Annotated in this window: 35 protein-coding genes, 1 tRNA gene and 1 pseudogene; 11 read left to right on the top strand and 26 right to left on the bottom strand. The window is 67.6% G+C overall.

Translation table 11 applies throughout. The features are described from left to right. Positions 1-30: 30 nt before the first annotated feature. Genes A5663_RS07465 through A5663_RS07455 form a run of 3 tightly spaced genes read right to left on the bottom strand, consistent with a single transcriptional unit; the run spans position 31 to position 1,440 of the window. Positions 31-498 carry a DUF5130 domain-containing protein gene (locus tag A5663_RS07465; RefSeq protein WP_068146096.1) on the bottom strand — a complete coding sequence of 156 codons (468 nt, stop codon included), beginning with the start codon at positions 496-498 and terminating at the stop codon, positions 31-33. Beyond that, a complete protein-coding gene (locus A5663_RS07460) occupies positions 485-745 on the bottom strand; it encodes a hypothetical protein (protein ID WP_068146092.1) in 261 nt (86 codons plus the stop codon). The genes A5663_RS07465 and A5663_RS07460 overlap by 14 nt, the downstream gene beginning before the upstream one ends. A 26-nt stretch (positions 746-771) precedes the next feature. Then, positions 772-1,440: an HNH endonuclease gene (locus tag A5663_RS07455; RefSeq protein WP_068146089.1), complete on the bottom strand. Its 669-nt coding sequence runs from the start codon at positions 1,438-1,440 to the stop codon at positions 772-774. A 140-nt stretch (positions 1,441-1,580) separates the two neighbouring features. Here A5663_RS07455 and A5663_RS07450 point away from each other — a divergent pair, with 140 nt between their 5' ends. Then, positions 1,581-1,976 carry a globin gene (locus A5663_RS07450; RefSeq protein ID WP_068146086.1) on the top strand — a complete coding sequence of 132 codons (396 nt, stop codon included), beginning with the start codon at positions 1,581-1,583 and terminating at the stop codon, positions 1,974-1,976. Next, on the top strand, positions 1,976-3,535 hold the full coding sequence (locus tag A5663_RS07445) for a glycoside hydrolase family 13 protein (RefSeq protein ID WP_068146082.1): 1,560 nt from the start codon (positions 1,976-1,978) through the stop codon (positions 3,533-3,535). The genes A5663_RS07450 and A5663_RS07445 overlap by 1 nt, the downstream gene beginning before the upstream one ends. Positions 3,536-3,688: 153 nt before the next feature. Here A5663_RS07445 and A5663_RS07440 read toward each other — a convergent pair whose 3' ends face one another. The 10 genes from A5663_RS07440 to A5663_RS07395 form a co-directional block, all read right to left on the bottom strand. Continuing rightward, positions 3,689-4,348 (bottom strand): hypothetical protein, encoded by a 660-nt coding sequence (locus A5663_RS07440; RefSeq protein ID WP_068146079.1) that lies wholly within the window; start codon positions 4,346-4,348, stop codon positions 3,689-3,691. After that, positions 4,345-4,758: a thioesterase family protein gene (locus A5663_RS07435; RefSeq protein WP_068146076.1), complete on the bottom strand. Its 414-nt coding sequence runs from the start codon at positions 4,756-4,758 to the stop codon at positions 4,345-4,347. Before A5663_RS07435 ends, A5663_RS07440 begins: the two co-directional genes overlap by 4 nt. Beyond that, positions 4,755-9,644: an NAD-glutamate dehydrogenase gene (locus A5663_RS07430; RefSeq protein ID WP_068146073.1), complete on the bottom strand. Its 4,890-nt coding sequence runs from the start codon at positions 9,642-9,644 to the stop codon at positions 4,755-4,757. Before A5663_RS07430 ends, A5663_RS07435 begins: the two co-directional genes overlap by 4 nt. A 68-nt stretch (positions 9,645-9,712) precedes the next feature. Continuing rightward, positions 9,713-11,386 carry an energy-dependent translational throttle protein EttA gene (gene ettA / locus A5663_RS07425; protein WP_068146070.1) on the bottom strand — a complete coding sequence of 558 codons (1,674 nt, stop codon included), beginning with the start codon at positions 11,384-11,386 and terminating at the stop codon, positions 9,713-9,715. A gap of 123 nt (positions 11,387-11,509) precedes the next feature. Beyond that, the gene (gene ssb / locus A5663_RS07420) at positions 11,510-11,962 is read right to left on the bottom strand and encodes a single-stranded DNA-binding protein (RefSeq protein WP_068146103.1); all 453 of its coding nucleotides are present in this window, start codon (positions 11,960-11,962) and stop codon (positions 11,510-11,512) included. A 235-nt stretch (positions 11,963-12,197) separates the two neighbouring features. Continuing rightward, the gene (locus A5663_RS07415) at positions 12,198-13,040 is read right to left on the bottom strand and encodes a hypothetical protein (protein WP_068146067.1); all 843 of its coding nucleotides are present in this window, start codon (positions 13,038-13,040) and stop codon (positions 12,198-12,200) included. A gap of 154 nt (positions 13,041-13,194) precedes the next feature. Continuing rightward, complete coding sequence (locus tag A5663_RS07410) at positions 13,195-15,189, bottom strand: cytochrome c oxidase assembly protein (protein ID WP_068146065.1); 1,995 nt, start codon at positions 15,187-15,189, stop codon at positions 13,195-13,197. Between the two features lie 15 nt (positions 15,190-15,204). Continuing rightward, on the bottom strand, positions 15,205-17,544 hold the full coding sequence (locus A5663_RS07405; protein ID WP_068146062.1) for a glycerol-3-phosphate 1-O-acyltransferase: 2,340 nt from the start codon (positions 17,542-17,544) through the stop codon (positions 15,205-15,207). Then, the gene (locus tag A5663_RS07400) at positions 17,541-19,172 is read right to left on the bottom strand and encodes an HAD-IB family hydrolase/lysophospholipid acyltransferase family protein (protein WP_068146058.1); all 1,632 of its coding nucleotides are present in this window, start codon (positions 19,170-19,172) and stop codon (positions 17,541-17,543) included. The genes A5663_RS07405 and A5663_RS07400 overlap by 4 nt, the downstream gene beginning before the upstream one ends. Then, positions 19,169-20,653: a wax ester/triacylglycerol synthase family O-acyltransferase gene (locus A5663_RS07395; protein ID WP_068146055.1), complete on the bottom strand. Its 1,485-nt coding sequence runs from the start codon at positions 20,651-20,653 to the stop codon at positions 19,169-19,171. Before A5663_RS07395 ends, A5663_RS07400 begins: the two co-directional genes overlap by 4 nt. A gap of 121 nt (positions 20,654-20,774) precedes the next feature. Here A5663_RS07395 and A5663_RS07390 point away from each other — a divergent pair. The 5 genes from A5663_RS07390 to A5663_RS07370 all read left to right on the top strand — a co-directional run bounded on the left by A5663_RS07390 (position 20,775) and on the right by A5663_RS07370 (position 24,366). Next, positions 20,775-20,848 (top strand) — tRNA-Arg (locus A5663_RS07390). A 37-nt stretch (positions 20,849-20,885) separates the two neighbouring features. Beyond that, on the top strand, positions 20,886-21,638 hold the full coding sequence (locus A5663_RS07385) for an acyl-[acyl-carrier-protein] thioesterase (protein WP_068146052.1): 753 nt from the start codon (positions 20,886-20,888) through the stop codon (positions 21,636-21,638). Positions 21,639-21,717: 79 nt separating this feature from the next. Continuing rightward, positions 21,718-23,148, top strand: coding sequence for a PE-PPE domain-containing protein (locus A5663_RS07380; protein ID WP_068146048.1), 1,431 nt, complete (start codon positions 21,718-21,720; stop codon positions 23,146-23,148). A gap of 60 nt (positions 23,149-23,208) precedes the next feature. Further along, positions 23,209-23,586, top strand: coding sequence for a hypothetical protein (locus A5663_RS07375; protein ID WP_082973983.1), 378 nt, complete (start codon positions 23,209-23,211; stop codon positions 23,584-23,586). A 27-nt stretch (positions 23,587-23,613) separates the two neighbouring features. Beyond that, a complete protein-coding gene (locus A5663_RS07370) occupies positions 23,614-24,366 on the top strand; it encodes an enoyl-CoA hydratase (protein WP_068146046.1) in 753 nt (250 codons plus the stop codon). Between the two features lie 56 nt (positions 24,367-24,422). On the opposite strand, the gene A5663_RS07365 is transcribed toward A5663_RS07370, so the two are convergent. The 8 genes from A5663_RS07365 to A5663_RS07330 form a co-directional block, all read right to left on the bottom strand. Further along, a complete protein-coding gene (locus A5663_RS07365; RefSeq protein WP_068146042.1) occupies positions 24,423-25,598 on the bottom strand; it encodes a dihydrolipoamide acetyltransferase family protein in 1,176 nt (391 codons plus the stop codon). After that, entirely contained in the window at positions 25,595-26,593 is a 999-nt protein-coding gene (locus tag A5663_RS07360) for an alpha-ketoacid dehydrogenase subunit beta (RefSeq protein ID WP_369816597.1), read from the bottom strand. Before A5663_RS07360 ends, A5663_RS07365 begins: the two co-directional genes overlap by 4 nt. Before the next feature lie 64 nt (positions 26,594-26,657). Further along, a complete protein-coding gene (gene pdhA, locus A5663_RS07355; protein WP_068146036.1) occupies positions 26,658-27,749 on the bottom strand; it encodes a pyruvate dehydrogenase (acetyl-transferring) E1 component subunit alpha in 1,092 nt (363 codons plus the stop codon). Positions 27,750-27,848: 99 nt separating this feature from the next. Next, entirely contained in the window at positions 27,849-28,667 is an 819-nt protein-coding gene (locus A5663_RS07350; RefSeq protein WP_068146032.1) for a CoA ester lyase, read from the bottom strand. Beyond that, positions 28,667-29,155 carry a MaoC family dehydratase gene (locus A5663_RS07345; protein ID WP_068146028.1) on the bottom strand — a complete coding sequence of 163 codons (489 nt, stop codon included), beginning with the start codon at positions 29,153-29,155 and terminating at the stop codon, positions 28,667-28,669. The genes A5663_RS07350 and A5663_RS07345 overlap by 1 nt, the downstream gene beginning before the upstream one ends. Beyond that, on the bottom strand, positions 29,152-30,312 hold the full coding sequence (locus tag A5663_RS07340) for an acyl-CoA dehydrogenase family protein (RefSeq protein ID WP_068146025.1): 1,161 nt from the start codon (positions 30,310-30,312) through the stop codon (positions 29,152-29,154). Before A5663_RS07340 ends, A5663_RS07345 begins: the two co-directional genes overlap by 4 nt. Further along, positions 30,309-32,291, bottom strand: a complete 1,983-nt coding sequence (locus A5663_RS07335) for an acetyl/propionyl/methylcrotonyl-CoA carboxylase subunit alpha (protein ID WP_082973984.1) — start codon at positions 32,289-32,291, stop codon at positions 30,309-30,311. Before A5663_RS07335 ends, A5663_RS07340 begins: the two co-directional genes overlap by 4 nt. Positions 32,292-32,299: 8 nt before the next feature. Next, positions 32,300-33,850 carry a carboxyl transferase domain-containing protein gene (locus A5663_RS07330; protein ID WP_068146017.1) on the bottom strand — a complete coding sequence of 517 codons (1,551 nt, stop codon included), beginning with the start codon at positions 33,848-33,850 and terminating at the stop codon, positions 32,300-32,302. Positions 33,851-33,938: 88 nt separating this feature from the next. Between A5663_RS07330 and A5663_RS07325 the strand changes: the two genes are divergently transcribed. Further along, a complete protein-coding gene (locus tag A5663_RS07325) occupies positions 33,939-34,562 on the top strand; it encodes a TetR/AcrR family transcriptional regulator (RefSeq protein WP_068146015.1) in 624 nt (207 codons plus the stop codon). A 4-nt stretch (positions 34,563-34,566) separates the two neighbouring features. Here A5663_RS07325 and A5663_RS23305 read toward each other — a convergent pair whose 3' ends face one another. From A5663_RS23305 to A5663_RS07315, 3 genes are all read right to left on the bottom strand, one after another. Beyond that, positions 34,567-34,722: a hypothetical protein gene (locus A5663_RS23305; protein ID WP_165827651.1), complete on the bottom strand. Its 156-nt coding sequence runs from the start codon at positions 34,720-34,722 to the stop codon at positions 34,567-34,569. 38 nt (positions 34,723-34,760) lie between these two features. Continuing rightward, positions 34,761-34,970, bottom strand: coding sequence for a hypothetical protein (locus tag A5663_RS07320; RefSeq protein WP_068146013.1), 210 nt, complete (start codon positions 34,968-34,970; stop codon positions 34,761-34,763). A 90-nt stretch (positions 34,971-35,060) separates the two neighbouring features. After that, positions 35,061-36,902 (bottom strand): S9 family peptidase, encoded by a 1,842-nt coding sequence (locus A5663_RS07315; RefSeq protein ID WP_068146100.1) that lies wholly within the window; start codon positions 36,900-36,902, stop codon positions 35,061-35,063. A 125-nt stretch (positions 36,903-37,027) separates the two neighbouring features. Between A5663_RS07315 and A5663_RS07310 the strand changes: the two genes are divergently transcribed. Next, positions 37,028-37,819, top strand: a complete 792-nt coding sequence (locus A5663_RS07310) for an MmpS family transport accessory protein (protein ID WP_068146010.1) — start codon at positions 37,028-37,030, stop codon at positions 37,817-37,819. Here the strand turns inward: A5663_RS07310 and A5663_RS07305 are convergent. Continuing rightward, positions 37,816-39,129 (bottom strand): MFS transporter, encoded by a 1,314-nt coding sequence (locus tag A5663_RS07305; protein WP_068146007.1) that lies wholly within the window; start codon positions 39,127-39,129, stop codon positions 37,816-37,818. The two genes, A5663_RS07310 and A5663_RS07305, sit on opposite strands and share 4 nt — an antisense overlap. 26 nt (positions 39,130-39,155) lie before the next feature. Between A5663_RS07305 and cmrA the strand changes: the two genes are divergently transcribed. Beyond that, a complete protein-coding gene (gene cmrA / locus A5663_RS07300; protein ID WP_068146004.1) occupies positions 39,156-39,962 on the top strand; it encodes a mycolate reductase in 807 nt (268 codons plus the stop codon). Positions 39,963-40,048: 86 nt separating this feature from the next. Here cmrA and A5663_RS22940 read toward each other — a convergent pair whose 3' ends face one another. Further along, complete coding sequence (locus A5663_RS22940; protein WP_156744380.1) at positions 40,049-40,204, bottom strand: hypothetical protein; 156 nt, start codon at positions 40,202-40,204, stop codon at positions 40,049-40,051. Between the two features lie 29 nt (positions 40,205-40,233). Here A5663_RS22940 and A5663_RS07295 point away from each other — a divergent pair. Further along, positions 40,234-40,507: pseudogene (locus tag A5663_RS07295) on the top strand (helicase HerA-like domain-containing protein); the annotation flags it as partial.

Below are 40,507 nucleotides of genomic sequence, written 5' to 3'. Positions count from 1 at the left end.
CCGACACGCACGCTCGCGGCAACCCAGAAGCTAGGGAGCTGAGACACCCGCGCTCATCACCCGCACGGCGCTGATCAGACCGTCTATCAGGTTGCCGTCTTTGAACGACGCGGCGGCGGCCGAGACGCCCAGCGGCGCGGACTCCTCGATGCCTCGGCCCTTCACGTCGTTGCCGTAGACCACCTCGATGGCGCGCTGATTGGGCGACACCGCCAACAGCACGGCATTGTTCGGCGTCGGCACGCTGCCCAGGATCTCGCGCGCGCTCGCCGCGGTGTCTGCGCCGAGGTCGCCGAGATACACGGCGAAACGGGCCTGGGCCGCGCGCGAGCCGTACTTCAGCGCGTCGTCGAGGACGACGAGGTCCTTGGTCGGGAACGGATAGTGCACCGAGAGCTCGCCGGGCTGCGTGACGCCCGAAATCCGCCCGCTGGAGGTGACCACCCAGCCCACGGGCAGATCGGCCGGGTCGACCGTTGCGATCTCACCACTTGCCACTTGCGCCGCCTCCAATCGTCGCCGGGTGAGCACCGTGACCCGCCGAGTGGCCAGCCGAGTGACCATGGTCGGCAGGCTCGTCGGACGCCCACAGGATCGGCGGATGCGTCCACTGCTCGGATAGTTTGTACGTCGCCGGATGCGGGCCCTTGCGCTTCTTGCCGACACCCCAGATCAGTACGGCAAGCACGGCCGTCAACCCGAGCGGCACCAGAATCAAGAGCGCATGTGTCAGTGCGGTGCTCACGAAAGCAAACGGTATACCAGCCGCGATTACGCCGCGCCTTCGCCTAGGTATCGCACCCATACCGGATCGAGTTCCTTCAGGCTCGACAGCAACCGCCAGTGCTGTCCCTTCGGCGGAACCGGAACCGTGCGCAGGGCCCAGCCGAGCTCCGCGAGCAGCCGATCGGCTTTGCGGTGGTTGCACGTCGAGCAGGCCGCCACGCAGTTCTCCCACGAGTGGGCTCCGCCGCGGCTACGCGGCACCACGTGGTCGACGGTGTCGGCCTTGGCGCCGCAGTAGGCGCACCGGAACCGGTCACGGTGCATCAGGGCCGCACGCGTCATCGGGATGCGCGCGCGGTACGGCACCCGGACGTAGGACCGCAACCGGATCACCGACGGCACCACGATGGAGCGGGTGGCGGAGTGGATCACCGGCCCGCTCGGGTCGTCGTGCACCACGTCGGCCTTGCCGCACATCAGCATGATGACCGCCCGGCGCATCGGCAGAGCGGTCAACGGTTCGTAGGTGGAGTTCAGCAGGAGGACACGGCGGCGGCCCCAGATCGAGGCCTCGGTGGTACTCGGCGGATGGATGTCGACGCTGCGCAGCACGCGAGCCTGCGCGCCTGGTACCACCGACCCGGCCAGGGCCGTCGCGGCACCGGGGCTCCGCTGACCGGTCCTTCTGGACGGGCCTTTCCTGCGATGCGCCATACGTCCTCCGAGGAGACAGTTCACCACGGATTCCTGACAATCGCACGACAATTCTTGGCGTGTTCGCAGGTCAGTCCCGTGAACATCGGGTGACTCGACCGGCTGACCTGGCCAATGAAGCAACAAGGAACAATGGTGGCGTGACCCAGCCACAGGTGTCGTTCTACGACGAAGTCGGTGGCCACGAGACGTTCCGCGCGATCGTGGCGCGGTTCTACGAGTTGGTCCGCGAGGACGAGATTCTTCGACCGCTCTACCCCGAGGAGGATCTCGGACCCGCCGAGGTCCGCCTGCGGATGTTTCTGGAGCAGTACTGGGGCGGCCCGCGCACCTATTCCGACCAGCGCGGGCACCCGCGGCTGCGGATGCGTCACGTCCCGTTCAGGATCGGGTACCTCGAGCGCGACGCGTGGCTGCGCTGCATGCACTCCGCGATCGCTGAGATCGATTCCCAGACTCTGGACGACGAACACCGCAGAGAACTGTTGGCCTACCTCGAGATGGCCGCCGACTCGATGGTGAACTCGCCGTTCTGATGCCGCCGTGGTGGTCGCGCGCGCTGTTCTACCAGGTCTATCCGCGCTCGTTTCAAGACAGCGACGGTGACGGTGTCGGGGACCTCGACGGCGTGACCGCGCGGTTGGACTACCTCAAGGCGCTCGGGGTTGACGCGATCTGGCTCAACCCGGTGATGGTCTCGCCGATGGCCGACAACGGCTACGACGTCGCCGATCCGCGCGACGTCGACCCGCTGTTCGGCGGCATGGCCGCACTGGACCGCCTGATCGCCGCCGCGCATCGCGCGGGCCTGAGGGTGACGATGGACCTGGTGCCCAACCACACCAGTTCGGCGCATCCGTGGTTCCAGGCCGCCCTCGCCGCGAGCCCCGGCAGTCTCGAGCGGGAGCGATACATCTTCCGCGACGGCACCGGGCCCGGCGGTGGTGGGCCGCCGAACAACTGGCACTCGATCTTCGGCGGTCCGGCGTGGACACGGGTGACCGAAGCCGACGGCAGTCCCGGCCAGTGGTACCTGCATCTGTTCGACGCAGAGCAGCCCGACCTGAACTGGGACAACCCCGAGGTGTTCGACGACCTCGAGAAGACTTTGCGGTTCTGGCTCGACCGCGGCGTCGACGGGTTCCGCATCGACGTCGCACACGGCATGGCCAAGCCGCCCGACCTGCCCGACATGCCGGCGCCCAAGCCCGAGATGTTGCTCGCTGAGATGGACGAGGACCCCCGGTTCAACAACGACGGCGTGCACGAGATCCACCGCAGCATCCGCCGGGTGTTCGACGACTACCCCGAAGCCGTTGCGGTCGGCGAGATCTGGGTTTACGACAACGAACAATTCGCCCGCTACGTGCGCCCCGACGAACTGCATCTGGGCTTCAACTTCCGACTGCTGCGCGCGACGTTCGACGCGGCCGACATCCGCGATGCTACCGAAAATTCCCTCGCGGCAGCTGAATTGGTCGACGCCGCGCCGACCTGGACCCTGGCCAACCACGACGTCGACCGCGAGCCGACGCGGTTCGGCGGCGGCAGCGTCGGTTTGGCCCGCGCGCGGGCAATGGCGTTGGTCATGCTCGCGCTGCCGGGAGCGGTATTCGTCTACAACGGTGAAGAACTCGGCCTGCCGAATGTCGACCTGCCCGACGAGGCGCTGCGGGATCCGGTCTGGGAGCGGTCCGGGCATACCCGGCGTGGGCGCGACGGCAGCCGAGTTCCGATGCCGTGGCACGGCAACACTCCCCCGTTCGGGTTCTCCGACAATCCCGACACCTGGTTGCCGATGCCGCCGCAGTGGGCGGAGCTGACGGTGGCCAAGCAGCTCGACGATCCGACGTCGACGCTGACGCTGTTCCGGCGTGCCTTCGAACTGCGCTCTGGCCGTCCCGAATTCGACGGGTCGATCGAGTGGGTATCCTCCCCGGCGGACACACTGATGTTCCGCCGCGGCAGCGGGTTGCTGTGTGCGCTCAACGCCGGCCCCCGAACGGTCGCCCTGCCCGACGGCGAGATCCTGCTCACCAGCGGGCCGTTGGCCGACGGTGCGTTGCCGCCGAACACCGCCGCCTGGCTGGTGTAACCCCCTGCCCGCGCGAGCGTGCGTGTTTGCGCACGACACGCCGGGATCGTCAGCGGTTCGCGCACACTCGCGTCATGACGAGCGTGCTCAAAGTGCTGTTCGGGCGCGGCGTGTCGTGTGCAAACACGCACGCTCGCGCCCTCGAGAAGTTAGTTAGCGCAATACCACTGCGGGATCGCCGCGGCGGCGATACACCGAACCGAACCGAGCGTCGATGCGCAGCCACGTCGGAGAAACACGCACCCGCACCATCTCATCCCCTGCGAGCTCGGCACCGGACTGCGGCAGGAAACCCATTGCCGTCAAGGCGAATACACAGCGCATCGGAACACCCACGCGCTCAGGACCGGAACTGACCGCGACGACCTCCTGGTCGAGCAGCGACACCGGTGGCCCCTGACTGCTGGAGTGTTCCTTGGCCAGGTCGCTCCCACGCTGCGCCAGGTCGAGCACGACGCGGGCGGGCACGTCGTCGAGATGCGCGAATCCGGTGTCGGGAGGCAGAGCCCCGCGCCAGGCGGAGTCCATCGCGAAGCCCGGGTCGACGCGGCCGTCGTCCGCCATCGAACGCAGACCCGCGACCAGCGCGTCAGCACCCGTCGACATGTCGGGCGGGCTCACCCTGCCCCTGGCCACCCGGCTGGCCAGCACATCGAGACCCGTTGCGACCCAGGCCGTCACGAAGCCGTCCGACCGCTGGCGCAGCCTGATCACCGCCGCGTCGTCGAGGTGCATCGCTCGCTCGGCGAAGGTCTCCAAGTCTGCGCGGTCCGTCGGATCGGCCAGCCAGAGGCCTCGCTCCGCTCCGGTCATCGCGTCCAGCTCTGCAGGTAGTCTCGCTGCTGCTCTGAAAGCCGTTGTAACCGCCGCTCTTTGATGTGCACCGCGGCCAACTGCGTCTCGGCGATCACCGCTGGCTTCGTGTCGGGCGACGCGCCCACCGACCGCACCTCGTACCCGATCGTGAAGTCGACGGCGCGCACCCGCTTGGACCACATCGTCACCTGCAGCGGTGAATCGAGCAGTCGCAGCTGCGCCTTGTAGGAGATGCTGACGTCGGCGATGAGCAGCCCAATCGTCTCGATCTCGGGGCCGAACGGTTCACGCAGGAAAGGAATTCGGGCTTCTTCGAGGATCGTCACCATGGTGGCGTGGTTGATGTGCTGATACATGTCGATGTCCGACCACCGCACATGCACCGGCGCGACAAAACCTCTGCTCACCGTGACGTCCCCGTTCCGCTCGTGCGCGTCATACTGCGGATCTGGCGGGCCGCCACCGACAGCGTCGCCAGGTCGTGCTCGCCGCTTTCATAGATCTCCTTGAGCGTGCGGCGCGCGCGGCCGACCCGCGAGCCGTTCGTCGTCTCCCACTCCTCGATCTTCTCCTCACCGGTCTCCTCCGGCTCGCCGACCGCGAGCACGTCAAGGCACAGCGCGCGCAGCGAGCCGTAGATGTCGTCGCGAATGGCCAACCGCGCCAACGAATGCCAACGGTCGTCGCGCTCCAGCCGCGACACCGCGGTGAGCAGCATGTCGGTGTTGAGGTAGTCCATCAACGCGAAATAGGTGTCGGCCACCTCGGCCGGCTCCCGGTCGACGATGTCGGCGATGTCGATCACGTCGAGCAGGCTGAACTGGTAGAGCCCCGTCGCGACCATGTACGCCAGGTCTTCGGGCACGCCCTCCGACACGAGGTCACCGGCGTCCTTGGCGACGATCGTCTTGTCGTCGCCGCGCAGCCATTCCGACATGCGCGGCGTCAGTGCGCCCACCTTGGCGGCGAACCGGTTGGTTTCTGCCCCGACCGCCAGCGGCTGCGGACGGTAGTTGAGCAGCCAGCGCCCGGCCCGGTCGACCAGCCGCCGCAGATCCAGCGTCATGCGGTCCGTCACCGCCACCGAGACCCCTTTGCCGCCGGCGGCGCGGATCTCTCGCCAGACATCGCCGATGCGGAAGATCGCGTTGGCGGCCGCATAGCTGCGGACCGCGTCCACGGGCCCCACTCCGACGTCCTCGGTGATGCGGTAGGCGTAGGTGATTCCGCTGGTGTCGACCAGATCGTTGACGAGCATCGTGGTGACGATCTCCCGGCGCAGTTGATGACCGCGGATCTCCCTGCTGAACTGCTCACGCAACTTGACCGGGAAGTACCCGGGCAGCCGCGCGGCGAATACTTCCTGGTCGGGAATCTCGCTGCTCAGCACATCGGCTTTGAGCGCCAGTTTGACATGCGCCATCAGCGTCGCGAGTTCCGGTGAGGTGAGCCCGATCCCGATCTCGCTGCGCCGTCGGATCTCTTTCTCCGACGGCAGCGCCTCCAGCTCGCGGTTCAGCCCGCGCTCGGCGACGAAGTCCTTGATCATCCGGGCGTGCACCGGCAGCAGGCTCGCCGCGTTGGCGCGGCTCGTGCCCATCAAGTCGTTCTGATCCTCGTTGTCCTCGAGCACCAACCGCCCGACCTCGTCGGTCATGGACAACAACAGGTCGGTGCGGTCCTCCGGACTGACCTTGCCCGCGGTGACCACCGAGTCGATGAGGATTTTGATGTTCACTTCGTGGTCGGAACAGTCCACGCCAGCTGAGTTGTCCAGCGCGTCGGTGTTGATGCGGCCGCCGGCGAGATCGAACTCGATTCGGCCCCGCGACGTGACCCCGAGGTTGCCGCCTTCCCCGATCACCTTGGCGCGCACCTGATTTCCGTTCACCCGCACAGGATCGTTGGCGCGGTCACCCACATCGGCGTCGGCCTCGGTCTCGGCCTTGATGTAGGTGCCGATGCCGCCGTTGAACAGCAGATCGGCGGGCGCCTTGAGGATCGCCTTGATCAGGTTCGGTGGGGTCAGTTCTTCGACATCGTCGTCGATCCCGAGCGCGGCACGCGCCTGCGGGCTGATCCGAATCGACTTGTGCTCCCTGCTGAATACGCCACCGCCCTCGCTGATCAGCGACGAGTCGTAGTCCTCCCAACTGGACCGCGGCAGGTCGAACAGACGCTTACGTTCCTCCCACGACCGCGCGGCGTCGGGATCGGGGTCGATGAAGATGTGCCGGTGGTCGAAGGCGGCCAGCAGCCGGATGTGCTTGGACAACAACATCCCGTTGCCGAACACGTCACCGCTCATGTCGCCGACGCCGACGACGGTGAAGTCCTCGGACTGAGTGTCCACCCCCATCTCGCGGAAGTGACGCTTGACCGACTCCCACGCACCCTTGGCGGTGATGCCCATCGCCTTGTGGTCGTATCCGACCGAACCGCCGGAGGCGAACGCGTCGCCGAGCCAGAAGCCGTACGACTTCGCCACCTCGTTGGCGATGTCGGAGAACGTCGCGGTGCCTTTGTCGGCAGCGACGACGAGGTAGGCGTCGTCGCCGTCGCGGCGGACCACGTCGGGCGGCGGCACCACATCGCCGGTGGCCTTGTGCACGTTGTCGGTCACGTCGAGCACTCCGGAGATGAACAGCTTGTAGCAGGCGACCCCTTCGGTGCGCTGGGCGTCGCGGTCGGCGCCGGCGTCTCCGGTCGGTGCCGGCGGCTGCTTGACGACGAATCCGCCCTTGGCGCCGACGGGAACGATCACCGCGTTCTTGACGGCCTGCGCCTTGACCAGTCCGAGGATCTCGGTGCGGAAGTCCTCCCGCCGGTCCGACCAGCGCAGGCCACCGCGCGCGACGTACCCGAACCGCAGATGCACCCCCTCCACCCGGGGCGAGTAGACGAAGATCTCGAACTTCGGTCGGGGCAGCGGCAATTCGTCGATGAGGGCGGGGTCGAGTTTGAACGACAGCACATCCTGGCGCCGGGCCGACTTCGGGTTGGTGACGAAGTAGTTGGTGCGCAGCGTGGCCTGGATCATCGAGGCGAACGCCCGCAGCACGCGGTCGGTGTCCAGGCTGACGAGCGCGTCGATGTCGGACGAAACCGCCGCCGCGGCGGCCTGCGCGTCGCGACGCTTCGGCGCACCCTGCTCGGATTCCTCGGCCGGGAAGAACAGCGCCTCGAACAACTCCACCAGTGACCGCGCCGTCTTGGCGTTGTCGTTGACGACCGACTCGATGTGCGACTGACTGTAGGGAAAACCGGCCTGCCGCAGATACTTTGCGTAGCTGCGCAGCACGCTCACCTGCTGCCAGGTCAGCCCCGCGCGCAGCACCAGCTCGTTGAACCGGTCGATCTCCATGCGGCACTGCCAGATCGCGGTCAGCGCATCGGCGAACCGCGCCGCGGTCGCGTCGCGCTCGGCGCCCGGCGCCACATGGGGGATGGACTTGTGCGGTGAGATCTTGAACTGGTAGATCCACACCGGAAGCTCGTCGGGCCGCACCACGGTGAAGGGCCGCTCTTCGAGCACCACGACGCCCATCGACTGCAGCATCGGCAGTAGGTCGCTCAGCGATGCGCTGTGACCGCCGAGATACAGCGTCAGCTGAGCGACGCCCTCGTCGGTGTCGGCCAGCACCGGTTTGAACGAACCGTCCTGCAGCTCTTCGATGACCGCGATGTCGTCGATCGCAGCGGTCGGTGACACGGCCTGCTTGTAGGTCGCGGCGAACGCCGTCGCGTAGTGCTCCGCTTCACGCTGGCCGATGGAGCCGGTCTTGACCGCGCCGATCAGCCGATCACCCCATGTCCGGGCCGCTTCGGTGAGCAGATCCTGGATCCGGGTCTGGTTGCCGGCGGACGTGTCGATGTCGCGCGCTCTGGTGGAATCGGGCATGCGAACCGAGAAATGCACCACCGCCCAGGGTGATTCGCTGACCCGCGCGGTGTAGTCGATGCTCACCCCGCCCAGTTCGCGGACCAGGATGTCCTGCATCTCGAGCCGGACCGCGGTGGTGTAGCGGTCGCGCGGCAGATACACCAGACAGGACACGAAGTGCGCGAGCGAGTCGGCGCGCAGGAACAACAGTGTGCGTCGGCGCGATCCCAGGTCGACGACGGCCTTCACCATGTCCAGCAGCTTGCGGGCGGGCAGTGCGAACAGCTCGGACCGCGGGATGGTCTGCATGATGTCGAGCAGCAGCTGCGCGGGATGGCTCGGGTCACGCCGGGCCAGCGACAGCGCTTCGTTCACCCGCCGGGAAATCAGCGGTATCTCAAGAACATTGGCGTTCATCGCCGCAACCGTGAACAACCCGACGAACCGGTGTTCGATCGCCGCGTCGCCGTGGTTCTCGCGGACCACAACGATGTAGGGGTAGGCGCCGTAACGCAGATAGCTCGGGATCGTCGCCTGCGCCAGCACGAGTAACTCGTTGCTGTCGGTCAGCTGCGGCAGCACGTCGTGGCGCAGCCTCAGTACCCCCAACCGGCTGCCCGGGTCCACCGACGACCGCCCGTCGCGCACCGGGCAACGCTGGTAGCCGAGTACCACGAAATGTCCGTCGGCCAGCCAACGCAGCAGCGCGGCGACGTCACCGCGATCCGTGCCGGCGAACCGTCCGCCGGAATCGGCCTCGAGTTCGCGAGCCAGCCAGTGCAACGTCGACGTCAGGGCATCCGAGTCTCGCGCGACCTGGCGAGCGTCCGCCAGGACACTCGGAAGCAGCTGTGCCACCTCGGCGACTGCTTTCATGTCGACTGTCGGCGCGAGCTGCACGTGAATCCACACCTCGTCGATCCACGCGTCGTGGCGGCGCTGACCGAGCGGCGCGACCTCGAGCAGTTCACCGTCTGGCCCGCGGCGAACCCGGAAGAGCGGGTTCATGATCGCGGTGTACGCGACACCGAATCGGTGCAGCAGCACCGTCACCGAATCCATCACCATCGCGGTGTATTCGGTGACGATCTGCAGCGCCGGCCCGAACCCGGCCGGATCGCCGGCGGCGTAGACCGCGACGCGGGTGTCATCGGGCCGCCTGCTGCCGGCCAGCCGGTGATGCGCCGGCACCAGTCCGGACGGCAGCATCTCACGCACCGACATGGTCACCGGGATCGTCACGTCGGCATCCGCGGAGGGCGCGTCGGCGTGGGGACCGCGGTAGGTGTCGAGATAGGCCCGCGACAGCTCCGCCCTGGTCTGCTCGTCCAACGCCGGCGAACGGTGCGTCCCGGTCACGCCCGCTCCCGCGCCGGCTGGTCTTCGGTCGGCTCCCGGGGTCACCGACATGACCTTAGTAGTCCCCGGTCGTCCCCTTGGCCGTTTGGGCCGGGCGGCGTGCCGGGCTACCGCTGCGATCAGTCGCGCGTGAGCTTGCGATGCGTCACCCGGTGCGGGCGCGCGGCTTCGATACCGAGCCGTTCGACCTTGTTCTCCTCGTAGGCACCGAAGTTGCCCTCGAACCAGAACCACTTGGCCTCGCTGTCCTCGTCGCCCTCCCACGCCAGGATGTGCGTGCACGTGCGGTCGAGGAACCACCGGTCGTGGGAGATCACGACGGCGCAACCGGGAAAGCTCTCCAGCGCGTTCTCCAACGACGACAGCGTTTCCACGTCGAGGTCGTTGGTCGGCTCGTCGAGCAGGATCAGGTTGCCGCCCTCCTTGAGCGTCAGCGCCAGGTTGAGCCGGTTGCGTTCGCCGCCGGACAGCACACCCGCGGGCTTCTGCTGATCGGGGCCCTTGAAGCCGAACGCCGAGACGTAAGCGCGCGACGGGATCTCGTTCTGGCCGACCTCGATGTAGTCCAGCCCGTCGGAGACGACCTCCCACACGTTCTTCTTCGGGTCGATGCCCGCGCGGGTCTGGTCGACGTAGCTGAGCTTGACCGTCTCACCGACCTTCACGGTGCCGCTGTCGGGCTGTTCGAGGCCGACGATCGTCTTGAACAACGTGGTCTTGCCGACGCCGTTGGGACCGATGACGCCGACGATGCCGTTGCGCGGCAGCGTGAACGACAGGTCCTTGATGAGCGTGCGCCCGCCGAAACCCTTGTCGAGGTGCTCTACCTCGACAACGACGCTGCCCAGCCGCGGCGGCGTCGGAATCTGGATCTCCTCGAAGTCGAGCTTGCGGGTCTTCTCCGCCTCTGCGGCCATCTCCTCGTAGCGTTGCAGTCGGGCCTTGCTCTTCGCCTGACGCGCTTTGGCACCCGAGCGCACCCACGCCAGTTCGTCCTGGAGTCGCTTCTGCAGTTTCGCGTCCTTGCGGCCCTGCACGGCGACGCGTTCTGCTTTCTTCTCCAGGTACGTCGAGTAGTTGCCTTCATACGGATAGGCGCGTCCGCGATCGAGCTCGAGAATCCATTCGGCGACGTTGTCCAGGAAGTACCGGTCGTGGGTGACCGCGAGGATCGCTCCCTTGTACTCCGCGAGGTGCTGCTCGAGCCACTGCACGCTCTCGGCGTCGAGGTGGTTGGTCGGCTCGTCGAGCAGCAGCAGGTCGGGCTTGGACAGCAGCAGCTTGCACAACGCCACCCGCCGGCGCTCGCCGCCGGACAGGTGGGTGACCGGTTCGTCGGGCGGCGGGCAGCGTAAGGCATCCATCGCCTGCTCGAGCTGCGAGTCGATGTCCCACGCGTCGGCGGCGTCGAGCTCCTCCTGCAGCCGCCCCATCTCCTCCATCAACTCGTCGGAGTAGTCGGTGGCCATCAGCTCGGCGACCTCGTTGTAGCGATTGAGCTTCGCTTTGATCGCGACGCCCTCTTCGACGTTCTCGCGAACGGTCTTCTCCTCGTTGAGCGGAGGCTCCTGCTGCAGGATGCCCACGGTCGCGCCGGGCTGCAGGAACGCGTCGCCGTTGTTGGGCTGGTCGAGCCCGGCCATGATCCGCAAGACGCTCGACTTGCCCGCCCCGTTGGGGCCGACGACGCCGATCTTCGCTCCTGGAAGGAAGTTCAGGCTGACGTCGTCGAGGATGACTTTGTCGCCGTGCGCCTTGCGGACCTTGCGCATCGAGTAGATGAATTCGGCCATGCCGTTGCTGTGCCTTTCGCTGATCGCGAGGATTGCCGTGTTGCTCGCGGACCATCGTAGGCGGGGCCACCTCGGCGCAGCCGAGTGAGCTACTCGAGTGCCTGCGCCGAGGGCGTGGCTCCGCTACGCCGTCAAGGGCAGCGACTCATCGGGCTGCTCCTCGTCGTCCTCGCCGGTGTCCTCGCACTGGACGTCTGATTCGGTGGACCGCTCGATCTGCTGCCTGACCCGGTCGATGCGCGCTCTGCACCGAGCGAGATCAGGGCCGACCGAGGTGGCGCGCACTTCGACCGACGACCGCCGGTTCCCCTCACGGTCGTCGTACTCGCTGGTGTAGACGTGCCCGACGACGATGACGGGATCGCCCTTGACCAAAGCGGCGCTGGCCCCGGCCACGGCTCGACCCCAGCAGCTCACCGTGACGAACAACGAGTTCCCCGGCTCCCATGTTCCCTCGGCGGTGCGCCGGCGCGAGTTGCTCGCAACGCGGAATCGGACCATCTCCTGGTCTCCGACCCGCCGGTGGATCGGGTCGGTCACGATGTTGCCGACGATGGTGAACGGTGTCTCGAACATGACGATCTCCTTCAACTTGTTTCTCGACGGCCCGACGGCGCGCCGATGACACCGTCATTGAGCGCCACGGCGCCGACACCGGGCGTTCAAACCGCCGGGGCGCCGCGCCGCGCTGTGGATGAATCGGGCGTTGGGGACAGACGCCCGTACCGCCGATCGTTACCGCCGAGACCGACGCTTTGGTCGGTCAACAGGCCCGCGATCGACCAATACGTCGGTTTCGAGCGAAAGTCAGTCACGGGCGCCAGCCCCGCGACAGCAGAGCCGTGCGCGCCTGCTCGACGATGTCGGGCCCGCGGTCCTTTTTGATGACGTGGATGACGTGCCAGCCGAGCCGCTGCAGCACGCGGTTCACCTGAACGTCCAGGACATACTGTCGCCGGCTGGTGAGGTGTTGTTCGCCGTCGTACTCGGCGCCGACTTTGAAATTCTCCCAACACATGTCGATGCGCCGGACGTAGTTGCCCCACTCGTCGGATACGACGAACTGCGTGGTGGGTCGGGGCAGTCCGGCATCGATGAAGAGCAGTCGCAGCCAGGTTTCCTTCGGCGACTCGGCACCGCCGTCGACAAGCGGCAACGCTGTCCGTAGCAGCCGCAGACCACGCGCGCCGCGATGACGTTTCGCCAGTAGCGCGACATCCTCGAGAGCGAACGGGCGGGCTCTCATCAACGCGTCCATACGGGCGACAGACTGGTCTCGCGGCTGATGGCGGCCGAGGTCGAACGCGGTGCGGGCCGGGCTAGTCACCCCGATGCCCGCGACCGTGCACACCTCGTCCTCGTCCAGGGTCTCGTCGCGGACGATCAGCCCGCGTTGCTGTCGCACTGCCGACACGAGTTCGATGGGAACGTCGTCGCTAATCCATTTCGCTCCGTGCATCGCGGAGGCGGCGACCCCGGCGATCACCGCCTTCGGTGAGGCGAGCGACGCGCCGATGATCCTCTCGCGCAGCGACACTTCGTAATTCCGCGGGACGTAGATGCCGCGGTACAGCGGGCGATACTGGCTGCGCAGGTGGGCTCTCGTGAGGTGGCCGGCGGCTACGGCATCACTGCCGATGAACGGAATCTCCACACTGGTTGGACGCAGGCGGCCGCTCGTATCGCTCCCTGCGGTCCTCGAAACCGACGCAATGGTCGATTCGGCGGCCGGATACCAACCAAATCGTCGGTCTCGGCACTCTGAGAGCTCGGCACTCTGAGATCTCGGCGACCCGAGGACAGCGCTGCTATCGGGCGTCGCGGCGGGCGAGTTCGGCCAGCATCGCGTTGTACGCGACCAGGTCGGCGTCGTCGTCTCGGTCCGCGGCGCGGTCCAGTCGCTTCGCAGTGCGCTCGTCGCTGCGTGACCACTGGATCAGCAGCGCGAACATCACCAGCACGAGCGGAACCTCGCCCGCCGCCCACGCGATGCCACCGCCGGTGTGCTGGTCGGAGAGCAGATCGGTGTGCCAGGGCAGCTGAAGCGACCGGTAGAACGGCTCGCCGAGCACCGTCTTCATGCCCATCATCACGACGCCGAAGAACGCGTGCAGCGGTAGGGACGCGAACACCATCGCCACCTTGCCCAGCTGGGGGATCTGCCGTGGCGCCGGATCGATCCCGATCACCACCCAGTAGAAGAGGTAGCCGCTGAGCAGGAAGTGCAGGTTCATCAACACGTGGGCGCCGTGATTGTCGACCGCCGCGTCGAACAGGCCGCCGAAGTACAGCCCGTAGAAACCGGCGACGAAGACCACCGTCGCTATGACGGGGTTCGTCAGAAACCGCGCGAACCGTGAATGCAGCCCGGCCAGCAGCCACTCCCGCATACCCGGCGGCTCTCCGCGGCCGGCTGCCGGCAGGGCCCGCAACGCCAGCGTCATCGGCGCGCCGAGCACCAGCAGGACAGGCACCAACATCGACAGCACCATGTGCGCCATCATGTGCATCGAGAACATCGCCGGCATGTACCTGCCCAGCCCCGACGACGTCGCGAACAGCAACGCCGCGCAGCCGCACAGCCAGCCGATCGTCCGGCCCACCGGCCAGCTGTCGCCGCGTCGACGCAGCCGGCGCACCCCCAGCAGGTACACCGCCGCGAACACGATCGCGGCGGTGCCGAAGATCAGATCGAAGCGCCAGTCGAGCAGTATCCGCTCGAAGGTAGGCGGCCCGGCCAAGTCGTATCCGATCGCGACCTCGACCGCGCTGGGCTGTTCGGTGAGCGGCGGCGGCGGCGTGCGCCCCAAGCCGACCGCGATGCCGAACGTCGCGCCGAACAGCACCGCCTCGAGCAGCGCCAGCCGGATGAACGCGCTCCGCGATTCGGGGTCGGCCTGCAGCGCGGCCACCCCGCTGCGACGCTGCCGCCAGCCGAGCACTCCGAGCAGGACCAGCGCGACGGCTTTGGCGATGACCAGCCGGCCGTACTCGGCGCCCAGCAGGTCGGCCGGCTTGATGCGGACGAGTGCGTTCACCACGCCGCTGACGGCCATCACCACGAAGCACCAGAACGCGAGCGCCGAGAATCTGCGCGCAGCCAGGTCCGCGTGCTGACCGCCGCGCATGGCGTGCGCCAGCAAGGCCAGCAGGCCGCCGGCCCACAACGCCCCCGCAACGAGGTGGAACAGCAGGCTGTTGGTGGCCAGGTCGTGGGCGCCGCCGGTCGATGAGTGCCCGGTCAGGCCGAGCGGGATGAGCGTCATCAGGGCGCCCGCCAACAGAACCGGCGTCCACGACCAGCGCAGCACCGCAAGGCTGGCGAGGGTGACGGCCGCCGCGAGGAACACGGTCCAGCGCCATGCGCCTGCCGTCTCGACGAGGCTCGCCGCCGACCACAGTCCCAGCGGATCGAGCGTGTGACGCAGCGGTTGGCCGGACACGTCGGACACGGTCAACGGCACCATCAGTGCCGCGCACACCGTCCACGCCGCCGCAGCGCGGGTGCCCAGGCGCAGCGCGCGGTAACCGCCCACATCCAGCACGCCGTTGGGTTGGGGGGGTGTGAGGAACGCGGCGAACAGGAACGATCCGACGGCGATCACCGCTGCGATCTCGCCTGCGGCCCGCACGAACGGCAGCCCGTAGGTGGTGACCGGTCCGGGATCCGGCAGCCCGGTCGCGGTCAGCGCGTCAGCCAGCGACAGCGCACCGATGCCCGCCGCGACCGCGCCGGCCAGCACGGCGACGCCGACGAGCACCGGCCACGCCGCGCTGCGCGTGCGCAGTGCTGCCGTGGTCATCCCACCAGCGTATGGCTAACGGCGCGCCGCCCGCCGCTCGACCTCGCGCGTGTAGAACTGCTCACGCGCGATCCGTTCGACCTTGTCCATATCGCGCAGGATCGCGCGCAGCTCGTCGCGAAACGCAGTGCGCCGCTGGACGAGATCGGCCGCCGGGGCGAGCAGATGCTGATCGGCCACCACTTGCCGGGCGGTCGCGAACAGCAGGGCCGACACCGACTCGTTGCTGGCCACGCGGTTCTGCGCCACGTACTGGTTGCCCAGCCCGAGCGCCTTCTTGGTCAGGTCCTTCTCCGAGATCTCCGCGGGTGCATCGCGGAGCACGTCGGCGACGATCTCGTAGGCCTCGAAGAACGGCCGCAGCATCGCGCCGGCAAGCAGTGGCTGCTTGGCCCGCAGCAGCGCGTCGACCTGCTCCTCACCCGCCGAAACCTGCTCCTCCCAACCGCTCTGCCATGACATCTCCTCGGCGACGTGCTCGCGGAACGCCGCGGAGTCGGCGAAGTAGAAGTCGAACTTCAGCAGGTCGCGCAGCCGCATGACTTGAGACCAGAAGGCTTCCAGCCGGTCGGATTCCGCGCGTCCCGCGTGCGCCAGCGCCAGCTCGACGATCGAGGCTTCCAGGAACGCGTCGATGAGCGTGTTGCGGTAGAACGCCGCTTCGTGTTCGTCTTCGGGCGCGATCCGCCAGACCTGCTCGCGGCCCCCTTCGACGCACGTCACCGGATGCCGGTTGGACAGCGCCTCGAGCGCCGCGCAGACGCCGTCGGCGGTGCGTAACCGCAACGCGCTGTTGGTCATCGGGGCCTGCTTGCGCTCGAGGTAGTCCAGCGACGGTTGCAGGGTGTGATGGATCTGGTCGAGTGTCAGCGCGACGCCGCGGGTGGTGAGCAGCAGCGCCGAGATCAGTGCCGTGGCGTTGACCGGTGTGGCGCGCAGAATCCGCCAGGACACTTCGAACGCCATCTTCTGCAGCGCAAGGCGTTTGGCGTCGACGTCGGTCGTCATCGGGCCGTGCGGTACGCCGAGGTATTCGCGCATCGACACCGCTTCGGGGAAGCGGACGTAGATCTTGCCGTAGTTGCGTTCGCCTTGGGCCTTGATGAAGTTGTACATCCACGACAGGCTTTCGGGCGTCTTCTCGCCCCCGCGCGCGTAGGCGGCGTACTCGGCCGTCTCGTGGAGCTGGTCGAAACTGATCGACACCGGCTGCAGCAGGATGTCCTCGCTGCGGCCGTCCAGGTACGCGTCGGCCACGTACGCGAGCAGCCCGAGCTTGGGCGGCAACATCTTTCCGGTGCGCGAGCGAGTGCCCTCGATCGACCAGCTCAGGTTGAACCGCTTCTCCACGATGTAGCCGACGAATTGGCGCAGCACGTATTTGTAGAGCGGGTCATCGAGCTTGCGGCGCAGGAAGATCACACCCGAATGCCGCATCAACGGCCCCATGAAGCCGAACGAGAGGTTGATGCCGGCGAACGTGTGCACCGGCGGTAACCGGTTCTCCTGCATGGCGACCGGCACGATCACGCCGTCGAGGTAGGACCGGTGCGAGAAGAGCAGCACCGCGGGATGGTTCTCGAGGTTGCGGCGCATCGACTCGACCTCGTCGCGGTCGTAGTCGATGTTGGGGTCGAAACCGCGGCTGAAGATCGCCCGGCCGAGGGACGGGATCAGATCGACCGAGAACCGGCTCCATCCGGTGGACAGCTCGTCGAGCATCTTGCCCGCGGTCTCCAGGTCCGCGTCCGGGATCTTCGCCAGCCCGTCGCGAAAACGCGACGACGCCAACAACTCCGGCTTGATCAGCCGGGGCGACTTGTACTCCGGTCCGAGCAGTCGCAGCTCAACCCGTTCGATCGCCAGGATCGCGCGGCGGATCACGAAACGTGCGAATTCACGCGGGTTTTCGGCGACGGTGGTATCGGCCCACTGCTGTCGCAGTTCGGAGACCTTCGCCGGTTCGCCGGCGACGACGCGGGCGCGCGACTTGTCGCGGCGCAGGATGCGGCGCTGCAGGATCTCCGGCGGTCGGTACGTGTCCCGACCGGAGATCAGGGCCACCACCTTCGAGCGGGTGGGCAGACCGCCGGGCACCCAGAACACGCGCACCGGCACGACCGAACGGTCTTCGCCCGCTTCGAGTTCCGCGACGAGCTGGGCGAGGACCCCGGGTGGCGGGTTGTCGTTGTTCGGCAGCAGCAGCACGTCGATGTTGGAGCCCGGGTTGTTGCGCCGCTGCCGCTCGAGCCAGTCGTTGAGCAGATCCCGTTCTGCCGGTGAGGTAGCCGAGGCGAGCACCAACGCATCGCCGGTGGGTGTGAAAGGCGCGTACTCGTCGACGGAGTGCTTCACGGACGGCCCTTCCCCACCGACTTCTGTGCCGACTTCTGGGCCGGCTGGGACGCCGGCTTCGGTGCCGACTTCTTGAGGGCTTTCGTTGCTGTCTGCTTCTTCGCGGGCGCCTTCTTCTTCGCAGGCGCCGCGCGGGTGTAGAGCTCAGGAACCGGCAGCTTGTCCTGCGGCCAGTCCTTGAGGGTGTCGAGATAGAGCTGGCGCACTTCGGCGATGCGGTCCTCGAGATTGTCATGTGTCCAGTCGTCGACGGAGATCGGCGGGTACACCACCACGTCGACCGTCCCGGGATTGAAGGTGCTCGAATCGCGCGCGGCGATCACCTCGGCGTTGCGAATCACCATCGGCACGATCGGAATTCCGGCCGACATCGCGATCCGGAACGGGCCCTTCTTGAACCGTCCCACCTCGGTGGTGTCGAGCCGCGTCCCCTCCGGCGCGATCAGAATCGACAATCCCTTGCGGGCCAGGTCCTCGACTTTCTTCAGTCCCTCGACCGCCTTCTGCGGGTCGTCGCGGTCGATGAACGCGGCGTCCATGATCCTGCCGAGGGTGCCGACGATCGGGTCCTTCTCCAGTTCCTTCTTCCCGACCGAGGTGAAATCGGTGTCGACGAGGTGCCCGGCGATCAGCGGATCGGCCTGGTTGCGGTGGTTGAAGATGAACACCGCCGGGCGTTGCTTGGTCAGGTTCTCCTTGCCGAGCACGTTGATGTTGATGCCGATGGTGGTCATCAGAGTTCGGCCGAACGCCGAGGTGAAGAAGTTGACCCCGGTGCGCTTGTTGCGCGTCAGCAGACCCAGGCCGAGCGCGCCGGCCGCGATCGGGCCCATGGACGCGATCCCCGCGGCGGTGCGCAGCTGCGAAACCGGGCTGGCCCCACTGCGACTGGTGAAGCGCAGCACCGGCCAGCCGCGCTTCGCGGCGACCGCGGCGAGCTTGCCACCGGGGTTCGTCGGCCGGGGGTTGCCGACCAGGTACATGAGCGCGACGTCCTCGTCACCGTCGGCGTAGAAGTAGCTCTTGGACAGGTCGACACCGCGCTCAGCGGCGAATTTCTGTACCGCCCTGGCCTTTCCGGGCCCCCAGATGATCGGTCGTTGGACCTCGCCGGTGAGCAACCCGTGCTCGTCGAGCTCGAACTTGTTGCTCAGCACGTTCTCGATGCCGAGGAACTTCGCGACGGGGTCGACCTGCACCGTCAGCGCCGAGGAACTGAGTACGACGGTGTGGCCGCGGGCCATGTGCGCGCGCACCAACTCCCGCATCTCGGGATAGATGCGGCCGACGATCTTCTGGATGAACAGCCGCTCGGCGAGTTCGTCGATGTCGTCGAGCGAGTTGCCGCGCAGCATTCGCGCGCCCTTGCCGATCAGGTCCTCGAACTCCGAGCGACCCAACTGGTGGTTGAGTCCGGCCTGGACCATGCCGATGAACTCGCCCATCGACATCTGACGGCGCCGGAACCGGTCCTGTGTCATCACGACGCCGGTGAAACCGGCGACGAGCGTGCCGTCGAGGTCGAAGAACGCTCCCACCTCGGGCCCCTGGGGGCTGGCCTGGATCTCGGCGACCGATCCGGGCAGTCGCATGGTGCGCCGTGAGGACTGACCGTTCTCCGAACTCATTGTGCTGCACTCCCATTGGACGACGATGGACTGGGCGTGGCGGTGTCGACGGTGAACGAAGCCGGTTCGGCCCGGCCGTCGCCACCGAGCGCGAGCACCTCGTCGAATCCCGAGAGCAGGCAACGCGCCCACAAGTCGTGATCGGTGATCGCCGCGCGATCGTAGCGGCTGGTGATCGTGCAGTACCCCGAACGCGAGATCAGTACCACCATCATCGCCACGCCGGGCAGCGGCCCGAGCCCGTACTGCCGAAGGACTTTCGCGCCGCCGATGAATGTTTCTCCGGCATACACGGGGACATTGCTGGCCTGGACGTCGGAGTTGACGATGGAGCCGGCCATCGACTCCAGCACAGAGTCCGGCAGCAGGCCCACCAGCGGAGCGATGGCGGTGACCATGTCGATGGCACGTTCCTCCCGCTTCGTCGTCATCTGCGAGCGGATGTGCCGGATACGGACTTCGGGGTCGCTGATCCCCACCGGCGCAGCCAGATTGACGCCGGCGAACCGGTTTCCACCGGCCGGATCGGCATCGGAGCGAAGGTTGACCGGCACCGCCATCGGCAGTGTCTCGATCGGAATGCCCTTGGCTTCGTGGTACAGCCGCAGCGCACCGCACACACCGGCCAGGTAAGCGTCGTTGATGGAGCCGCCGGCCGCCTTGGCGGCCCGGTGCAATGTGCCGAACTCGATGTCGATCGCCTCGCTGCGCGATGACAAGCTGCGGCGCCGCAGTACCGGCGACGGTTCCGCGACGGGGCCGACCACGCGGGCACCCGACATCGCGTACTCGACGACGCTGCCGAGCCGCGAGATCGGGTCGCGGATCACCTCCCCCGCCACATGCGCGGCGCCGAACAGCGCCCCGCGCACGCGGCCGGCGATGGTGCCGGGCAGCCGGTTGATCCCTTGGCGCATCAGGTCGTTGGGCGAGAGGTCCTGCGGGATGGGTAGCGGCGGCGCCGGCTGCGGAGGCGGATCGCGTTCGAGGTCATAGAGATTGGCGAACATCTCGACGCCCCCGACGCCGTCGGTGACCGCATGGCTGAGGTGAACGACGAGCGCGGCGCGGTCATCGGAAAGTCCTTCGACGAGCGTGGCGGTCCACAGCGGCCGGGAGATGTCCAGCGGTGACTGCGCGGCGACCTCCGCGAGGTCGAGCACCTGGCGGAAGGTTCCGGGTTGCGGGGCGCGCACTCGGCGGAGGTGGAAGTCGAGATTGAAGTCCGGGTCGACGACCCATCGCGGCGCGACGGTCGGCAGCGTCGGCATCACGACCTTCTGCCGCAACCGCAACACCTTGCGGGACGCGTTCTCGAACTTGGCGCGGAAGGTGTCCCAGTCCGGAGCGCAGTCCAGGATCTCGATGGTCATGATCCCCGAACGGGTGCGGGGATTGGCCTCACCGCGGTGCAGGATCTGGTCGAGCGGGCTGAGTTCCTCGGGGAGTCCCGCCTCATCGAGTTCCGGCACGTCGCTCATGGGCCGTCGCGTCCTCCTGGTCGTGAAGTCGTGTGCTCACCACGCTAGTCCGCTGCCAGCGGGCGCGAGACGCCTTTAGTAGCTGAGCACGCGCGCCCAGGCGATAGACTCTCGTGACGTTGCCTCCGTAGCTCAGTTGGATAGAGCAAGAGCCTTCTAATCTCTAGGTCGCAGGTTCGATTCCTGCCGGGGGCGCTCTGCGAAAACGGCCCGGCCTGCTACACATGACGCGATGCCCACCAACGACGTCGATCACCGGCTCAGCCCGCAACCCGAGACGGGGTACGTCTACCGCACGGCGTGGCGGGCCGCGACCGGTGACATCGACGGCGACCTGCATCTGCGCCTCGACAGCGTGGCCCGCTACATCCAGGAGGTCGGAGCCGAGAACCTCGTCGACGCCGGCGAAGCCGAGGACCATCCGCACTGGCTGGTGCAACGCACCGTGATCGACGTCATCGAGCCGATCGGGTTTCCCAACGAGATCTCGTTCAGCCGGTGGTGCTCGGCCCTGTCGACCCGGTGGTGCACGATGCGCGTCGACCTCGTCGGCAGCGACGGTGGCCGCATCGAGACCGAGGGTTTCTGGATCGCCATCAACAGCAAGACGCTGACGCCGCAGCGTGCCTCCGACAGCCTGATCGCGCGGTTCGCGACGACCACCGACGAACTGCGCCTCAAGTGGCGGCCGTGGCTGACGAACCTCGAGGAGGCCGACGAGATTGCGTCATTTCCGTTGCGCCGCACCGATATCGACATCTTCGAGCACGTCACCAACACCGCCTACTGGCATGCCGTGCACGAGGTGATGGCCCACGTTCCCGACGTCTGCCGCGCCCCCTACCGGACGGTCGTCGAATACCGCAGGCCGATCCGCTACGGCGAGGACGTCGAGATCCGGTGGGCCCGGCGCGGCGAGGCGGTGCACATCGCACTGAGCGTCGGCGACGACGTCCGCGCCGCTGCGCTGATCGCCAGGTTGTAGCGGCCGCGCCTGGCGTACCATTTGCGCCAGACGCGCGTTTGCTGCGCGGGGGGTTAGAAGGATTCAGAAGGACGCAGACATGGCCAAATCCAGGGGGAACCGGGCGACCAAGTTCGCGATGACCGTCGCCGCCGCCGGCGTCGCAACCAGCGTCGTCGGCCTCGCCGTCACCCAGCCGGCCTCGATCTCGAGCGCTCTCATCGACTTGTCCGCCCTGATCGTCGTCGGCAGCTCCACGAATCCGACCGGTGCGGGGGTTGCGGACTTCTTCGGCGGGAAGTTCAACGACCCGATCTACACGAACTACCACGGGGGCGATGACATCGTCTACGTCGACTTCCGGACCGGCCCGGCCGGCATCCAGCAGGCCTTGGACGCCCACGCGGGCGAGCGTAACGCGGTCCTCGCCTCCGGCTGGGGCGCAGCGAACGCCAGTTTGCTGCTCCTGAAGAACCGGTCCGATTTCGACAACACCGTCTTCATCCTCGACAACGACGTTGCGCGTCCGGACGGCGGTTTCGGCACGAGGTACCCGTGGTTCGCGCTGATCGGCGTCAACCCGATCCCCACCCCCAGCGACGTGCCCGCCCAGGCGGCAGTGAACATCGGCTACGAGTACGACTACAACTCCAACGCCCCCGCCGACGTGCTCAACCCGGTTGCGGCGCTCAACTCCCTGGTGGCCTACCTCTATACGCGCCTCAACCAGTCCGAGCGCGACCTGCCGGTCGACGCCGAGGGCAAGCCGACGGTCTCCTGCAACGCGAACACCTGCGCGATCACCGTCAGCGGAGCCGTCCTCGACTGCCCGGACGCGCGGTGCAGCTCTCCTGGCGACAGGATCACGACCTACGTGACCACCAGGAACAACACCACCTACGTCACCTACACCACCGAAGAACTGCCGCTGACCCGACTGATCCGTGACGTCCTCGGTGACCAGGTCGCCGATTTCGCCGGACCGATGCTGAAGGTGATCGTCGACTCGGCCTACTACGGTGGCAACCCGATCCCATCCGACCCCAGCGCCTACCGTCCGGCACGGCTGTTGCCCTCGCCCGGCGAACTGCTGTCCAGCGCCGCGAAGGTTCCGGGCGCGATCCAGCAGGGAATCTCGACGCTGTCCTCGTCGGAACAGCCGAAGAAAACAGAGAAGCAGCAAGAGCCCACCGAGTCCGACAACCCGCCACTGACCCAGACGGTGAAGTCGGGCAAGACCGACACCGGCGAAGCAGACCTGCGCAAGGCACCGCAGCTTCGGCTCAACGTGGTCCGGGACAGCGAGAAGGCGGAGCCGGGCAAGGTGGGTGACTTCGGTGCCGTCCGCAACGGCAAGCCGGGTGAGACCGAGGACGTGAACAGCACTAAAACTCCTGAGAGACAAGCTAATCCGACGTCGACAGTACCGACTCCGCAGACACAGCCGCAGACGCAGGCCCAGGACAGCACCACACGCACGCAGACCGGTGAAACCGGTGGCACCGCCGCCGCACCTGACGCAGCCGCGTGACGTGAACGACTACCGCCGTTATCTCCTTCGCCGGGCCGACCGGTCGTTAGACTCATCGACGTGAACTCGAGGCGCGCATGCGTGGCCGCGGCGGCGGGAGTGGCGCTGTCGGCCGCTCTGGCGGTGCCTGCACACGCCGGACCGCCGAGCTACGGCAGCAACGGCGTCTTCAACGTCAGCACCAACCCGCGTCCGGGATGGACGACGGCCGTGATCGAGCCGGGCCGGTACCGGGTTGACCAGGCGCCGAGCATGTTCCCCTACCAGAGCGCGCAGGGCTTCTGGTACCGCTGTAGCAACTTCCCGTGCAGCCCCAGCTACCCCGGCAATGTCATCGGCTCGGCACCCGCCAATCGCGCAGCGCCGACATTCGTCGACATCCTGCCGACCGACGTCGCGGTGGCACTGCACAACGTCACGCTCACCGTCGCCAACTGACAGTTGCTCGGTCACTAGGCTGGGCGCGTGTCTGATCCGGTACTGGTCCACCTCGAGGACCGCATCGCCGTCCTCACCGTCAACGATCCCGAACGCCGCAATGCGGTCACCTTCGAGATGTCGGCGGCTCTTCGCGACGCCGTCGACGCCGCCGAAGCGAACCCCGACGTGCATGCGGTCGTCGTGACCGGCGCGGGCAAGGCGTTCTGCGCGGGCGCGGATCTCAGCGCGCTGGGATCGGCGACCGAAGACGGGCTGCTGAAGATCTACGACGGCTTTCTCGCCGTGGCCAACTGCGCGCTGCCGACGATCGCGGCGGTCAACGGTGCTGCCGTCGGCGCGGGCCTCAACCTGGCGTTGGCGGCCGATGTGCGCATCGCCGGGCCGGCCGCTCTGTTCGATCCGCGCTTCCAGAAACTGGGCATCCATCCCGGCGGCGGGGCGACCTGGATGCTGCAGCGGGCCGTCGGAACCCAGGCCGCGCGCGCCGCACTGTTGTTCGGGATGCGGTTCGACGCCGAGTCCGCGGTGCGCCACGGATTGGCGCTCGAGATCGCCGACGATCCGGTCAGCGCCGCGCGGGAATTGGCCAAGGGGCCGGCGGCTGCGCCGCGCGAGGTGGTGCTCGCGACCAAGGCGTCGATGCGGGCGACCGCCAACCCCGGTGTCGTCGATGTCGATCAGCACCGCATCGCGGTCGACACCGAACTCGGGCCGCAGGCCACCTCGATTCGCTCCCCCGAATTCGCCGAGCGCCTCGCCGCGGCCCGGCGCAAATAAGCGATTTGTGGAGCCGTGGCGGCGGTGAGCGCCGGTAGGACTCCACAAACCGCCGGCTAGAGATCCAGCAGCGCCAGTTCCGGTGACTCGATCAGGTCACGGAGCTCGCCCAGGAACGACGCCACCTGCGCACCGTCGGCGATTCGGTGGTCGAACGCGCATGTGATGGTCATCGTCGGCCGCGCGACGACTTCACCGTCGACGACGACCGCGCGCGCCTTCAGCGAGCCGATGCCGAGAATCGCGGCCTCCGGGAAGTTGATCACGGGCACTCCGTCGTCGAGCCCCAACGCACCGAAGTTCGACACGGTGAATGTCGAGCCCTGCAGCTCGGTCGGGCGCAGCGTGCCGGCCCGCGCGTCGGCGATCAGCCGGGCCACGTCCGCCGCCAGCTCTCGGGTCGTCTTGCGGTGGGCATCGTCGACGACCGGCACTAGCAGGCCGCGAGGCGTGGCCACCCCGAAGCCCAGATGCACCGCCGAATGCAGGTGGATCTGGGCGCCGTCGGTGGTCTCGACCCACGTGGCGTTCAGGTGACGATGATGCCGCAGGGCGATCGTCAGCAGCCGCAGCGTCAACACGAACGGCGTGATCGGCGCATCTTCGCCGGCATGCTCTCGTAGCCGGTCGCGCAGCCGCAGCAGATTCGACCCGTCCACCGCAACGATCGCGTGGGCATCGGGAATCTCCCTGCGTGACAGAGTCATTCGACGCGCCATCTCGGCCTGCACGCCGCGGACGGCCAACATGTCAGGACTCGGTGCGGATCGACCGGCGGCGGCGAGCACGTCGTCGCGGGTGACCACACGATCGGCTCCGGAGCCGGTCAGCGCGCTAAGGTCCACGTTCAGTTCGGCGGCCAGTTTGCGCACCGGCGGCTTCGCGCGAGCTCGGTGCGGCGACGGCGCGGTCGCGCGTCTGCTGTTGTCCATCGCGTCGTCGGCGCCGTAGCCGACCAGCACCGGTTTGCGCTTCTGCGCCGCGGGCGCGGCCTCGGTCGCAATCCGCACCAGCGTGGCGCCGACGGGCAAGGTATCGCCTTCGCGGCCGCCGAGTTCGACCACCCGGCCCGCGTACGGACTGGGGATCTCGACCTCGGCCTTGTTGGTTTCGACCGTGCACAGCGTCTGGTTGAGCTCCACCTCATCATCGACCTTCACGCTCCACGCTGTGATCGTCGCGTCTTCGAGGCCTTCTCCGAGATCCGGCACCAGGAAATCCATCACGTTCACGGCTGCTCCAGCGTTCGTTCGACACAGTCGAGCAGCCGGTCCACCCCGGGCAGCCACAGCTTTTCCAGCCGGGCGGGCGGATATGGCGTGTCGAAACCCGTGGCCCGCAGCACCGGAGCCTCCAGGTCGTAGAACAGCTCCTCCTGGATACGCGCGGCGAGTTCGGCACCGAAGCCCAGTGTGCGCGGCCCCTCGTGCATCACCACCGCCCGCCCGGTGCGTCGCACCGATTCGGTGATCGCGTCGAAGTCCAGCGGGTTCAGGGTGCGCAGGTCGAGTACCTCGATGCTCCAATCGTGTTGCTCGGCAGCCAGTTCAGCTGCGCTCAGCGCCGTGGCGACCAGCGGTCCGTATGTCAGCACGGTGACGTCCGCGCCCGTACGGCGAACCGCGGCGCGGCCGAACGGCAGCACCGGTGCAGTGGTGTCGACCGGTTCACGCGCCCAGTACCGGCGTTTGGGCTCCAGATACAGCACGGGGTCGCGGCTGGAGATGGACTGCCGCAGCAGCCAATACGCGTCCGACGCCGTCGACGGAACGACTACCTTCAAGCCTGCGGTGTGCAACCAGTGGGTCTCGGTCGACTCCGAATGGTGTTCGACCGCGCCGATTCCGCCGAAGGACGGGATGCGAATTGTGACCGGCATGTCGATGTCACCGCGGGTGCGCATCCGGTACTTGGCCAGATGGCTGACGATCTGATCGAACGCCGGGGCGGCGAACCCGTCGAACTGGATCTCCGGAACCGGGATCAGCCCGCGCATCGCCATACCGATCGCGATACCGACGATCGCGGACTCCGCCAGCGGCGTGTCGAAACACCTTTGCGCACCGAAGGTTTCGGCCAGGCCCTCGGTGACGCGGAAGACCCCGCCGAGGGTTGCGACGTCTTCGCCGAAGACCAGCACCCGGTCGTCGGCGGCCATCGCGTCGTGCAGCGCGCGGTTGATGGCCTGAGCCATGCTGAGAGTCGGCACCGCCGAGAGCGGGGTCATCAGCGGCACATAAGGCTCGTCGTCGCCACCGGACACCGGCGGCCGTTCGATGATCTGTGTCATGTCACGCCTCCTTCGCCAACTCGGCTCTCAGCTGTTCGCGTTGAGCCGCCAGCTCAGGAGTGATCTCGTGGTAGACGGTGTCGAACATCTCGGCTACGTCGAAGTCCTCGGCGCCGACAGTCGCCTGTCGAAGGTCGGCCCGCAGCCGTTTGGATCTGGCGGACACGCGCTCTTCGAGCCGGTCGGTCCAGACACCGAGCGACTGCAGGTACGTGCGGTATCTCGTGATCGGATCGCGGCCGGCCCACTGCTGGACTTCGTCGTCGGCCCGATAGCGAGTCGGGTCGTCGGAGGTGGTGTGCGGCCCCATCCGGTAGGTGATCGCCTCGACCAGCGTCGGGCCGCCGCCCTCGCGGCCCCGTTGGGCGGCATACGCGGTCACCGCGAAGCACGCCAGCACGTCGTTGCCGTCGACCCGCACTCCCGGTATGCCGTAGCCGGTAGCGCGGTGCGCGATCGACGGCCCCGCCACCTGCCGGCTGACGGGAACCGAGATCGCCCACTGGTTGTTCTGGACGAAGAACACACACGGCGCCCGGTACACGGCGGCGAAGTTCATCGCCTCGTGCACGTCGCCCTCACTGGTGGCGCCGTCACCGATGAAGGCCACCGTCACCGAATCCTCGCCCAACCGCTGGGCGGCCATCGCGGCGCCGACCGCGTGCAGCGCCTGCGTGCCGATCGGGATCGCTATCGGGGCGACGCGCCTTTCGGTGAAGTCCAGTCCGCCGTGCCAGGTTCCGCGCCAGACCGCGCCGATCTGGGCCGGCGAGATGCCGCGCAGCAGGAACGCGCCGAGCTCGCGGTACTGCGGAAACAGCCAGTCGGTCTTACGCAGACATGCTGCAGCGCCGATCTGCGCGGCCTCCTGGCCGCGGCACGACGCGAACAGCGCCAGTTCACCTTGCCGTTGCAGGTTGACGAACTCGGTGTCGAGGTCGCGGGTGACGACCATCGATTCATACAGCCAGGCGAGGGTCTCAGGCGGAAGGTCTCGGCGGTATCGATCGTCGGCGGTCGGCGTCCCGTCCGGGGCGACCAGTTGAACCGGCTCCAGCCCGACATCGAGGGGTGCCTGAACAGGCCCTGCCATACCGCCTCCTTGGGTCACTGACGACGGGTCGCGCCGTCAGGCGACTGAGGTGCTCAGCACGGAGGCGGTCGAGCTGGTCCCCTGGTGAGGGGCCGTCAGCTAGTCGCCGGGATGTGGCGCCAGCTCGACGATGCGCTCTGCCCGCCGCAGCACTGGGGCATCCACCATTATGCCTTCGAATTGGAAGACGCCCCTGGCATCGCGGGCCGCGTCGAGCACGTGTCGTGCCCACTGCACCTGCTCGGCGGTCGGCGCGTAACCCTCGCGGATGACCGCCACCTGCGACGGGTGGATCGCGACCTTGACGTCGAAGCCGACCGCCACCGCGTCGTCCACCTCGCCGCGCAGGCCGTCGAGGTCTTTGATGTCGAGGTACACCGAGTCCAGCGCCAGCCGACCATAGGCCTTCGCGGCCAGCAGGGTCTGCGAACGCACATGGCGGGCGACCTCGCGGTAGCTGCCGTCGGGATACCGGTTCGCCGTGCCGCCGGTCACCGCGAACAGGTCTTCGGCGCCCCACATCAGCGCGGCCGCGTTGTCCATGCGCGCCAACTCCGAAACGGCGAGCGCACCCAGCGGCGTCTCGATCAGCACCACCACGTCGAGCGGCGCCAGGTCGCGCACCTGCTGCGGGTCCTCGGTCTTGGCGAGCATGACTGTGGTGTAGCCGGTCTTCGAGAGTGCCTCGAGATCCAGTTGGTGATCGGCGGTCGCGCTGGGGTTGACCCGCACCACCGTGCGGGCCGGGTCGAGCGGCGTGGCGATCAACGCCGCGCGAGCGTCCTCGCGGTCCTTGGCGGCGACGCCGTCCTCCAGGTCGAGGATGACGACATCTGCTGCGGCGGCGGCCTTTTCGAAGCGTTCCGGACGGTCGGCCGGGCAGAACAGCCAAGCGACGCCGGGCTTGTCGAGCGCCACTACGCCGCCCCCTCGGGGCGCATGCGCACCATGGTCTTGCGTGACGCCGTGGCGACGACGTCGCCGTGCTGGTTGCGGCCGGTGTGCGCGAACGTGACGATGCCCTCTCCCGGGCGGCTCTTCGACTCCCGCTTCTCGAGCACCTCGGTCTCCGCGTACAGCGTGTCGCCGTGGAAGAGCGGCTTGGGGAACGCGACCTCGCCGAAGCCGAGGTTCCCGACGATCGTGCCCTGAGTCAGTTGTGCCACCGACAGGCCGACGAGCGTGGACAACGTGAACATCGAGTTGACCAGTCGCTGGTTGAAGGGAGGCAACGCATCCGAGAACGCGGCGTCCAGATGCAGCGCCTGCGTGTTCATCGTCAGCGTGGTGAACAACACGTTGTCCGCCTCGGTGATCGTGCGTCCCGGCCGGTGCTGGTAGAGCACCCCGGTCTCGAACTCCTCGTACCACAGTCCGCGTTGGACGACGACCCTCTTGTCGGTCACAGTCCGAGCTCCCGCCCGATGACCATCAGCTGCACTTCGGTTGTGCCCTCGCCGATTTCGAGGATCTTGCTGTCGCGGTAGTGCCGGGCGACCGGATACTCGTTCATGAACCCGTAGCCACCGAACACCTGGGTGGCATCGCGGGCGTTGTCCATCGCGGCTTCGCCGGCCACCAGTTTGGCGATGGCGGCAGCCTTCTTGAACGGCTTGCCCGCCAACATGAGTGCCGCCGCGTCGTAGTAGGCGGTGCGTGCACTGTGCGCGCGCGCTTCCATCCGGGCGATCTTGAACGCAACGGACTGGTATGTGCCGATCGCCGCGCCGAATGCCTCGCGCTCCTTGGCGTACCGGACGCATTCGTCGACGCAGCCCTGCGCGGACCCGACCGACAGGGCGGCGATCGCGATGCGGCCCTCGTCGAGGATGCGCAGGAAGTTCGCATAGCCGCGGCCGCGCTCACCGAGCAGGTTCGCCTCCGGCACGCGGACGTCGTCGAAGCTCAGCGGATGGGTGTCCGAGGCGTTCCACCCCACCTTGTTGTAGGAGGGTCCCGCGGTGAATCCCGGTGTGGGAACCGGCACCAGGATCGACGAGATCTCTTTCTTGCCCGCGTTCTCGCCCGTCACGGCGGTCACCGTGACCAGCTTGGTGATGTCGGTTCCCGAGTTCGTGATGAACTGCTTGGAGCCGTTGATGATCCAGTGCCCGTCGTCGAGTCGGGCGGTGGTCTTGGTGGCGCCGGCGTCGCTGCCGCCGCCGGCTTCGGTCAACCCGAACGCACCGAGGGCCTCACCGCCGGCCAACAGCGGCAACCACTCCCGCTTCTGCTCCTCGGTGCCGAACCGGTAGATCGGCATCGCGCCCAGCGACACGGCCGCCTCGAGGGTTGCCGCCACGCTCTGGTCGACGCGGCCGAGTTCTTCGAGAGCCAGGCACAACGCGAAGAAGTCGCCACCCATGCCGCCGTACTCTTCGGGGAACGGCAGCCCGAACAGACCCATATCGGCCATCCCGGCGACGACCTCGTAGGGGAACGAGTGTTCTTCGTCGTGCTTGGCCGCGACGGGGGCGACCACACTGTTGGCGAAATCGCGGACCGTTTTGGCCAGTTGCTCGTAGTGATCCGGCAGCGCGCCGGTTGCCAGGAATTCAGTCATGTCTCTTCCTTCTCCGTGCTGATCTTCGCGAGTGGCTGACCCATCTTGACCTGATCGCCTTGCGCGACAAGCAGTTCCACCACACCGTCGACCGGAGCGGCCAGTGCGTGTTCCATCTTCATCGCTTCGACGGTGATCACGACCGTGCCTGCTGACACCTGCTGACCGTCGGTGACTCCGACGGCCACCACCGATCCCGGCATGGGGCTGGTGAGTTCGGCGTCGCCGCTGTGCTCGTCGTCGGGCCGCACCGGGGCCTCGCGGACCTCGTCAACGGCGACGGTACGGCCGGCGGCGGCGAGCCAGATTCGTCCGTCGTCGGCTGCGACGACGTACTCGGTGCGCACGCCGTCGAAGGTGACGGCCAGCCGGTCACCGGCCAAAGTCGCCGCGAACGGGCGTGATCGGCCGCCTTCGACAGCGGCGCGTGCGGCCGTCGGCGTGCCGGTGAGGTGGACGTGGTCGATGCGCTCACCGGACTGCAGGCGGTACGTCGTCGGCGCATGGTGTCCCATCCGCCAGCCCGACGGCGCCGCCCACAGGTCCCCGCCGGGCCGGCGCCATGCATGCAGCCACTTGTAGGCCGCAGCGGCGACCAGATCGGCGTCTTCGGCGACCGCCGAACGGAATTCAGGGCTACGCCGGTCGAGCAGGCCGGTGTCGAGGCGGCCCGCCGCCACATCGGGGTCGGCGAGCAGGAAACGCAGGAACTCGATGTTGGTGGTGAGGCCGAGCACCGCGGTCTGCGCCAATGCCCGGTCGAGTGCGCGCAGCGCCCCGGTCCGGTCATCGGCGTGGGCGATGACCTTCGACAGCATCGGGTCGTAGTCACTGCCGATCACCGATCCGCGGGACAGCCCGGAGTCGACCCGGATGCCGGCGCCCGACGGTTCGGCGAGGTCGAGCACCCGGCCGCCGGTCGGCAGGAACCCCTGGCCCGGATCCTCGGCGTAGACGCGCGCCTCGATGGCGTGCCCGGTCATGGTGACGTCGTGCTGCGCGATGGCAAGTTTCTCCCCCGCCGCGATGCGCACCTGCTGCTCGGCGAGGTCGATGCCGGTCACCATCTCGGTGACCGGATGCTCGACCTGCAGGCGGGTGTTCATCTCCATAAAGAAGAACTCGTCGGGCCGGTCCGCGGACACGATGAACTCGACGGTGCCCGCACCGGTGTAGTCGACGCTGCGCGCGGTGTCACAGGCCGCCGCTCCGATCCGTGCCCGCGTCGCCGCGTCGAGCAGAGGTGACGGCGCCTCCTCGATCACCTTCTGATGGCGCCGCTGCAGACTGCACTCGCGTTCGCCGAGGTGCACGACGGTCCCGTAACCGTCGGCGAGCACCTGCACCTCGATGTGGCGCGGGTTCAGCACGAATCGTTCCAGGAACAACGTGTCGTCACCGAACGCGGCAGCGGCCTCGCGACGCGCCGAGACCAAGGCAGCCGGTAACTGCGCGGCCTCGTGCACGACGCGCATGCCCTTGCCTCCGCCGCCTGCTGACGGCTTCACCAGCACCGGGAAGCCGACCTTCGCGGCGCCGTCGACGAGATCGTCGTCGGTCAGGCCCGGACGCGAGATGCCCGGCACCACCGGCACTCCGAACGCCGACACCGCGGCCTTCGCCGCGATCTTGTCGCCCATGGTCTGGATGGCACCGACCGGCGGCCCGATGAACGTGATACCGGCCGTCTGCAGGGCCGCGGCGAGTTGTGCGTTCTCCGATAGGAATCCGTAGCCGGGGTGGATGGCCTGGGCGCCGGTGCGCCGGGCCGCCGCGATCACGGCGTCGATGTTCAGGTAGCTCTCCCGGGCGGCGGGCGGTCCGATGTTGACCGCGACGTCGGCCTCGGCGACATGGCGAGCATCGGCATCGGCGTCGCTGAAGACCGCGACCGAGCGGATGCCCATCGCCCGGAGCGTGCGGATGACCCGCACGGCTATCTCGCCACGGTTCGCGACGAGGACGGTGTGAAAAGTCATCTCTGTCATCACATCCGGAACACACCGTAGGAAACCGACTCGAGAGGCGCCTGCCCGACCACCGAGAGCGCCAGGCCGAGCACCGTTCTGGTGTCCGCGGGGTCGATCACCCCGTCGTCCCACAGCCGCGCGGTCGAGTAGTAGGGATTGCCCTGGTGCTCGTACTGCGCGCGGATGGGCGCCTTGAAGCGCTCCTCTTCTTCGGGCGTCATCTCGCCGCGCACGGTGGCCAGCACCGACGCCGCCTGCTCACCGCCCATCACCGAGATCCTGGCGTTGGGCCACATCCACAGGAACCGCGGCGAATACGCGCGCCCGCACATCGAGTAGTTGCCGGCACCGTAGGAGCCGCCGATGACCACGGTCAGCTTCGGCACCCGCGCACACGCCACCGCGGTGACCATCTTCGCGCCGTGCTTGGCGATGCCGCCGGCTTCGTAGTCGCGGCCGACCATGAAGCCGGAGATGTTCTGCAGGAAGACCAGCGGCGTGTTGCGCTTGTCGCACAATTCGATGAAATGCGCTCCCTTGAGCGCTGATTCGCCGAACAGCACCCCGTTGTTGGCGATGATGCCGACGGGGTGGCCGTGGATGCGGGCGAAGCCCGTTACCAGCGTGCTGCCGTAGTCGGCCTTGAACTCGGCGAACTCGCCGCCGTCGACGATCCGCGTGACCACCTCGTGGACGTCGTACGGCACTCGCGAGTCGACCGGCACCACGTCGTAGAGCTCACTCTGGTCGGCAACCGGCTCCTCGGTCGGCCAGACGTCCCACGGCAGCGGTTCGCGCGGACCGAGAGTGGAGACGATGCGCCGCACGATCCGCAGCGCGTCCCGGTCGTCGTGCGCCAAATGGTCTGTGACACCTGATGTTTTGGAGTGCAGGTCGCCGCCGCCGAGGTCCTCGGCGCTCACCACCTCACCCGTCGCGGCCTTCACCAGGGGTGGACCGCCGAGGAAGATCGTGCCCTGGTTACGCACGATCACCGCCTCGTCGCTCATCGCGGGCACGTAGGCGCCGCCCGCCGTGCACGAGCCCAGCACCGCAGCGATCTGCGGGATGCCCTCGGCCGACAGGTTGGCCTGGTTGTAGAAGATGCGACCGAAATGCTCGCGATCCGGGAACACTTCGTCCTGGCGCGGGAGGAAGGCCCCGCCCGAGTCGACGAGGTAGATGCACGGCAGCCGGTTCTGTCCGGCGACCTCCTGCGCGCGCAGGTGTTTCTTCACGGTGACCGGGTAGTACGTACCGCCCTTGACGGTCGCGTCGTTGGCGACGATCACACACTCGCGGCCCGAGACCCGCCCGATGCCGGTGATGATGCCGGCGCCGGGACATTCGTCGTCGTACATGCCGTCGGCGGCCAGCGGTGTGAGTTCGAGGAAGGGGCTGCCGGGATCGAGCAGGCCGTCCACCCGGTCGCGGGGCAGCAGCTTGCCGCGGCTGACATGGCGCTCACGGGCGCGCTCGGGTCCGCCGAGAGCGGCGGCGGCCAGCTTCGAACGCAGTTCGTCGACCAGCGCGAGATGCTCCTCGCGGTGTGAAGCCCGCGGTGTCATAGCCCGTTCCAAGTTTTAGTTAATAACGATTAACTTATGGTATGTTAGTCACCGTTAACCGAGATGTCCAACAGCGGGTGGGAGGCGCGTGTCACCAGCTTCGCCGCCGTCGGCCACGCGCCGCAGCAAGGCCAAATCGGACCGTCGCTCGCAGCTGATCGCCGCCGCGGAACGGCTGGTGGCCGAGCGGGGATACCTGGCCGTGCGGCTGGAGGACATCGGCGCCGCGGCCGGGGTCAGCGGACCGGCGATCTACCGCCACTTCCCCAACAAGGAAGCGCTACTGGCCGAACTGCTGGTCGGCATCAGTACCCGGCTGTTGGCCGGTGCGACGGACGTCGTGGCAGGGGCCGGCGACTCGGCGGCGGCGCTCGACGGGCTGATCGATTTCCACTTGGACTTCGCCCTCGGCGAATCAGATCTCATCCGCATTCAGGACCGCGATCTCGGTCACCTGCCGCCGTCGGCCAAGCGTCAGGTCCGGAAGGCCCAGCGACAGTACGTCGAGATCTGGGTGAAGGTGCTGTGTCAGGTGTACGGGTCGTTGGAGGAAGCCGACGCCCGGCTGATGGCGCACGCGGTGTTCGGGCTGTTGAACTCGACACCGCACGCCATCAAACCGGGCGTGACGCGACCGGCCGAGGTCGACTCGCGGGCCGTCTTGAGAGCGATGACGGTCGCCGCGCTGACCTCGGCCGGGCGGGACGGTTGAACTGTTAGTACCAGGCGCGTCTGCCACCGACGGGGCGTCCGACGGATCCGAGGATCCAGAAGACGGCGCCGATGACCATCAACACGATGCCGATCGTCCACAGGATGTTGATCCCGAATATCAATCCGAGGATCAGGAGGATCGCTCCGAGAATGATCATGACTACACTTTCCTTTCGAATTACCAACTGCCAGTGGGCTACTGGCTGGGTTCAGGCAGATCGCAATTGGCCACCTTCGGGTTGACGCCGGCGTAATTCAGGGGGCCGACGACGACCGTCAACGCGATGCTTCCTGCTGTCGCACAATTTGTTTCGTTCGCGGAGAAGTAGCCGCGCTGGTATGCCGCGACCACGCCGATCAACAACCAGATGAGAACTACAACTCCGAGAATGCCGCCACCTCGCATGCTGCGCCTCCTTTGTCAGCGCCAGTCGGCGCGTGCGCAGCGTTTACCCGGCGGACAATTTGTCCAAACCTGGCTACGGCGACAATCCGATCACGGCCCCTGGCGCTCGCTGAACGAGGCAATCAGCCACTCGCGCATGGCTTTGACCAGCACGGCCCGATTCTCGCGCCTGTCGATCTCGTGGCCGTCGTCGTCGAACATCAACAGTTCGGCTCGCCGGTTAAGCGACTGCAGGGCGTCATACATTTGCTGCGACTCCCCGGGCGGGACGTTGGTGTCGTGGGCGCCGTGCACCAGCAGCAGGGGCGCGGTGATCGCGTCGGCCCGTTGCAGGGGCGACAACCGCTCGAGCAGTTCCCGGTCGCTGATCGGGTGGCCGTACTTCGGATACGCCGCCGCGGCGATCCACGGTTCGGTGTTGCGGTACCAGGTGTTCAGATCGCTCATGCCGCAGATACTGATCCCGGCGGCGAACCGGTCGGGGTGAAAGGACAACGCGGCCTGCGTCAGATAACCGCCGTAAGACCATCCGCAGCACGCGATACGGTCCGCCGGGGCGATCTGGTGGTCGACGAGGAAATCGACTGCGTCGGCGACGTCGTCGATGGCGGCGAACCGCCGCTCCCGGTCGTCGGCGTGCATGAAGGTGCGGCCGAATCCCCCGGAGCCGCGAACATTCGGCAGAAACACGCAGATGCCCTGTTCGAGCAGCGCTGGAAAGAACTCGTTGTAACCGGGCCTGCCCTGGCCCTCGGGGCCGCCGTGCAGGAACAGCATGGCGCCGATCGTCGCGACTTCCTCGCGGGGCCGGAACAACCAGCCGGTGAACTGCATACCGTCGCGCGCCGTGACGGTCTCCAGGGTCGGATCGGCGCTGACCGGCCCGGAACTGGGTTGACGGTCCACCAGTTCCCACTCGCGCGTGCGCGGGTCGACGAGTTCGACCGTCGGCGGCGTCGAGGGGCCCTCCACCGTCATCGCGAGCATCGAACCGCCGGCGCTGATGCTCAGCTGGCTGGCCACCATGCCCGGTAGCGGGATCGGCTCGTGCAGCGTGTTGTCACCGAGCTCGAGGATCTGTAACTCGCTTGCGCCGTGCAGGTTCCACAACATCGCCACCGTCGACAGGTCGTCGCTGACGGTGAACTCGTCGAGCTCGCAACCGGGACGCTCGGCAAGCACCTGGTAGGCGACGCCGTCGGCGGTCACGGTGACCTCGAGTAGACGCGCGTGTTCGGTGCCGTTCTCGCTGCGGATCAGCGCCCGCACATAGCCCTCGGTGCTGTCGTGACCGTACGACTTGGCCGGCTGATACCGCTCGGTGAGTTCCCCCTCCATGCCGGCCCGCAACCGTCGCGGGCTGTGGTCGTCGAGGATGATGCCGGTGTCGGTCGTCGAGCCCGGATCGTATGGCAGCAGCGATGTTTCGGTTCCTCCGCGAAGCATGATCAACTCCCGGTAGCCACGCGGACCGACCCGCACGAGCGCGGCGCCGGCCCAGGAGTCGACCAGCCTGCCGCCCGAGCGCCGGTCCAGCACCACCGTGTCGCCGCTGGCCGGATCGATCAGGCACGAGCTGCCCACCCCGTCGTCGCCGGTGAGGATCGCCGCGACCCGCGCGCCGTCCCAGTTGATCAGCTCTGCGGTACCTTCCGGCGAGCCCACGGCCCACGAGTCGATGCGGCGCGCGTCGCGGTCGTCGGGATCGGTTGTCACGACCCAGATCTGGGTGCGGGTGCCGCCGTCGGGTGCGACCTCACACGCCAACCAGTGGCCGTCTGCAGAGTGCAGGACCCGCGTCACCGGACCTTCGACGGGCAGCTCGACGTGACGCGACGAGCTGGCGCGCCACCCGCGCAGGAAACGCTGCACTGCGCGCGGGTAACCGCCGTCGTCCACCAGATGTGCGAAAGCCGTCGCATCCGGCGACATCGATGCGCCGTAGACCCGGCGAACCTGTTCTCCCACCGGGCCAATTCTGCCTACCGGGCGATCGGCTCGGCGACCCACGGTCGGTTGAGCGGTCGCACAGGTACCCTCGCAGCCATGAGGTGGGTATGACCGACACGCCACGGCCCGGCCGCGACCAGCACTCGCGGGGCTACCGCGGACGCGATGAGCAGCCGCAGGGTTACAGCTATCCGGGCTACGACGACCCGGCATATGCCAGCCAGGCCTATGGCCCCACCTATCAGCCCCCTGCTGGACCCGCCCCGACCGAACGCCTTCCGTCGTACTCCCCGTACGGCTACGACCCCTACGCAACGGGCCAGTACGGGTCCGCCTACCCGCCGGGCGAACCTTCTGAGCCGCCCGCACCGGAGGGGCCGAAGTCGCCGCGCTGGCTGTGGATCGTCGCGGGTATCGCGGTGCTGACCGTGCTCGGCCTGGTCATCGCGCTGGTCATCGTCAACACCTCACAGCAGCAGACCGTCGTCGCGCCGCCCCCGGTCCAGGAGCCCAGCTTCACCGCGCCGACCACGACGCCGCGCCCGACCGTCCCGCGCACGACGCGGCCCAGCGTGCCTGCGGCCCCCACGGTGCCGACAACTCCTACCTCGCCCGGCGGCGCGGCGCCCGGGGTGACTCAGACCGTCATCTACGTCGCCAACGGTTCGGGCCGGGCCATCAACATCACCTACGTCGACACCGGCGGCCTGCTGCAGACCGAGTTCAACGTGATGCTGCCCTGGAGCAAGGAAGTGCAGCTGTCCTCGTCCGCCGCATCGTCGGCCAGCGTCAGCATCATCAACGTCGGCCGCGAGGTGAACTGTTCGATCACAGTCAACGGCGCCGTGGTCCAGCAGCGCACCGGCGCCGGTCTGACGATCTGCACGGCCAGCGGCTAGGCCGGCTGCCGGGCTGGAACACGCACCGCGAGCATGGCCAGCAGCCCGGCGGCGAGCACCACGAGCAGCCCGCCCATCCCGGCGCGGTCGGTTCCGAAGGCGGCGATGAACACGGAGAACAGCATCGGCGCCAGATATGAAACCGCTCGGCCGGTGGTCGTGTAGAGGCCGAACGCGACGCCCTCCTTGCCGTCGGCCGACATGCGCAGCATCAGCGTGCGCGCCGACGACAACGTCGGACCGATGAACAGGCACAGCGCCAGGCCGCAGATCCAGAACGCGAGCGCCCCGTCGAGCGTCATCAGTGTCAGACCCACGGCGATCATCGCGGTCAGTGAGGCGACGATGACGGGCTTGGCCCCGAACCGGTCGTCGAGCAGACCGCCGGCCACGGCACCGATCGCGGCTATGGTGCTGGCGCTCACGCCGAACAGCAGGACGTCGGCCTCGGAGACGCCGTAGACCCGCACGCCGAGGACAGCACCGAAAGCGAAGATCCCCGTGAGGCCGTCCCGGAAGATCGCACTGGCGATCAGGTAGTAGACGATGTTGCGGTCCCGACGCCATTCACTGCGGATGTCGTTCCACAGCTTGCGGTATCCGCCGAAGAACCCGACGGTCTCGCGCCCGTCTGCCGGCCCGGCACTCGGCGCGGCGACGAGCAGCGGCAGCGCGAACAGCCCGAACCAGACGGCAGTGAACACCATCGCGGTCCTGACGTTGAGCCCGTCGTCGACCGGCAGGTTCAACACTCCCCCGTCGCCCGAGATGAATCCGAGGTAGACCACCAACAGCAGCACGACACTGCCGAGATATCCCAAGCCCAAACCGAATCCGGAGATCTGGCCCGAGGTCTGCGGTGTCGACAGCTGACGCAACATCGCGTTGTAGGGCACGGTGGCGAGCTCATTGCATGCCGACGCGCAACCCAGCAGGACCAGCCCGAGGGCGAGGTAGCGGTAGTCGTCGCGGACGAAGCTCATCGCGGCGATCAGCAGCGCGGCCATCGCGGTGAGCACCGCCAGCGCGCGACGCCGCCGCCACGGCGCGTCGACCCACACGCCGGTCACCGGCGCCAGCAGCGCGACGACGAGACCGGCCAGGCCGAGCGCCCAGCCGAGCCAACTGGTCGCACTGATGCCGCCGGGCAGGTCGGCGCCGACGGAGTTGGTCAGATAAATCGAGAACACGAAGGTCACGACGACGGCATTCAGGCCGGTCGCGCCGAAGTCCCACAGCGCCCACGAAGTGATCTGCCGTCGACCGGCGGTCGGAGCGGGCGGCCGGCCTGAATCGGGTGGTTCACTCATGGTCCGCCCAAGATATAGTCCCGCGCATGTCAGTACCCGCACCGAGCGCCGACGCCCGCGCGGTGGTCACCGGCGCATCGCAGAACATCGGCGAGGCGCTGGCCACCGAACTCGCTGCGCGCGGCCACCACCTGATCATCACCGCCCGCCGCGAAGACGTGCTGCGCACACTGGCGGACCGGCTGGCCCAGCAGTACGGCGTGACGGTCGAGGTTCGGCCCGTCGACCTGGCCGACTCCGGCGAGCGCACCGCGCTGTGTGAGGAGTTGGCGACGCGCGACATCTCGATCCTGTGCGCGAACGCCGGCACCGCGACGTTCGGTCCGGTTGCGTCACTGGACCCGGCCGACGAGAAGGCGCAGGTTCAGCTGAACGTGTTGGGCGTGCACGATCTGGTGCTCGCCGTGTTGCCGGGGATGGTTTCGCGGAAAGCCGGCGGCATCCTGATTTCCGGTTCGGCGGCAGGCAATTCGCCGATTCCCAACAATGCGACCTATGCCGCGACCAAGGCGTTCGTCAACACTTTCAGCGAGTCGCTGCGCGGTGAGCTCAAGCGCGTCGGTGTGCATGTGACGCTGCTCGCCCCGGGCCCCGTGCGTGAGACGCTGCCGAACGTCGACGAGCAGTCCCTGGTCGAGAAGCTGATCCCGGACTTCTTGTGGATCTCGACGCAGTACACGGCCAAGCAGTCGTTGGATGCGTTGGAGCGCAACAAGATGCGGGTTGTTCCCGGTGTGACGTCGAAGGCGATGTCCGTCGCCGCGGGGTACACGCCGCGCGCGATAGTGACGCCGATCGTCGGCGCCGTCTACAAGAAGTTGGGTGGCGGCTGAGGCGTCCCCGTTTGTCGCGAAATAGCATTCCTGGTCGTCAAATCGGCCGATCGACAGCCGGGAATGCTATTTCGGCGCAGCGTTTCTCAGCGACGACGGGTGCGACGGCGTCCCGTGCCGAAGATGCTGCGGGTGATCTCGCGGCCGATCACCGTGCCCGCCGATCGCATCGCGCTCTTGAAAGCGGGGCTGTTGACCACTTTCTCGAACATCCCGGGTTCGGCGGTGTCGCGCGACGTCACCTCGCCCGAGGCCGTCGCCCCGCCGACGTCCGGTGGCGTGGACGCGGATGCGCGCCCCTCGGTCGCTGATGGACACCATCGGACCCGATGCGATCACCGCGGCGGCGAAAGCCAGTCCGCTACATCCGGAATACGGGCAGACCATCGACCGGGAGTCCGCCTATGAGCGGCTCAATGCGAAACTCGCGCCTCCTGAACCGGCTGACGACGAGCTACCGCCGCCGCTGCCACCGGACGTCGGCGGGGCGACGGCCTCGGGCGAGGTGACGTCGCGCGACACCGCCGAACCCGGGATGTTCGAGA

Origin of the sequence: Mycobacterium sp. E740, from assembly GCF_001672895.1 — a bacterium.
Lineage (GTDB): Bacteria > Actinomycetota > Actinomycetes > Mycobacteriales > Mycobacteriaceae > Mycobacterium.
Note: the sequence above shows the minus strand (reverse complement) of the source record. Positions and strands in the feature narration are given on the sequence as shown.

Excerpts from the sequence above, each read along its gene's own strand:
- A5663_RS07455 (WP_068146089.1), bottom strand. The coding sequence starts at position 1,440 with ATGGCGCATCGCAGGAAAGGCCCGTCCAGAAGGACCGGTCAGCGGAGC.
- A5663_RS07445 (WP_068146082.1), top strand. The coding sequence starts at position 1,976 with ATGCCGCCGTGGTGGTCGCGCGCGCTGTTCTACCAGGTCTATCCGCGC.
- A5663_RS07440 (WP_068146079.1), bottom strand. The coding sequence starts at position 4,348 with ATGACCGGAGCGGAGCGAGGCCTCTGGCTGGCCGATCCGACGGACCGC.
- A5663_RS07430 (WP_068146073.1), bottom strand. The coding sequence starts at position 9,644 with ATGTCGGTGACCCCGGGAGCCGACCGAAGACCAGCCGGCGCGGGAGCG.
- ettA (WP_068146070.1), bottom strand. The coding sequence starts at position 11,386 with ATGGCCGAATTCATCTACTCGATGCGCAAGGTCCGCAAGGCGCACGGC.
- ssb (WP_068146103.1), bottom strand. The coding sequence starts at position 11,962 with ATGTTCGAGACACCGTTCACCATCGTCGGCAACATCGTGACCGACCCG.
- A5663_RS07410 (WP_068146065.1), bottom strand. The coding sequence starts at position 15,189 with ATGACCACGGCAGCACTGCGCACGCGCAGCGCGGCGTGGCCGGTGCTC.
- A5663_RS07400 (WP_068146058.1), bottom strand. The coding sequence starts at position 19,172 with ATGAGTTCGGAGAACGGTCAGTCCTCACGGCGCACCATGCGACTGCCC.
- A5663_RS07395 (WP_068146055.1), bottom strand. The coding sequence starts at position 20,653 with ATGAGCGACGTGCCGGAACTCGATGAGGCGGGACTCCCCGAGGAACTC.
- A5663_RS07385 (WP_068146052.1), top strand. The coding sequence starts at position 20,886 with ATGCCCACCAACGACGTCGATCACCGGCTCAGCCCGCAACCCGAGACG.
- A5663_RS07380 (WP_068146048.1), top strand. The coding sequence starts at position 21,718 with ATGGCCAAATCCAGGGGGAACCGGGCGACCAAGTTCGCGATGACCGTC.
- A5663_RS07360 (WP_369816597.1), bottom strand. The coding sequence starts at position 26,593 with ATGACCCCGCTCTCGGCGGTGCCGACTCTCAGCATGGCTCAGGCCATC.
- pdhA (WP_068146036.1), bottom strand. The coding sequence starts at position 27,749 with ATGGCAGGGCCTGTTCAGGCACCCCTCGATGTCGGGCTGGAGCCGGTT.
- A5663_RS07340 (WP_068146025.1), bottom strand. The coding sequence starts at position 30,312 with ATGACTGAATTCCTGGCAACCGGCGCGCTGCCGGATCACTACGAGCAA.
- A5663_RS07335 (WP_082973984.1), bottom strand. The coding sequence starts at position 32,291 with ATGACTTTTCACACCGTCCTCGTCGCGAACCGTGGCGAGATAGCCGTG.
- A5663_RS07330 (WP_068146017.1), bottom strand. The coding sequence starts at position 33,850 with ATGACACCGCGGGCTTCACACCGCGAGGAGCATCTCGCGCTGGTCGAC.
- A5663_RS23305 (WP_165827651.1), bottom strand. The coding sequence starts at position 34,722 with ATGATCATTCTCGGAGCGATCCTCCTGATCCTCGGATTGATATTCGGG.
- A5663_RS07320 (WP_068146013.1), bottom strand. The coding sequence starts at position 34,970 with ATGCGAGGTGGCGGCATTCTCGGAGTTGTAGTTCTCATCTGGTTGTTG.
- A5663_RS07315 (WP_068146100.1), bottom strand. The coding sequence starts at position 36,902 with ATGTCGCCGGATGCGACGGCTTTCGCACATCTGGTGGACGACGGCGGT.
- A5663_RS07310 (WP_068146010.1), top strand. The coding sequence starts at position 37,028 with ATGACCGACACGCCACGGCCCGGCCGCGACCAGCACTCGCGGGGCTAC.
- A5663_RS07305 (WP_068146007.1), bottom strand. The coding sequence starts at position 39,129 with ATGAGTGAACCACCCGATTCAGGCCGGCCGCCCGCTCCGACCGCCGGT.
- cmrA (WP_068146004.1), top strand. The coding sequence starts at position 39,156 with ATGTCAGTACCCGCACCGAGCGCCGACGCCCGCGCGGTGGTCACCGGC.